Here is a 40,491-nt window from a genome sequence, read left to right on the forward strand (position 1 = left end):
ATTCAAACGCAAATATAGGACGTTTCCATCACTGGATTTGTTTTGTAAGGTGTAAATACCTTGAAGATCATTTTCAATATAGACCCATTGTCCAGTGGGCATATTGATCTTCATTTGTTCTAGTTTTTCGAGGGTGGCTTTACTGACATCAACCACACCTTGCTGATCAACTTCTGGAACTTTGGCTTCGCCTAAGCCCACCATGCTTTTGACTTTTTCAGTGGTTTTAGAAACACCAGAAGAGACTTTTTTTGCAGTTTGGCAGCCAGTACATGCAATGACTGTGCTAAGAAGGAGTAGAGAGATCTTTGTGTTCATTGTTATTGGTTTAGCTTCATCGTATTTTAAACAAAATAAATCTAAACAGAAAAAAAATCAATGATTGGTCAAAATTGCGTACAAATATGCAGTTTTAATGGCGTGATCATGGCTCATTATTTTAGGGCAAAATATGAAATTAGATAAAAACCAGAATTTGATCAGTAAAACTGAGAATAATTTATCATTCTGTAAAATACTTTGAATATCATTATCACGTATCTAAATACCCATTTAGTCAAAAATAGGCTTAAGCTTGTATCAGACCAAAGTCGTAGCTTAGCAAAAGATAGAAGCAGGCAGTCTGCTTCAATGAGAATGGAAATGCCAACGGAAACCCTGAAAAAATATCCTCTATATATTCATTATGCAGGTAATGCCTTATTAGAGCTGCCTTTATTAAATAAAGGTTCAGCCTTCACAGAAGAAGAACGAACTCAATTTAACTTACACGGTTTAATTCCTCATGTGATCGAAAGTATCGAGGAACAAAGTCAACGTTCATACCAACAGTTCTGTTCTTTCAGTGAAGCGATCAATAAGCATATTTATTTACGAAATATTCAAGACACCAATGAAACACTTTTTTACCACCTGATTGAAAACCACTTAAGTGAGATGATGCCGATTATCTATACACCGACAGTGGGTGAAGCATGTCAGCGTTTCTCCGATATTTATCGCCGTCATCGTGGAGTATTTCTTTCCTATCCTGACCGTAAATACATTGATGAAATCATTCACAACGTAAACCGTAAAAATGTCAAAGTGATTGTGATCACAGATGGTGAGCGTATTCTTGGTTTAGGCGACCAAGGTATTGGCGGTATGGGCATTCCAATTGGAAAACTGTCTCTTTACACTGCATGTGGTGGTATTAGTCCAGCCTATACATTGCCGATTACCATAGATGTGGGAACCAATAATCAACAATTATTGAATGACCCGATTTATATGGGATGGTCGCAACCTCGTGTCAGTGGGGATGAATACTATGAATTTGTCGATGAAGTGATTGCAGCGGTTAAACGTCGTTGGCCAAAAGCATTGATTCAATTCGAAGATTTTGCGCAAAAAAATGCCATGCCTTTACTTGAAAAATACCGTGATAAGATTTGTTGTTTTAATGACGATATTCAAGGGACAGCGGCAGTTTGTGTCGGTACTTTAATTGCTGCGAGTAGAGCCGCAGGTAAACAGCTCAAAGATCAGAAAATTACCTTCTTAGGGGCTGGTTCAGCAGGTTGTGGTATTGCAGAACAAATTATTGCACAGATGGTTGCTGAAGGGCTGACGGATGCTGAAGCGCGTGCCAAAGTATTTATGGTAGATCGTTTTGGTTTAATCACTGAAAATCAGCCAAACTTATTAGATTTCCAACGTAAGCTTGCGCAGAAACCTGAAGATGTTGCACATTGGGGTAATGCTGAGGAAATCATTTCACTGCTTGATGTTGTGAAAAATGCCAAACCAACCGTATTGATTGGGGTATCGGGTCAACCGGGTTTATTTACAGAAGAAATCATTAAAACGCTGGCTGAAAACTGTGAATATCCGATTGTATTGCCTTTATCCAACCCAACTTCACGAGTTGAAGCCGTGCCAGCTGATATTATTCAATGGACAGATGGTAAAGCATTGATTGCGACAGGCAGCCCATTTACCCCTGTGAATTATCATGGTGAAACTTATCAGATTTCACAGTGCAATAACTCTTATATCTTCCCTGGTATTGGTTTGGGTGTGGTAGCAGTTCAAGCAACCCGTGTTACAGACAATATGCTGATGGCTTCAAGTTCAGCTTTGGCTGATTGTTCACCGAAGTTGCAAGATATCCACGCAGATTTATTGCCTGATTTAAATGAATTACAGCAAGTATCTAAAATTATCGCATTTAAAGTTGCCAAAGCTGCTATTCAAGATGGTGTAGCGCCGATGATCAGTGATGAGCAATTGCTAGAAAGTATTGAACAGAACTTCTGGAAACCAGAATATCGTGATTATAAACGTGTTCCGTTTTAACTTTTATTGATAGGTAATGAAGATAAAAAGGGAAATTACTAGATAATTTCCCTTTTTTTAAAAGAAATATTGATTAAAAAATATAACAATTTATCGGTGTCTTTTTTTGAATTTTTAATTAAAATAAGGACACTTGTAATTAAATATCAATAACTAAAATGCTGAAAAATATTACGACCTTACTTGAAAGCTTTGGCTTGGGACTACAAACACGAGCGATCCACGTTCAATTCTCAAATCAAGCCTTAAACAGCAGTGTATTCTTGCAATGCATTCAGGGGCAACAACAGATTAATCAGGGCTTAAAGGCAGAATTACTCTGCCTTTCAACCAATGCGCATATTGCTTTAAAACAATTTATCGGGTGTCAGGTTGCAGTTGATCAAGTCACCGATTTTGGTGAATTGTACCGAACCACTGGAATTGTGACAGGGGCAAGCCAAGGGCAGAGTGATGGGGCCTTAAGTGTTTATAAATTAACGCTTGAAGATGCAACCAGTCTTTGGCATAAGCGTCGTAATAGCCGCGTTTTTATGAACAAAAGTGTTCTGGAAATATCGGAAATCTTATTTAAAGAGTGGCAAGCGAAAAGTGCCTTATTTTCTGCCAGTCTAAGTCTGGACAGTACTGGTTTAAAAAAACAATACGATATCCGTCCTTTTGTAATGCAAGCCAATGAAACGGATTATGAGTTTTTAACTCGCTTGTGGCGTAGTGAAGGTATTAACTGGTTAGTTGATGAATCTGTACGGATTGTGCCTATTTCGGCAACGCAGATTCAGGCACAGAAATTACGTCTCATTGATGACAATACCCAATATGAGGCAATGCCTAGACGAAGTATTCGTTTCCATCGCAGTCATGCAACAGAACGCTTTGACACGATCACCAGCCTCATCGCCCAGCGTTCAATTCAATCAACAGCAATACAAGTACAACGTTGGCAAGCGGATAGCCTTTTACAAGATCAGGGCGATAGCCAGTTAAGTAATCACCAACATAGTGATCAACAAGATAATGAAACTTTAAGTTTAGAGCAGGCTTGGACAATTAGCCCAGCTTGGACCAGTGATCTCAATGGCGAAGACCAAACCACAGTTTCCAGTTCAGCCCAAGTTGATAAATTAAATACCCAACTAACACAATACCAAGAATTACAGTCCAAATATTTTACCGCAACCAGTTCAGTGCGCGATGCGCAAGTTGGCTATTGGTTTGAATTAAGAGAACACCCTGAAATTGATCAACATGATGGTTCGGATCGTGAGTTCTTAATCTTAGGTAAGACTTTTTACAATCAAAATAATTTACCCAAAGAGTTACAAGATCAGTTATCCAAGCTGCTCAACTTAAACTATTGGAATCATTTAATAAAAGACCAACGCCAAGCCAATGAGTTGTCCTTGGTACGCCGTAGAATTCCGATCGTTCCTGAGTATAACCCTTTAGTGCATAGACCTTCTGCATTTCCACAACGTGCCAAAGTGGTTGGCCCGCAAGGCGAAACGATTTATGTCGATCAATGGGGGCGAATCAAAGTTCGTTTCCTCTTTACCCGTACCGATGACAATAGTCATGATGGTGGTGCAGGCTCGAATGACAATGATACAGACTCAGCTTGGGTTGATGTATTAACCTCTTGGGCAGGAGAAGGTTATGGCACAAGATTCCACCCACGAATTGGTGAAATCGTAGTGATTGATTTCTTTGATGGCAATGTCGACCGTCCATTTGTGATGGGACGTTTACATGAAGCAGAACGTCATCAAACCATGTTTGATATCAAAGGCCAGTTGCCTGATACCAAAAAACTAAGCGGTATTCGCTCATCGGAAGTGGGTGGATCAGGTTTTAACCAGCTACGATTTGATGACACCACAGGCCAAATCAGCACACAGCTACAAAGTAGTCATGCAGCGACACAACTTAATCTCGGGAACTTAAGTCACCCGAAAGATAAGGAAACCAGCAATGGGCGTGGCGAAGGTTTTGAGTTAAGAACCGATGCTTATGGTGCCATGCGTGCAGGCAAAGGCATGCTTATCACGACGTATGCCCAAGAAAATGCGATTGCAGACCACTTAGAAGCAGCACAAGCGCAGTCCTTGTTAAATCAAGGTGCAGAAAGTATGAAAGTGCTGAGTGAAATAGCAGTCAAACAACAAACGGATGCCTTGAATGTTGTCAATCGTTTGCCGAAACTGATTAATTCTTTAGAACTAAAAGGTGCAAATCAGGCTTTACAGGCAACCGTGGGTTTATTTAAAAATGCTGTGGGTAGTGATCCAATTTCAGCACTGAAAAACAGTGGTGATTTTATTGAGGACATCCAGAAATTTGGTAAAGATACCAAGAATATTGTAGATGAATTTAAAGACTTTTTTAATGATTCCAAAGAGTCGATTGAGAACTTAAAGAGTTTTATTGAAAATATTGAAGAACATGGTTCGGATGTTTTAAAAGGAAAATTAACCAGTTTAAAGGACAAGTTTGATTCAGAACCGTTATCCGCTTTAAAAGACGTGGGTAAGGTAATTGCCAATGTTGAAATTAAGGATTTTGATTTAACCAGTGTTTGTGGAACTTTTAATAAAGGCAGTAAATTGGATGTGAATCCGATGCAGGCTTTAGGCTCCTTACAGGGCTTTATGGAGAGTTATACAAAAGACTTAGAAAATAGTGGTGATAGTGCCAAACAAGAGCAAGGTAAGATTTTTCGTCAGGCATTGATGTTACTGGCTTCACCCAATGGGATTGCATTGACAACCCCCGAAGACATTGTCTTACAAGCTTCACAAGATATTGCTGAAAGTGCCCAAGGCTCAATTAATTTGAGTGCACAGAAGAATATTGTCGGTCATGCACAGGATAAGATCAGTTTGTTTGCAGCACAGAAAGGTTTAAGTGCTTTTGCTGCTAAGGGCCCAATTAAAGTACAGGCGCAAGATGATTTGATTGAAATCATTGCCAAGAAAGTGATTAAACTGATCGCGACTGAAGATAAGATCGAACTGACCAGTTCTAAAGAAATTGACTTAAAAGCAGGTGGGACTCAGCTGGTGGTTAATGGTAGTGGTGTCTTTATTAAAACTGGTGGAAAGTTTGAGGTTAAGTCGGGACAACAGTTGTTTACCAGTGGGGCAACAGTGAATGCTGAATTGCCGAAAATGCCCGAGAGTGGGATGTATAGTATGAGATTTGATCTGAGTCAAATATTTGATACTAATATATTGAAGAATATGAAATATAAATTAATCAACCATTCAAAGAAAATTGAAGCAGAATATGAGTTTGAGCAAGAAAGTAGTGCACGTGTTTACAGTGATTCTGCAGATAATGTAGAACTTGCTTTAGTACCAGGAGCTTATTTGACAGAAATTAAAGAATTAATTTCTGAACAAGAAATAGAGTCTTTGGATGAAGAAGAAATTACTGGATGTGGTTGTGGAGAAGAGCATGAACATGATTGAAATTTTGCAAATGAAGATAATACATTTTTTTCTATTTCATATTAAAAATTTAATCATTCTAGTTCTTACATTTTGTGGAGCTATTATTGGTTCAAATATCTATGCAAAAGATATATTTAATGTTGAATTGAAATGTAAAGGTCATGATCAAGAGTATTGTGATATTGTAAAAAACTCTGATAATAAAACCAATTTTATCTTAAAAAATATGAGATACCCTCAGGTTGATAAAGTAAATGAAAATATTTTTCATGCTTATGGTAGTTGTGGTTCACCATGTCAATATCACTTTTTCATAAGTAAAATGCAAGAAGACCAAACTAAAGAGTTTATTGCTTTAGATAAAAAAAATAACTGTTTAATTGAAAGTGATTCTAAAAATAATGTTATATATGCTAGAAAATTATTTAATAAAAATAAAAAAACAATAGTTAATTTGAAAAATAAAGAATTTAATAATGTTCCAGTAGATGTTGCTGTATATAACTCTTTTCAAGAAAAATCGTATTTTGATGATAAAGGACAATTACATTTGGTAGCAATGTTGGCGGATGTAGATAAAAATGGTGATAGTTTATATTTTAACAAAATAATTAAGAAAACTTGTGAGTAATAAAATGAATTATAGCGAAGACTTTAAAATATTTGTTGCAACTATTAATGGTGAAGCTGAAAATTGCGGTGAAACTTCATGGAAAGTTATTGCACATACAATCAGAAATAGAATTGGTTTTGCAAACTGGAAATCATGGAGTAATATCATACAAATCGTTACGAAAACAGGATACGATGCGTACACTCAAAAAAATCCACCCTATAAAAGAGCAAAAAAAGCTTTGGATTCTGGTGATATTTCACCTAAATTAATGAGTTTGATTAGAGCAGTAGAACCAATATTTAATGGAACAGAGCCTGATTTTACAGGTGGAGTTGTATATTATTATAGCCCTAAGGCTCAAGCAGAATTGCATAAATCTGATCCATCTAATTATCCTTCTTTAGTCCCTCCTTTTGTGGTGAGTAAATCTAATCCTACTCAACAAGTTCAAATACCAGGGACCGAAAAAGATGATATGCGTTGGTATAAGGTAATAACCTCAATATTTGATGTTTCATTTGTTGATAATGCTGGAAATCCACTAGCTGGCGCAACAGTTGATGTAGTATATAATGATAAAAAACCAGTGCCATTATTCAAGGATTTGATTACAGACCAAAAGGGCAGGATAAAAAAGCTTAAGGTTTGTAACTATATGGGTGCTAGATTTAAGGTTAATGGTGTTTTGGTAAAAGATAAGAATAATAAAGAAATATCTTTGTTGGGAGATGGTAGAAATTATGCTTCAGTTATTGTGGTAAATAACGGAAAAGGGGGAGTTAAATCAAAAACAGATATACATAATCAAACACCATCTCCAATAGTTCAACAACCATCAAGTACGACAAATACTCAAAATAATGAAAAAAAAGTAGATCAAGAGCAAATGAATGGTAATACATCAGATGTTAAGTTTGATATTAAAATAGTAGATAGTGAAAATAAAGTACTACCCAATTTTTCATATTTTTTAAAATATAAAGGAAGTGATAAAAAGCATTCAGTTGGAACAGATGGCATTGAAAAAAATATAATTGCTACTTCAGGGGAAAAAATTTCTGTTGAAATAAGTGGGAAGGACACTCGTCAAGTTCTTAAATCTTTTACTGTTTCACAAGGAGTGAAAGAGCAAGTAGTAAAAATAGATTTACATTCGTTTGATATTATTTTTTATCATAATAATAGTTCAAAGAAGCCTATAAGTAGTTTAAATTTGGTACAGACTTATAGAGGGCAAACTAAAACTAAAGTTACCAATAGTAATGGTAAAATTACAGTTAAGGCGATGCCTGGGTTTGAATTAAATTATAAATTAAGAGATGGTACTAATATTGGTGCTGTAAAAGTAGATAAGAATAAAACACAAAGGGAAATTTATATTGAACAAGGTGTTATTGAATCAGCATCTAAAAAGTTAAAAACAGATGTGAGTGAAAATACTCCACAAAAAAGTAATACAACTCAATCTATACCAGTCCCTAAACAACAGTCAGGTATAGATCAAACACCTAAAAGAGATCAAAAACAATCAACGAGTGGTGATGGTCATCCAAAAACTTTAGTTAATGATAATGGTGAAGCTGAATTTACAGTGTATACATATGATCAAAAAACTAATCAATTATTTAGTGGTGGTAATTATTCGATTGAATATAAAGGTAAGAAAAAGGGGCATTCAAGTGGCATGAATGGTCTAGGGAAAAAAATACATAAAGGGGAAATTGGTCAAAAGATAAAAATTACAGCTACTAGTGCTGGAAAGGAGTTTGTTGTTTTTGATGGGGAAATTAGCAGAGGAATGAAAGCTTTTGAGCTGAAATTAGATAGACCTGCTATCCCGAGTGTATCCGATGTAACAATTAGTTTTAACGGTGTTAAGGAGCAAGCAAGACAAGTTATCGTAAGCCAGAAAACGAAAAATGTGTTAGCTTATCTAGCTAAAGAAGCAAATATGAATAGACTTTTTATTACAAGTACAATAAGGAGCCCAAGAGCTCAAGCAGAAGCAATGTATATTAAAGCAACGAGATATGCTGGACCTGGAGAGGCTGTAAAACAAGTTAAAGCAGACTGTATTGCTAAGGGGCTTGGAAAAGAGGCGACTATCCAAAAAATGGTTGAAAAAATTGTTGAGTTCCAAAATAAAGGGCAGAGAGTTTCGAAACATTGTGTTTCGGAAGAGCAATATAGAAAAAATAATATTATTGATTTAGGCATGAACAGTAATGGTTTTGGAACAGGAAATACTTTGAATAGTGTAGGGAAAAGGTTTAAAGCTGCTTGTGAGAAAGCTTTAAGTGATGGAATTATTTCCGGTTTTATTTCAGCAGATGTGCCAGGAGAAGGTGCTATGCATATAGAGATTACTCAATGATGAATAGATTGTTTTTTTTATTTGTAATAATTTTGATGTTTGCATGTACAACTGAAGCTAATCCGCCTAAGCCAAGTAATACTGAACTATACTATTCATATCGAATCTGTGAAAAATCTGGAAAATGTCAGAATTTAACACCGACAAAAAAGATAAATAATTATCTATTTAAAAAACTTGAACCAGCTCATGATGAGTTTTATATAAAAGAGAGTAATGGAGACTTTTATTTATACTATAAAAATATTTATAGTGAAGATGTTCAAGTTGGATGGGCTAAAGCTAAAGTCGATAGAAATGATAACAGTGAGCTAAGTTTAAATTTTGATAAAATTAACCTGACTCTGGGTGGGATTGATTTTATAAAGAATGGCTATGCGAGCAAGCAAGCTGAATCCAGAAATTCTAAACTAGGATTGTATTATTTAAATGATAATTATGAAGGTGCTCCATATTATCAGAAGCAAAAAATAGTTTTTAAGAAGACAGCAGGGAATTTATTTTTGGAATGTGACAGCTATATGGCTAACCCTTCAGTAAAAGAAGGTTTCTATGGGATTTTCTATGGAGTATGTTCTGAAGGTAAAAAGGTATATTTTAAGAAGATAAGTTAATTACTTTTAATTTTTTATTAAAGCTCATTTAAAAGCGAGAATCTTTAAAGTACTTTCTATCTAATTAAAAATACGATAAACGTAAAAAATTTTATTTTCATGAACAAGTAGCTTCATAAAGCTGCTTGTTCATGAGTATTTATCAATCTTCCAAAATCTCTTCCAACACTTCTTCATTCGGCGCAAAGAAATAAGCACCATCGATAGGTGTTACAAAGTGCAGCAAACGGTCATGAATCCCATCGCCTTGAGTACCAAACATATTGACTAGCATACGATCAATACGGGTTAAGTCTTTGGTATAGGCAATAAAAAATAGACCTTGCTCACCTTGACCATCACCATAAGGAAGGGAATGGCGTAGGATTTCTAATTCTTCACCTTCATTATCTTCAATGACAACACGAGCAATATGGGCATTTTCAGGTTTGTGTTCATCGTCCATCTCAATACTTTCTAATTTAGAACGACCAATCACATTTTCCTGTGCATCAACTTTTAAACGTTTCCACTTTTCAAGTTCATGTACATAACGTTGTGCAAAAATAAAAGAACCATCTTCAAAAATACCTGAATCTTCACCTAATAACGCAGTCTCCGCACGATCATCAGGGAATTGAGGATTTTCAGTACCATCAATAAAACCAGTCAGGTCACGACCATCAAGATAACGGAAGCATACCCGTTCATCCAGAACCTCAACTTGATTTTGGATGCCATCAAAAAAGGATTGGCTAAGCGCAAAGCAAATATCTGTACGTGCAGACGCAATATGAATCAGAACATCAGCAGGAACCACTGGCATCTCAAATGCGCCTTGAATCGGTTCTAACTGCTTAAACCCTTCAGGAGTTGTGTGATAAAGTTTTGCCCAAAGTTCAGGACCAAAAGCAATAGATGTTTTAATTTCAGCATCAGGGTGTTGGGTAATTAAACGATCACGTGTACTTAACAACGCATTGAGTTGCTTTTTTAAGCCATCAATAGACAGATTTTTTAAATTTAAAACAATGAAACGAGCATGATTAGAAGGTAAAGGTAGAATTACAGATTGGGCTGTCATATGGTGATGGCTCCTCAATTTTTATTTATCAATCCCCTTATTGTGCATGATCAAGCAACAGCTGAATAGTAAAGTCTTATACTTTTTACCAATTAAATTAATCGAAATGTATCGTTTTAAAACCGCTATAATAGCGTGTTAAAAGTTTTCTATCCTTTTGTTATGTCGTATCAAGTCTGGTTTGCTTATATGTTGGCGTGCTGGGTGATCAGTATTTCACCTGGTGCGGGTGCGATCGCATCTATGTCGAGCGGTCTAAATTATGGTTTTCGCCGTGGTTATTGGAATGCAATCGGTTTACAACTGGCGTTGTTGGTTCAAATTGCGATTGTCGCAGCAGGGGTTGGGGTATTGTTTGCAACCACACCACTGGCGTTTTTCGTAGTGAAATGGTTTGGGGTTTTATATTTATTATATTTAGCCTACATACAATGGACAACGAAAACACAGTCGATAGATATCCCAACTGAGCAACCGACAAAATCTATTCCCAAGCTGATCTTATATGGCTTTATTGTCAATATCAGTAATCCAAAAGCCATCGTCTTTTTACTTGCTGTTTTGCCACAGTTTCTAGACTTGTCTAAACCACAATGGATTCAGTATGTGATTATGGCAGCGACCATGATCACGATTGATTTGATAGTCATGGCTGGTTATACGGGATTGGCAGCCAAAGTGTTAAGACTATTAAAATCACCAAAACAACAAAAATATATGAACCGTACCTTTGCTGTCTTGTTTAGTTGTGCTGCTGGCTTATTAAGCCTGGTTCACCAATAACAACATAGGCGATTAACTGAGTCATATATTAGAGATTTGACCCTATAAATAAGCCATTGTTTCGAGGTTACTTTGAATTATTTAGAATTTTATCTGTATGCCATTAGTGTGATTATCATGATTGCAACGCCTGGTCCAGTCATGATCTTGGTTGCAAGTGCAGGTTTAAAAGGTGGCTACCGACAGTCTTTACTGACCATTATTGGGACAAATTTGGCTTCTTTGGTACTTATCACAGCCTCTATTTTAATTTTAAAAGGCATGTTTAGTGTCAATGAAACCCTTTTCTTGATCATTAAAGTTTTAGGATGTCTTTATATTGCCTATCTAGGTTATGGAATTCTAAAAGAAGTATTATCCCAGCAGGAGCATCAACTCAATACGATGTTGTCGCCTGTGGATGGTGGTCTCAGCAAAGGCTTTTTAGTGGGTATCTCAAATCCTAAAGATATCATTTTCTTTTCATCATTTTTTCCGCAGTTTATTCATATTCATGCTGATATAAATACCAGTCTAGTCATCTTAGTCGTGACATGGATTATTTTAGATTTTCTCACGTTATCTTTGGTCTATCTGTCGTTTAATAAGCTTTCTAAAAGTCAAATTTATCCAAAAATATTAGGGCTTTGCGGATTAATTCTGATTGTCATTGCTGTATATGGTTTATATGTTTCGTTAAAAAGCATAGTTTAAATATTGAGTGCGGCTAAAGATGGAAATGATTGATTCATCAAGCCATCTTTCTTACTTTCATTACACAGAAAATCACAGCAAACAGCAAAGACATGGTTAATACGATGCTCAGACCTGTAGAGATGTTCAGAGCTGCACTTGACCATAACCCCACAGTCACACCAATTTGAGCAATCACAAATGCCCCAATCACCATTTGTTTCGGTGAGTGCGAAATAAGACGTGAAGCCAGTGCTGGAATAACCAATAACGCACCCATCAATAACGAACCAACGGCACGTAAAGCGAGTACGGTGAATAAAGCCAATAACAACATAAAAATTAAGCGCTGCCATTTGGCGTTTACGCCTTCACTTACCGCAATATCTGGATCAATCGCAATTTGAATTTGTGCTTGCCAGTAACGGTAGAGGACAGCTAAAGCAACAATAATCACAGTTGCAAAAATCGGTAGGTCTGACCACTCAATTGTTAATAAATCGCCAAATAAATAACTTAATAACTCAGGACGTAATGCGGGTAAATGTTGAATTAACAATAGACCTGAACAGAGTAAGGTCGCAGCACATAATGCAAGTAAGGCGTCATTGGGTAAACGAGGGTCATGTAAAACCCAAAGTACAGCCACCAAGAGTATCGCAGTAAAGGTAACACCGACCCAAAGCGGTAAAGTTAAAACAGCAGCTAACGCAACACCCAGCAAGGTACCATGCGCCATCGTGTCAGCAAAAAAAGACATTCTGCGCCATAGCATCAAACAACCTAGTGGCGCTGTTAGAAACACTAAAAGTGTTCCCATAATCCATGCAGGTAACAGTAATTCTAACCATTCCATCATGGTTTAAGCTTCCGGTTCTGGGTGAATGTGTGGATGTGGGCCATGTTCACAAGTTTTGGCGGAGTCACCATGTGCACAATGGTCATGATGGTGTTGATAAAAAGCGTGGTATTTTCCAAATGTGTCGCCAAACAAAGCCTGATACTCTGGATGCTGCTGAATACTGTCAGGTAAACCACTACAGCAAATGTGCTTATTTAAACAGACAACTCGCTGAGTGCCTTGCATTACCCATTGTAAATCATGAGACACAATTAAAATGGCGCAACCATAACGTTGTGGCAGGCTACGCACATATTCATACAGTTCAGCTTCAGATTGGATATCTAAACCTTGCATAGGTTCATCTAAAACCAAAATATCGGGTTGGCGTAATAAAGCACGCGCCAATAAAACCCGCTGACGTTCACCACCTGAAAGTTGTTGTACTTTGGCGTACTCTAATTTGGCAATACCTGTATCTCGAATGATTTCAGCTTTAATGGCCTTATCACATTTCTCAAGATTCAGTAGATCTTTAACTCTTAAAGGCAGACTATGAGAGGGATTAAATTTTTGTGGTACATATGCCAGTTTAATTTTTTTTGAGCTGATAATTTTGCCCGCATTGGGTTTTAAAATACCCAATAATACTTTGATCAGGGTTGATTTGCCTGCGCCATTGGGACCAATAAGCGTGACAATTTCTTTTTCTTGTAATGAAAAATCTATATTTTTTAGAATGTCACGATCATCAATTCGGACATTAATTTGTTGCAGTTGAACGAGAGGGGAGTTTACGCTTTGTTCGAGCACTGCTGACATATTCCTGAAATCTCAATAATACTGTGATGTGCATTGAAGTGATCTGACGCTGCTAAGTGGTTTAATTCTTGAATTAAACCTTTTGCTGAAGCTTCTTTCACTGTATGACATTCAGTGCAAATTAAAAATGCGGCTTGATGTCCTTCACGTGGGTGACAACAAGGGATATAAGCATTAATAGAGGTTAAACGATGAATAAAACCTTTTTCTAAGAGAAAATCTAAGGTTCTATACACAGTAGGTGGTGCAGCTGGACGTTCTGCAGCACCTTTCATCTTGGCTAAAAGATCATAAGCACCTACAGGACCTGAGGCATTCAAAATTAATTCAAGTACTTCTTTACGCAAAGGGGTAAGGCGGGCACCTGAGGTTGCACAAAGGCTTTCTGCTTCTGATAAACGAGCTTCTACATTGAGATGATCGTGTACACCATGCAAAGTATCATGCTGCTCGTGTGAACATAAGCTCATATCAGACCTCAAAACTTGTTATTTGAATGGAAGAGAATCGCAAATATTAACATGAAGCTCTATCAACTTACGAATGGCGTAGGTATTTTTTAACTTCTGTTATACTATAACATAAATTTTTTTTGGTAATACACTCCCATGAATCGCATTATCGCCTTTTGCTTATGTGCATTATTTATTAGTGTCACTTGGGCTCAAGCGCCTTTAGTGGTATCAACTCATCCTATTTATTTGATTGCAAAAGAAATAACTGAAGGCATAGAAGAGCCTGTTTTGCTTTTGGGAAATCAAACGGGGCATGATGTGCAACTTACACCAGATAATCGCAAAACGATTATAGACGCTTCATTGGTGATTTGGCTGGGAAAAGAACATGAAGCACCTTTGGAAAAGGTTCTAGGTGAGAATACAAAGGCGATTTCAATACTCAATTCAGGTATTATTCAAGCACTTCCTTTAAGAAGTCCAAAAGGTGTTGCACTGAAAGATACGATTGATACACATGTTTGGTTAGATCCAAACAATGCTGTGCGTATTGGTTTCTTTATTGCCGCCTTACGTTCACAACAGCATCCAGAAAATAAAGCAGCCTATTGGAATAATGCGAAGAAGTTTGCCAGTGAAATGCTGCGCGTTTCACAGAAAAGTATCAGCGCTGGTAGCGCACGTCCATACTGGGCTTATCATGATGCTTACCAATACTTAGAGCGCTCATTAAACTTAAAATTTGCAGGTGCGATGACAGATGATCCGCATGTTGCGCCGACCGTGACTCAAATCAAGTTTTTAAATGACACGCGACCTTACAAAAAAATGTGCTTGCTGGCAGAAGGCAGCGCAAGCCCAAGTCAGTACCGAAAATTGGGTGAAATTTCATTTCAAGCGGTAGACGAAACTTTGGCTAAACAACAAGATTTTGTGGTTGCATGGCAGACTTTGGCTCAACAAACACAAGCTTGCGTACTTAATGCACGGAAATGATGCAAAAATTAATCAACAATTGTTCATATGCAAAGCAACCTGTATATCGAAAAAAACACGACTAAGGTCGGGAAAAGATTGCATGTTCAGGGGTGTAACTCTATAATGCCTGCGATTAAAAACGATCATCAGCTAAACTTGTCAAGCATTTATGCTGTGAGTGGATAAAAAATGAGCCAAACTAGTCGCTTGATTGACCGACGATTAGCAAAAGCTTTGGTCTATTTGCAAGCGTTTATGATTCCTGTTTCAGCCTTGGTAGCGTGGGTCTTGAAAGACTCGACTGCGGCTCTGAGTGCAGCGTTAGGTGCACTGATATGTTGGCTTGCCAGTTGTTATTTTTCTTGGCAGTCGTTTCGAGCAGCAGGGGCGCGTGCTTCAAAACAGGTTCTTTCGAACATGTATAGAGGCTTAATGGGCAAATTTGCAATTGTGATCGTTGGTTTCATTTTAATTTTATGCAATGTCAAACCGTTATCTCCGGTGGCATTGTTTTGTGGTTTTATTCTCGTTCAAGCGATGTCGTGGATTGCACCTTTTTGGGTAGCACGGCAACAAAAACGAGTATAAGCGCAGCAGAAATTGAAAATTTTTTTGGGGATTAACGAGATATCATGCAGCACGCGATATTCGTTAACTCTATTTATTATTTGACATTGACCAGGTGTGATTTATGGCTGCTGAAGAACATGCCCTGACTTCGACCGAGTATATCAAGCATCACTTGACCAATATGACCTATGGCAAAATGCCAGATGGTACTTGGAAATTGGCTGAAAGTGGTGCAGAAGCTCAACAGATGGGGTTCACTGCTATCCACTTGGATTCAATGGGTTGGTCAATTGGCCTTGGTGTGATTTTCTGTTTGATATTCTGGTGCGTAGCGAAAGCTGCAAACTCTGGTGTTCCTACCAAGTTCCAGTCTGCAATCGAAATGATTATCGAGTTTGTTGACTCAAGTGTTCGTGATACGTTTCATGGTAAATCACGTTTAATTGCGCCTTTAGCCTTGACCATTTTCGTGTGGATTTTCCTCATGAATGCGATGGACTTAATTCCTGTTGACTGGATTCCGTATACAGCTCAATTGATTGGTGCAAACGTATTTGGTATGGACCCTCACCACGTTTACTTCAAGGTTGTTCCATCTACAGACCCTAACATTACCCTTGGTATGTCTTTGTCTGTATTTGCGTTGATCTTGTTCTATAGTATTCGTGAAAAAGGCATCGGCGGTTTCGTTGGTGAATTGGCACTTAACCCATTTAATCCAAGTAACCCAGTTGCAAAAGCGTTATTGATTCCAGTGAACTTAATTCTAGAATTAGTAACATTCCTTGCACGTCCAATTTCATTGGCACTCCGATTATTCGGTAACATGTATGCGGGTGAGTTAATCTTCATTCTTATCGCGTTGTTACCTTTCTGGATCCAGTGGGCGTTGTCTGTGCCTTGGGCTATCTTCCACATTCTTGTTATTACATTGCAAGCCTTCATTTTCATGATGCTAACAATCGTATACTTGAGCATGGCAAGCGAAAAACATTAATGGTATTGCCTAACTGTCATCCGGTGGTTAGGTATAATTTTTTTACTTTAATTTGGTATAAACCTAACCTCTGAGGAATTATTATGGAACTCACTTTAGGTCTAGTTGCAATTGCATCTGCTATCTTGATCGCTTTTGGTGCTTTAGGTACTGCGATTGGTTTTGGTCTTTTAGGCGGCCGTTTCCTTGAAGCTGTTGCTCGTCAACCAGAATTGGCTCCACAACTTCAAACTCGTATGTTCTTAATCGCAGGTCTTCTTGATGCTGTGCCTATGATCGGTGTTGGTATTGGCTTGTTCTTCATCTTCGCTAATCCATTTGTAGGTTAATCAGCTTAATTCCGAAATTCACTATTTGAGGAATTTGCAATGAATATCAACCTCACATTGTTTGGCCAAGCGATTGCATTTGCGATATTTGTCGCATTCTGCATGAAGTTTGTATGGCCACCACTAATCAATGCGATTAGTGAGCGTCAGCGTAAAATCGCTGATGGCTTAAATGCTGCAGAGAAAGCGAAAGCTGATCTTGCTGATGCACAAGCACAAGTTAAGCAAGAAATTGATGCGGCGAAAGCACAAGCGGCTCAATTGATCGAACAAGCGAACCGTCGTGCGGCACAATTGGTCGAAGAAGCGCGTACTCAAGCATCTGCTGAAGGTGAGCGTATTCGTCAACAAGCGAAAGATGCTGTTGACCAAGACATCAATTCTGCTCGTGAAGAATTACGTCAACAAGTTGCTGCTCTTGCAGTTGCTGGTGCAGAGAAAATTCTGAACCAACAAGTTGACGCAGAAGCTCATAATGCCATGCTGAATCAGCTGGCTGCTAAACTTTAAGAGAGGCGAATATGGCTGAATTCTTGACGTTGGCACGCCCATACGCTAAAGCAGCATTTGCTTATGCATCTGAGCAAAATGCAACTGACGCTTGGTCAAATGCATTACAACTGCTCAGTGCTGCGGTGCAAGATGAAGCATTCTCCGCTTATTTAAATCGCCCTGAGTTGACACCTGCAGAGCAGGTTGATCTTTTTGCGAAAGTTTTAGGTAATGAACAAACTGCGGCTGTGTCAAACTTTTTGACACTTCTTGCAGACAATGGCCGTTTAGCATTGTTACCTGAAATTGACACAGAATTTGAGCAACTCAAATCGCAAAATAACAACACTGTAGACGTTGTGATTGAATCCGCTTTTCCATTGGATTCAGTACAAGAACAGAAGTTGGCTCATGCGTTAGAAAAACGCTTGAACAGCGCTGTGAAAGTTACAGTTGAAGTAAATCCAGCATTGATTGCTGGTGTTGTTATTCGTGCAGGCGACCAAGTGATAGATGATTCTGCGCTTAGCAAGCTTGAAAAAATGCGGACTCGTCTTCTAGCGTAATTGTTAAAAATAACTACGTCTAAAGAAGACTGAACTTTAAAAAGATTGAGGTATAGCGCAATGCAACAACTGAATCCATCCGAGATCAGTGCGCTCATTAAACAGCGTATCGGCGATCTGGACACCAGCGCGACCGCTAAGAACGAAGGGACCATTGTTATGGTTTCCGACGGTATTGTGCGTATTCACGGCCTTGCTGATGCAATGTACGGTGAAATGATCGAATTCGACGGCGGCTTATTTGGTATGGCACTGAACCTAGAACAGGATTCAGTGGGTGCCGTTGTCTTAGGTAACTACTTAAGCCTTCAAGAAGGTCAAAAAGCTCGTTGCACAGGTCGTGTATTAGAAGTTCCGGTTGGTCCAGAACTTTTAGGCCGTGTAGTAGATGCTTTGGGTAACCCGATTGATGGTAAAGGCCCTATTGATGCAAAACTTACTGATGCTGTTGAAAAAGTAGCACCAGGTGTAATTTGGCGTCAATCAGTGGATCAACCTGTACAAACTGGTTATAAATCAGTAGATACAATGATCCCTGTTGGTCGTGGTCAGCGTGAGTTGATCATCGGTGACCGTCAAACTGGTAAAACAGCAATGGCGATCGATGCGATCATTGCTCAAAAACAATCAGGCATTAAGTGTGTATACGTTGCGATTGGTCAAAAACAATCAACAATTGCAAACGTAGTACGTAAGCTTGAAGAAACTGGCGCTATGGCGTACACAACTGTTGTAGCAGCTGCTGCAGCTGATCCTGCAGCAATGCAGTATCTTGCTCCATATGCTGGTTGTACAATGGGCGAGTACTTCCGTGACCGCGGTGAAGACGCACTTATCATTTATGATGACTTGTCTAAACAAGCTGTTGCTTACCGTCAAATTTCATTGCTTCTTCGTCGTCCACCAGGTCGTGAAGCTTACCCAGGTGACGTGTTCTATCTTCATTCACGTCTACTTGAACGTGCTTCTCGTGTATCTGCTGACTATGTTGAGAAATTCACTAATGGTGAAGTTAAAGGCCAAACTGGTTCATTAACTGCATTGCCAATTATTGAAACTCAAGCGGGTGACGTATCTGCATTCGTACCGACAAACGTAATTTCGATTACTGATGGTCAGATCTTCTTAGAAACATCATTATTCAACGCAGGTATTCGTCCTGCTGTGAACGCGGGTATCTCTGTATCGCGTGTTGGTGGTTCTGCTCAAACGAAGATCATCAAAAAATTGTCTGGTGGTATCCGTACTGCTTTGGCGCAATACCGTGAATTGGCAGCATTTGCTCAGTTCGCTTCTGACCTTGATGAAGCAACTCGAAAGCAACTTGAACATGGTCAACGTGTAACTGAATTAATGAAGCAAAAACAATATGCTCCATATTCAATTGCTGACCAAGCTGTTTCAATTTATGCATCTAACGAAGGCTATATGGCTGACGTTGAAGTGAAGAAAATCGTAGACTTTGATACTGCGTTAATCTCTTACTTCCGTTCAGAACATGCTGCGTTAATGCAAAACATCGATGAAACTGGTAACTACGACAAAGACATCGAAGCTGCAATCAAAGCAGGTATTGAAAGCTTTAAAGCGACTCAAACTTACTAATTTCAATGTATGTTGTTGTTAGTTATGGTTTGGTTCACGGATCAACCTTCGGAAGCTCGAAAGGGCTTTCGAATACTAGGTTAAGCGTATGGCAAATTTAAAAGAAATTCGCGCCAAAGTAGCTAGTATCAAGAGCACGCAAAAGATTACTCGCGCGATGCAAATGGTAGCAGCTTCTAAGATGCGTCGTGCGCAAGAGCGCATGGCTCAGGGCCGTCCGTATGCCGAAAATATGCACCGTGTAATTGCTCATTTGGTCCAAGCGAATCCTGAATACAAACATCGCTATATGGTTGAACGCCCTGTAAAACGCGTTGGCTATATCATTGTTTCTTCAGATCGTGGTCTTGCTGGTGGTTTGAACATTAACTTGTTCAAAAAAGTGGTAAAACACGTACAACAGCAACAAGAGCAGTCAATTGAAGTTCAATTTGCTTTGATTGGTCAAAAAGCGGTTTCGTTTTTTAAAAACTACGGCGGTAAAGTACTTGGCGCAACTACGCAAGTAGGTGATGCTCCAAGTCTTGAACAGTTAACTGGTTCTGTACAGGTGATGTTAGATGCATTTGATAAAGGCGAGTTAGATCGTATTTATCTTGTGTCAAACGGCTTTGTCAATGCCATGACTCAAAACCAAAAAATCGAACAACTTGTTCCATTGGCTGCGGCTGATACGGACGAGGATCTTAACCGTCAATATGGTTGGGATTATCTATATGAACCAGAAGCTGAAGAGCTTTTAAATGGTTTATTGGTTCGTTACATTGAGTCTATGGTTTATCAAGGTGTGATTGAAAACATCGCATGTGAGCAGTCTGCTCGTATGGTTGCAATGAAAGCTGCAACTGACAACGCAGGTGATCTTATCAAGAGCCTACAACTCATTTATAACAAGCTGCGTCAAGCCGCGATTACTCAGGAAATTTCTGAGATCGTTGGTGGTGCCGCTGCCGTTTAACATTATTTTGAATTGAGGAGACAGCAATGAGTAGCGGTCGTATCATTCAGATCATCGGCGCGGTTATCGACGTCGAGTTTGAACGCAATAGCGTTCCTAAGATCTATGACGCTCTCCAAGTTGACGGTACTGAAACTACTTTAGAAGTTCAGCAACAACTTGGTGATGGTGTAGTTCGTACCATCGCAATGGGATCTACAGAAGGTCTTAAACGTGGTCTAAACGTATCTAATACTGGTGCACCTATTTCTGTGCCTGTAGGTACTGCATGTTTAGGTCGTATCATGGACGTTCTTGGTCGCCCAATCGACGAAGCTGGTCCAGTTGCGACTGAAGCGCGTTTGCCGATTCACCGTCAAGCACCTTCTTATGCTGAACAAGCTGCTTCTACTGACCTTTTAGAAACTGGTATTAAAGTCATTGACTTACTTTGCCCGTTTGCTAAAGGTGGTAAAGTTGGTTTATTCGGTGGTGCCGGTGTTGGTAAAACTGTAAACATGATGGAATTGATCAACAACATCGCGAAAGCTCACTCAGGTTTATCTGTGTTTGCTGGTGTTGGTGAGCGTACTCGTGAAGGTAATGACTTCTACCACGAGATGAAAGATTCTAACGTTCTTGACAAAGTAGCAATGGTCTACGGTCAGATGAATGAGCCACCGGGTAACCGTTTACGCGTAGCGTTAACTGGTTTGACCATGGCTGAATACTTCCGTGATGAGAAAGATGAAAACGGTAAAGGCCGTGACGTATTGTTGTTCGTTGACAACATTTACCGTTACACATTGGCTGGTACTGAAGTATCTGCTCTTTTAGGTCGTATGCCATCTGCAGTAGGTTACCAACCGACGCTTGCAGAAGAGATGGGTGTTCTTCAAGAACGTATTACATCGACTAAGTCTGGTTCGATTACATCTATCCAAGCGGTATATGTACCTGCCGATGACTTAACAGATCCATCGCCTGCAACTACATTTGCTCACTTAGATGCAACTGTAGTATTGAGCCGTGACATCGCATCTTCTGGTATTTACCCAGCGATCGATCCACTTGACTCTACTTCACGTCAGTTAGATCCACTTGTTGTTGGTGCTGAGCATTATGAAATTGCACGTTCTGTACAGAACGTATTGCAACGTTATAAAGAGCTTAAAGACATCATCGCAATCTTGGGTATGGACGAGTTAGCAGAAGAAGATAAGTTGATTGTTTACCGTGCGCGTAAAATCCAACGTTTCTTCTCTCAACCGTTCCACGTAGCTGAAGTGTTTACTGGTGCTCCTGGTAAACTTGTACCACTTAAAGAAACAATTCGTGGCTTTAAAGGTCTTCTAGCTGGTGAATACGATCACATCCCAGAACAAGCGTTCTATATGGTTGGTGGTATTGACGAAGTGATCGCTAAAGCCGAGAAGCTTTAATTAGCAACTCTAATTTAGGAGATTCACATGTCGACTATGCAATGTGATGTTGTAAGTGTTAAAGAGTCTTTGTACTCAGGCACTGTGACAATGCTTATCGCAAAAGGTGCTGGCGGTGAATTGGGTATCATGCCTGGTCACGCTCCGTTAGTCACTTTGCTCAAGCCGGGCGCAATTCGCGTTCTGCTTGAAAACGGTACAGAAGAGTTAATCTATGTATCTGGTGGTGTTCTAGAAGTTCAACCGCATGTTGTTACTGTGCTTGCAGATACTGCAGTTCGTGCTGACAACTTAGATGAAGCTGCAATTCTTGAAGCACGTAAAAATGCTGAACAATTGCTTGCAAATCAAAAAAGCGATTTGGACTCTGCTGCTGCTTTGGCTGCTCTTGCAGAAACTGCTGCTCAGTTGGAAACCATCCGCAAAATCAAAAACCGCGCGCTATAAGACGCAGTTTGAGATTGAAAAACCACCCGCGAGGGTGGTTTTTTTATGCGATTAATTTATGGAGGGTTCAAATTTATATCGGTTCAACATGGTAGGAGCTTATTCTTGGGGGGTGTCCAATAAAAATTGTGTTTGTATAAATTGACTATAATCATCCCCCAAAGGTAATTCATAGTCTTTAAAAATGTGTCGACGAGTTGATACTGTCGACTGTTTAGTTTTTGGATTAAAACCAATTTTTTCAATATCTTTCCAATATAAACCTGTACCACGCTTCTGCCATGCAGGTAATTCATTAAAGTTAATGTCACGGCTAAAGAGTAAATCATGCTTCTCTTGGCGAGATAATCCTTTTACTTGGCCGGTTGCATTTTTTACATTTTCTCCTTCCTTGCGCAACATCCAATAGCAATGTGCATTGAGTGCGTTGCGATGAGCATCTTCATGACGCCAACGAAAATAATCTTCAACAGTTTTTGCATTGGGCAGTATACAAATTCGAGCATCAAAAGTTGCCATCTCACCATGTAAGACACTGAATTTTGCACTGGCTTCTGCGGCTAAAATAGAAATAATTTTTCGTGTTTTACGATTAAAGCTGTCATCTTTTAAATGAAACAGTAAGGAGATTTCATCGCTTTGTGTATAGCCATAAATAATATTAAAGCCACATTGCATTAAGTGAGCAGTTGTTTCGACCATCAAGTCCCTAAAACGAAGATCAAAGGGCGCTTCAAATTTCCAAATATCTTTGGTGAGTTTGGTAAAGCCACGTCCATCCAAACGCACAACGATATATTGTTCTGGTGGTACACAGAAATCATAAGCTGTTTCATAAACACGTAATCGTGTATCTAGATCATCAAATCTCATGGTTAAACTTCTTCGTTATTCTCATGCTAAAGTTATATTTCATCACTGACTAGTTTTAGCATAATCTAAACAATAAAAAAGGAGATATATAAGACAATGCACCTCATCGAACAGCAAGCGCACTTTTGGGAACTTTATCAAACGCAAGATGACTACTATCTTAGCATTGCCGTAGATATGAGTTCTGTTGTTTCATGTTGGGATATTTATTTAACCGGAGTAGAAATTCAGGCGTATCACAACAAAGGTCGAATTGCGATCGAAGATTTGGCAAGTTCAATTGTGGCTGAAACCTATCGTGGAGATTTTTCCAATATAGCAGCTCGTAAGGTATCTAAAGAAATACAACAACAGATGCAAATCGCATTTAAAACATGGCGATTGGCCCAACATTAAATTTTTATTCAGTTATGAGTAATTGAAAAGCCATTATTTTCTATCATATTTATTTTAAACAGCGCATCAAAACCTTCTGAACGATTCGGGACTTCTAATTTATAAAAGGTGGCTTTAACGCCTTTTTCAGCAATATTGGCTTTACCCTCACGTTGTGCATTACGCTGTAAAGTGCTGTCTAGATCCGTTTCAAAATAATATGAAATGATCTCGAAGCCAGCAGTTTTGGCAAGTTGAATATAACGGGCTCGATCGGCTTTGCTCATGTTGGTGTTATCTATCACGATTTTGGTTTTAGAGGCTATAGCTGCTTCAAACAGTATCTTTTCACGATGGCGTGTTTTTAGCATATCGAGATTGATACGTAGATGTGTATGGTAAAAATACTGTTGATAAAAAGTAGATTTACCCGAAGCTTGTACGCCTGTGAATAAAATCAGTTGCATGAAACACTACAAAAATACGGTTAATCTGCTATTAAATCATGTTCATGAACTTTGCTACAATCTATTCATTGTTGTAGAAAACCAATAAACTTAAAATGAAAAAATTAGTTCAATGTCGGTATTTATTTTCAATACTTCTACTGAGTGCTGTTTCAGCATGTCAAAGTCAATTTGTCACTACACCAAATGCACCCACTGAAGCAAGTTTGGTGGCAAATTCAGTGGGAAATGGTTTAGAAACAGAATTAGATATCGATTATGTTGTCGCATTTAAAAATTTGAAAATGGCCTATGGGCAATGTGTTGCCTTTACTGGCGAAAAAGATTTTGTCTTTACCGACAATCGACTAGAACGAGATTTAGAAATGGGAACCTTGTTTACCCGTACAGAGGGTGGGGCGTATTTATCAAAAACCTTGGTGGAATCCATTGGAAAGAATAAAACCCGTTTAACGCTATTTTTACCCGCAAGTTATAAGTCTGCTCAAGCTCGTTTTAAGTTAGATGCTAAACGCGCGCTAGGACAAGATCCATCATGTAATGTCGCAAAGCCAAGCTAAGGCTGATCTGTTCAAATCTAATTAACTCTGTTCAGTGGCTTGCTCTGTATTTGATCCAGGAATCATCATGCCTGCCAGTTTAAGCATATCTAGTTGGATGGTATTCATTTGTTGTTCGATTTTCTTAAAATCAACTTTTGAAATGTCTAAATCACCGTTTAACAGTGCTGAGTTAAGCACTTGCTTATTGGCTTGTAGCACTTGTTGGCGGATACCATCAATCTCTTGGCTTTTTAAATCTAATGAAATCAATGCTGTGTTAAAGCCTTGTAGTTCACGAGTCAATGTTTTGACAGATTGTTGCAGCTCAGCTTGATTTTGTGATTGTATCGCTTGTTGTAAATTAGATTGGCTTTGCTGTAATTTTTCAACATAGTCACCAGTTTTCAGCTGTACGTTGGCAACATCACGTGCGATATAAAACATATTGCCTTGTTTTAAATCTTCAGTACTTTTTGCTGTTGATTGATTATTATTATTTGAGTCGGATGTATTCTCACTCATTTGCGCAGTTTCAATCGCTTGAGCGTCATCTTGTTGACGTGATTGTTCAGCTGCTTGATTACAGCCTAGCAGTAACATGCCAGAAATAAAAATAACAAAAGGCAAAACCGCACCTTGTAAAAGCTTTTTCATCGTTGTCCAAAAGTAATTTAATCGGTTATGAATTCACTATAATTTGCAAAAGTGTAGAGATTGAGGATTGTTGCAAAGGACATACAGTCTGTAACTTTAGAGATTCATTTCTACTCAAACAAAAGCAAAAAGAATGCATTTTTAGCACGCTATTGAAGGTTGTCGAAATTTTAAATTGTGAATAAAGCTAGAGGGAGTTTTGATCGAAAATATAAAATTTTCGATCAAAACTGCAAAATATAAAAATTTATTTAAAGCATAGTGCTTTTAATGCTCAATCTATTTTGCTAATTCAGCTTCAATCGCAGATGTAATTCGTGGATCATCAGCAGTGATATCTGGTGCAAAACGTGCCACGATTTCGCCATTTTTACCGATTAAGAATTTTTCAAAGTTCCAAAGGACTTCAGGTTTTGGGTTTGGTGTTAGGCCATAATCGACTAAGTCTTTCCACCAAGGACCTTCACCAATACGTTCAGGGATTGCATGAATTAAGCTGTCATAAAGTGGATGTTTATCATCACCAGCAACTGAAATTTTAGCAAAAAGCGGGAAGTCGACATTGTAAGTTAAAGAGCAAAATTGCTCGATTTCATCATTTGTTCCAGGCTCTTGCGCAAGAAAGTTATTTGCAGGAAAGCCGAGGATTTCTAAACCTTGATCTTTCTTTTCAGTATATAGTTTTTCTAAACCTTCATATTGTGGAGTAAGGCCACATTTAGATGCAACGTTAACGATTAAAAGAACTTTACCTTGATATTGATTCAAGGTCGTCGCTTCACCTTTGATGGTATTGACTGGGATGTCATAAACGGAATTGCTCATAGGGGTATCCTTAAAAATCAAAAGACAGTGATTAGAAATATGTCTAATGTTTTAGCGATATTCCAAGATTTCAGCAAGTTACATTTGTATATAAGTGTAATAAAAAAAGCAGATCATAGGATCTGCTTTTAAAAACTGCATCAAATTTAATCGATTATGGTGCAGCGTTTGCTTTGGCTTGAAGTGCTTGCATTTCAGTTAACAGGCTTTGTTGTAACTCAGTACCTTTCTTTTGAAGTTCCATGATTTTTTGTGGATCTGGTGAAGTCGCTAAACCAGCTTCAGACATTTCAACGCCTAGGTTATTTGACTCTTTCATTTTGTCACGTACAGACGCAACTTCAGTACTTTTAAGTGCTAAACCATCAAGATCTTTGTTGAAACCATCCACATAAGTTTTCATTTTATCGACAACACCTTTCAGTGCATCTTTATCACCCTTTTGTGCAGCTTGCATCACTTCTGTTTGGAAGTTCAATGCTTCTTTAGCTTTCGCTGTAGACATTGTTTGAAGTGCAGTTAAATCGCTTTTGATATCAGCAGTATTGTTGGTACTTAAAGAAACCGCAGCTGCAGCAGGTTTGTTCTCAGTTCCTGAAGCTGAATCAGCTGGTTTTTTATCACATGCAGTTAAAGCAAACGCTGAAGCACATAGTGTAGCTAGTAGTAATTTTTTCATTTATTCGAACCCTTCATTATTTAAAATTCTTATGAATTTGACGGTAATATATACAAATTCAAAAAGTTATATGCTTAATCTAGAGCATAAGATGCAAAATGCACAATTTTAAGGCAATTTTCTATAGTATTTTTGTATATAAACTTATCAATAAAGCGGAATTAGGCTGCTTGAAAAATACCCCAATCTTAAAGATTTCGCATTTGTGCTGGGGTTTGATGAGTGTAACGCTTAAAAAACTCAATGAAGCTGGACGTATGTTGATAGCCGAGGTCTAAGCTAATTTTTTTAATTGAGACGCCTTGTTGGATCAATGAAATTGCATAAATAATCTTGGCGCGATTACGCCATTCAGACAGCGAAAGTTTAAGGTGCTCTTGGCTAAGTCTAAGTGCATGCCGTTCAGTAATCTGAAAAGTATCGAGAATTTCCTGAAGGCTTTGGGGGAAGCGTGTTGTATCCGACAAATGCTCAAGAATAGGCTTGAGTGTGGGATGGTTGGTTTGCGGTAAATAATGCTCATAACACACACTATTTTGGATTTGATCGACCAACAGTTCTAATAAGTGTTGATAATAGGGAGATGATGGAATCCCTTGTTTCTGCTGCTCTAAAACTTCTTCAATGGTATGACGTAAAAAAGGGCGAATACTTAAAGTCTTTGTGCTTTGGGATAAGCTTTGACAAAGCTGAGGATGAATACGGATACAGATGTAATGCGTCAGTTGATCATCCACAGCTGTACAACAATGTTCGGTTTGCGGCGGAATCCACAAACCATAACTTGGTGGAGACAGATAGGTTTGTTCTGCGACATTGAGTTCTAAAGTCCCATTTAAACTCAAATTAAAATCACCCCATAAATTTGAATGGGGTGTCACTACATCATGCTTTTGGTAGAAAAATTCTTCTACAGAAATCAGCGCTGAATACATAGTTGAAAAGACTTAACTCTCACATTGAACGGCAGTGTTTTCAGCTTTGGGGTTATTTAATCCACGACTCAGCGTGAAGATTGAAATAAAGGCCAAAAGGATAAAACTCAGTACACTATACAATAAAATGTTGGCATTAAAATGGTCAACAACATAGCCACCGATTAATGCACCTGTTGCAATCATCACTTGGAAGAAACCAACAAATAACGGCATGCCTTTTTCTACAGCTTGAGGGGCGTGTAAAAACATCCAAATATTGGCAGTGGTTGGAAATGCACCAAATGCAAAGCCCCAAAGCGCTGTAAGAATAAAGGCGCCTGATGGATGAATGGCAAATAGAGGAAAGCCAAAGAATACAACCGCAAAACAGATGGCAACGAATGCAAAGGTATAACGCACATTCAAATTACCGCTATAACCAGCAAAAGCATTCCCAAAGATACCTGCGATACCAAATAATAACAGTAGAGAACTGATGGTAGCGCTGTCAAAGCCTGCTGAATTTTTAAAGAACGGGGTCAGATAGCTATATGATGAAAAATGAGCTAAACCAATCAACAAAATAATAATCAAACCTTGTCTGGCTTTACTGATTCTTAGCAATGCAGGTAAGTCTTTAAAATGAATGGCAGATTCTGGTTTTAAACTTGGGATAAATTTAATTCCCAACAGTAAAACAACGAAGCCGATGGCGGAGGTAATTCCAAATGATGTTCGCCAGCCATATGCATCACTTAGCCATGTCCCAATCGGTACACCAAGAACAGTGGCTAAAGTTACCCCAGCCATGACAGTTGCTGTTGCTTTCGCAATAGGTAAATGGCTTGGTGCTAAACGACCACTTAAGGCAATCGCAGTCGCCCAAAATCCACCAATTGCAAATCCAAGAATGAAACGGCTCAGCAATAAAATTTCAAAAGTTGATGCAATTGCAGTGATGGCATTGGCAAACACCATCGTTGCAGACAGGGCTAGGAGTAAGTAACGTCGATCTAAATTTTTGACTAGAACGGGAAGGAGTGGTGCTGCTATGGCGGCCATGATCCCTGGGAGAGTGATCATCAAACCCGCTGTACCAACAGATACATGCAAATCACTGGAAATGTCGTTGAGGACACCAATTGGGAGAAACTCACTGGTGACCAAAGCAAAAGCAGTAATTGCAACGGTTAATAGCGCCAACCAGCTCCCTTGGCTACTGGGGGGAATCTCAGAGGACTGTGGTTCTGAAACTTCTGATTGCATCATATTCATGAAGATATATTCCTGCTGTAAAGCGAAAGCATATGGAGGTATTTTTTAATTCATTAACGATCGTTATAAAAATAAAATATTTGATTAATTTTGTGTTGTCAATTAATTTAATAATGTTCGTTATAAAAATATATGTGAAAGTTATGGCTGATTCTGAAAAACATGCTTTAGTCGCTGAAAAACAAGCACCTAAGCGTGGGCGTGGTCGTCCTAAATGTTTTGATGAACAACAAGCGCTACAAAAAGCCATGTTGTTGTTCTGGGAATATGGCTATGAATCCACATCGATGAGCGATTTAACCAAAGCCTTAAATCTTACTGCACCCAGTATATATAGTAGTTTTGGAGATAAATCACAGTTGTTTCATGCCTGTTTGGAATACTACTTAAAGCATGAGGCATGTCCTTTGGAGGTTATTTTTCAACAAGCCAAAACAGCAAAAATCGCCATTGAAATTTATTTGTATGAAAACCTTAAAAAATTGGTTCAACAAAATAAACCGACGGGTTGTATGTTGGTTACCGCAACCATGAATTGTTCACAAGAACATGCACCGATTCAGCATGATCTTTTGCTGAAAAGACAACAAGTCAAAGAAAATATCTACCAACGTTTGCAACAGGGTGTCAAAGAAGGTGACTTAAACCCACACGCCAATATTCAAGCGATGACAGATTATTATTCAACGGTGATTCAAGGTTTAACCATGCAAGCCCGTGATGGGGTTAGTGCTGAACAGTTACAAAGTGTGGTGACTTTAGCAATCAAAACTTGGGAATTATTCTAGGTTTAAAAACGCATAAAATAGCATTTGTCTGAAAAGCCCTATAGATGTCTGAAATGCCATATTTAAATTTATTCCGACTTCATCGATAATCATTTCCAGATCCTATTCGACAGTCAAAATTATGTATAGCAATTCAAAACCCATGTGGTGGGCAATCAGTTTACCGATCATTGCAGTATTGATTTGGTCAATGAATATTGCAGTTACACGTTATGTTTCGGATTATATTTCACCTGTCAGTATTAGCTTTTATCGCTGGTTAGTGGCATTTATTATTTTGACCCCATTTATGTTGCCCCAAGTGTGGAAGCAACGACATTTGGTTAAACAACATTTTATGCAATTTGTGGTGCTGAGTGCTTTTGGTATGTTCTTGTATCAAGGCTTGGCATATAGCGCAGCGCATTACACCACAGCAACCAATATGGGCATTATCAACGCCTTTATTCCAGTATTTACCATTTTTGTTTCGATTCTTATTTTACGTGAAATTCCCAATCGCTTCGCTGTTGTCGGCAGTATCTTGTCTTTTCTTGGTTTACTGTATGTGATTGGCCGAGGGGATTTTAGCAACTTGACTCAATTGGCAGGGCACTCTGGTGATTTGATCATGGTCTTGGCTGTGTTCTTTTATGCTTTTTATGGGGTCTTTCTAAAAAAATGGCAATTGAAAGTTCCATTATTGCTGAGCCTCTATGTGCAAATTGCGTTGACCTTGGTCTACCATTTACCATTTGTGCTTTATTATGGCATTGATGCGATTAACCAAGGCAATGTCGCTAGCGTTTTATATGCGGGTATATTACCTTCTCTTGTTGCACCTTTATTGTGGATGATGGCTGTGCAATATCTAGGTCCAAATCGAACCAGCATTTTTATGAATTTAATGCCAGTATTTACTGCAATCATTGCCTACTTCTGGTTGCATGAGGCCTGGACGATGTCGCATACGATTGGTGGTATTGTCATTTTAGTGGGAATTGCATTGGCACAAAAAAAGTCACTTAGTGTCAAAAAAAGTACATTATTGAGTTAAAATTTAAAGTGTTTTGAGTGAAAAGTGTTCATTTAAAACTTTATTTTTTACGCTTTTTAAGTATTAAATCTGAGCAAAATTTGTTTTTGAATTAGTGATTTAACTATTGAAAATTCAAATAGTAAAACAAATTTAAACACTTAGTTTTATTATTGAAATTCAAGTCATTTGCAATTCACTCAAATGAACAGATATTGTTCAGAAGAATATATTTGTATTCAAAAAAAATTTATAGGATAATATTTTCATCGTAGCGAATTAAGAATTTCTTAATTAAATTGTTCTACACTGAATTTTTCATACCCTCTGGATGTGTTTAACGCATCCTTTTTTATACTCAGCCAACCCTATATGTGGCTGAGTTTTTTTTTGTCTTTTTATTGGCAATATTGAGGGTCTGTTGAAAATTCGTCTACGCCTTGCGCTGCAAACAAAGCAATGCTTTGTTCTTGCTCAGGGTTGTGGCTAAAATTATCTCAGCCTTCGTTATGAAACTCGAAAATAGTCTCGCTATTCTCTTCGTTTCCTGCTTTACGACGTATACGTCTCATGCTCAATTTTAACCTACAACGCAAGCCATTTATGAAATTCCAACAGGCCCTGAACCCATGTTTGAATGAATATTTTAACGTGTTTAAGCCCGAATCACTTGTGCTGTAGATGCGTCAATGATTTTGCTTGGTTCGCGACTTAAACCAAGATCGCCGTTTAAATAATTCAATTCCGAACCAAAATATTGACTGGCTTGTTGTAAAGATCTTGCTGGTTCTAAACCTGCCGAATTTGCACTGGTCGACACAATAAAGCCATTAAAGGCATTACATAAGGCAATGCACAAAGGGTGATTGGTTACACGAACCGCAACCTGAGCATGCTGGCCTTTAATCCATTGTGGAATTTTATCATCAGCTGGAAGTAGCCAAGTTGTTGCACGTTCTGTTCTAGAGCGTTGCGTCCATGATTGAATGATTTGTTCACGAATAATAGGGTCAATTTCTGTTAATAGATGCTCAACTTGTGAGAGCTGTCCTGCCAATAAAATTACGCCTTTCTCTATAGGGCGTTGTTTAAGCCTTAAAATTTCTAAAAAAGCCTGTTCATTGAACGGATCACAGCCTAAACCCCATACTGCCTCTGTTGGATAAGCCAAGACTTTACCTTGTTGAAGAATTTGTGCAGCTTCAGCAACTGAGGTTGTAATCATCTATGTTTACCTTGCCATTTCGTGGAATAAGCCACTATTGTGAACCTTAATAACTGACTCGGCAACGTAAGTACAGCCCAGATTGTTGAATACAGTGACCCAAAAGTTCTAATTCCATAAGATCGCTTGTGAGTTGTGCAATGTCTAAATTTGCGTTTTGAGCAAGCGTATCTAAGTCTTGCCCAATCCAATCCAGCAATTGATACAGCTTAAATAAATGCTCGGGAATTTCTGGCATTGGGGAGAGTGATTCAGACTGTTGTGCACAATGCCATTGGGTGGGAAGTGCTAAATCTTCAACAATCTGTTCTGGATGATCAACCAGAATGGCCCCTTCACGAATGAGCTGATGACATCCTTGATGATGCTCTCCATAAATATGCCCTGGAATTGCAAAAATCACTTTACCTTGTTCTGCGGCAGCTTGCGCCGTAATCAGTGAACCACTACCCAGTTGTGCTTCTGCGACAACAACACCTAAGCTCAAACCACTCACGATCCGATTTCGATAGGGAAAATTGCGCTGAATAGGCTGAGTTTCTGGCAGGTATTCAGTCAAAATCGTTCCTGAATGCTGCAAAATTTGTTCTTGTAACTGTCTATTTTGACTAGGATAAACCAGATCTAAGCCTGTACCGATCACCGCAATGGTTCGATGGTGTTTTAGTCCACCCATATGTGCAGCGGCATCAATTCCCAGTGCTAGGCCACTGGTAATAAAAAAGCCCTTTTCACTCAAATAGTAAGCAAAATCATAAGCCACTTGTTTGCCATGCGGACTTGGCTTTCGGCTACCCACGATGGCGATTTGCGGTTGACTTAGATTCTGAAATGCACCTTTACCAAATAGAATTGGTGGATGATCAGGATAAGGTAGCAGTTGTTGAGGATAATGAGGGTCGGTATCTAAAAGAATAAAATCTGTATGTTGTTGAATTTTATCGAAGCAAACTTGAAATTTGGATTGCCCAAGCGCAGTGAAAAATTCACTGGCTCTTTCAAGATGGTTTTTATGAATTTTGGCTTCAGACCAGCGGTTTAAATTTTCAGCTTGCAGCGCTTTTGCGATAGAACCAAAATGTGTTTCTAATTTATGAAAAGCGCTGAGCGAATGTTGAACCAAATACCAAAGTCTGATGGCATCATATTGGTCATTGGATATTTGCTTCAACATATTTAAATCACATCATGAAAAACTTAGTTATCTGCAATTGCAGGTGGTTTAATTTCAGCACCCATTTTAATTGGTAAATTACTTTCCAAAATATAGGCATAGCTGAGGTGATCAAAACTCTTAAAGATCATCAGTGTACCAATTTTTTGACTTGGTAATTTCACAGACTCTTTAGTTTTTGGGTCACGGACTGTTTCACCTTGTTGGTAAATACTAAAGACTTGCCCAGGTTTAGCACCTTGTAAGCTACCACGGTCAATGGTGACTACACTATATTGCGCTGCTGTACCAATTGAACCTTGTACACGAACCACTTTACCGCCATTGCTGACTTCATTGGTGGTGGTTGGATAGAACAAACTCGGCAATTCAGCATCATAGCTTGGTAGGACATAGTCGCCCTTACGCACTTCAGCATTATAACTTTTGGTTAACTCTAGGGTGGTGACATCATTTTCACCAGCCGCCGCAGTTGCAGAAGCAACCTCAGTTAACTCCATGCCCGCATTAAACTTTTTGCCTTCAGCATTGAGGAATGTATAGGGTTTGCCTTCACGATAGATCCCATAACGTTGACCCACGACTAAGCCATTTCCACGCGCATAAACGGTTTGTCCTGCACCCGTAATCACACGATTATCAGCAGCACCGATGGTATAAGGGATGTTCTGTAAAGATTCAGGATTGACCACAATACTGTGTTCTAACCACGGTTGAATATCTGATAATGGAATCACTGAAATCGCATTATTTAAGGATTCAACGCGTATTTGAGGGCGTAAAGATGTTCCACCTTGATGACGACGGATAATTCCATCACAACCATCACCTTCATCTACACCAATCAATGGGCGACCATCTAAAGTACACAACAATAATTTATCGCCTGGATAAATCCAATGTGGATTTTTAACATGCTTATTGCTTGCCCAGATTTCAGGCCAGCGCCAAGGCTTGCTTAAAAATTTCCCCGCAATATCCCATAAAGTATCACCACGTTTCACCACATAGACATTGGGGGCACTGGATTTCAGTGCAGGTGGATTGGTATTTGGACTTGCGTGTGTGATTTCCATGTAAGTGAATCCTGCACTTAAACATAGTGTTACAGCAAGTAATTGTTTCTTGAACCCCTTGGCATGAAAGTTCGTTATGCCAGTTAAAACCTTTTTCATTATCATAATTCCTAAAATTATGTCTCTATATGCGTTATAATACGCATATTACACACATTTTTTTAATGAAGCATATTCTTCATTTAGTTTTAAGATCAATGGCATAGCAACAGAGGGTACAGTATGGCCTTATTACCTATTTTAAGTTTTCCTGATCCCCGTTTACGCACCATTGCAAAACCTGTCGATGTGGTAACTGATGAAATTCGCCAGTTAGCAGCAGACATGTTTGAAACCATGTATGAAGCGCCAGGTATTGGTCTGGCTGCTACACAGGTCGATCAGCATATTCAGCTTATCGTAATGGATCTGTCTGAAGACAAAGACCAACCTATGGTGTTCATTAACCCCAAAATAACACCGCTTACAGAAGAAACCTTATCTTATGAGGAAGGCTGTCTATCTGTTCCTCAAATATACGATAAAGTTGAGCGTCCGTCACGAGTTAAAATTGAAGCAATTAACCTTGAAGGTCAAGCTTTTGAAGTCGAAGCGGATGATCTATTGGCGGTATGTATTCAACATGAAATGGATCACTTAAACGGTAAATTATTTGTGGATTACTTATCCCCTTTAAAGCGTCAACGTGCGCGTGAAAAAGTGGAAAAAGTGGTTCGTCAGCGTGAAAAGCAAAAAGTTCCAGCAAAACGTTGATCTGAGTCAGTTGAATTTTAAAAACTTTTAAAATTTTCCTGTATAACAAAGCCCAATTTTGTTTGGGCTTTGTTATACTCTGGCTCGAAAAATGTTGAGACGAACGTTTTGTTGAGAATAGGTTTACTGCTCGGTTTTACCGCAGTTTTTTTACAGATTGCTGTATTTTTACAGCCTTTGCTACCGAAGCAATATCAAATTGCGCCGGTCTGTGAAACTATTACTCAAGCTTTAGTACAAAGTCATTTCTACGAAAAGCATCAACATAGCACCCATCATCAACATCAATCTGCACATGAAGCTGCCAGTCATGACCATCTATTGGCCCATGCTGAACATGCAGCGCCAGAGCAACCAAGTTCACATCACCATGATGCGGGTCACCAGTGCCAATACTGTACAGTCTATGGCAATTTGGTTTTACCTCCTGAACTTGAAATCAAAGAAATATTAGATCGTATCCAAGTGCGACTGGTTGCATTTCAAAAAGCATTTCGACATGTCTATTTTGTATTGCAACGTTTGTTTCTACTTCCCCAAGGGCGAGCCCCGCCACTTTTTGCATAAATCAAAAACTTAATTTTTAGGGTCTTCATTGACTCCAGCCTTGTTTAATTTATGATTTAAGAGAAAGAAAATGGCTCAACCTCAATTCTTTTTACAGCCTTTAGCGGCTGCGGTTTGTGTTGCTTGTTATTCTACAGCGGCATTTGCACACGATCAGGAACATGCATCTCAACTTGCTCCAATCGTGGTTACAGCACAGTTAAATAATGATGCCAATGGTTTGATTATTCATGCTGATCCAAAACAGCCGATTCAACCTGTACCTGCTACAGATGGTGCTGATTATTTGCAAAGTATTGCAGGCTTTAATTCAATTAAAAGCGGTGGAACCAATGGAGATGTCACATTCCGCGGCATGTTTGGTTCACGGATTAAAATTTTAACAGATGGTACCGAAAATTTAGGTGCATGCCCTGCACGCATGGATGCACCTACATCGTATATTCAACCCGAAAGTTTTGACCGTATTTCGGTGGTAAAGGGACCTCAGACGGTTCAATATGCCAATACAGGTTCAGCAGCCACGGTGATTTTTGAACGTCAAAAACCAACCTTAACAGATGATAAAAATTATCAAGGTCAAGCCAGTGTTTTAGTCGGTTCTTTTGGACGTTTGGATCACAATATTGAAGCTGCTGTAGGTGACAGTAAAAAATACATGCGTATCAATGCCAATCGTTCTGAGTCAAACAGCTATGAGGATGGTGATGGCAATAAAGTGCCTTCTTCTTGGGAGCGCTGGAATACTGATTTAGCCTTAGGCTGGACACCCGATGAAGATACATGGGTTGAACTGACGGGTGGTAAAGCCGATGGTGAGGCTGAATACGCAGGCCGAACCATGGATGGTTCTCAATTTGCACGTGAAAGCTTAGGCTTACGAGTTGAAAAGAAGAATTTAAGCCCTGTGATTAAAAAGCTCGAAGGGCAAGTGAACTATAGTTATAACGACCATATTATGGATAACTTTAGTTTACGTACTCCACCATTGGCAGAAATGACACATGGTGGCATGAAGATGTTGATGCCAAACCCAATGGCAATGCAGGTGACACGTCGTACTTTAAATAGCCGTTTAGCCATGACCAGTGAATGGGATAAGCTCAGTTTAATTACTGGGGTGGATTCTCAGCTGAACAAACATGGCGGCAGTATGTCATCACCGACCATGCCATCCATGAATGTTGCATTTAGAGAGGATATGCGCTTCCAATCTTATGGTGCTTTCGGAGAAATGACCTATCAATTCAATGATGCTTATAAATTGGTGACAGGTGCACGAATTGATCAAGTTAAAATTGATGCATTAAAACTGAATGATCAACGTAAAGAAACTTTGCCAAGTGCATTTATTCGTTTAGAAAATCAATCTCCTGAACATAATGCCAAATCTTATATTGGTTTAGGTTATGTGGAACGTGTTCCAGATTATTGGGAGCTATTCAGTACTGCACATGGTAATACTGGTATGTCTAAACCGACGTTTAATGATCTAAACACTGAAAAAACTTTACAGTTGGATCTCGGTTATCAATACCAACATGATGCATTGAGTGTATGGACATCTGCTTATGCTGGACTTATTAATGACTTTATTTTATTGAGTTATCATAATCATCCAACGGGCGGGATGGATGGACATAGTCATGGTTCATCATTTAGTGCGGGTGCAAAAAATGTCGATGCAACTATTGCGGGTGCTGAAGCGGGGATCGGTTATCAATTTACTGATGCGATTCAAGCGGATTTAAGTGCAATGTATGCATGGGGCGAAAATACCGATACACATAAACCATTGCCACAAATTGCGCCTTTAGAAGGTCGTTTGAATTTACGTTATGTTCAAGATAAATATTCTTTAGGTTTATTATGGCGTGCAGTGGCGAAACAAGATCGTATTAGCTTAAATCAAGGTAATATTGTCGGTTACGACACTGGTGAAAGTAAAAGCTTTACCACCTTGGCATTGAATGCGTCATATAACATTCAAAAAGATCTAAATCTTGCTGTTGGTGTCGACAATGTCTTAGATAAAACCTATACCGAGCATTTAAACAAATTGGGTGTAGGTGCGGATGGTCAAGTCGGCACTCAACAATTTAATAATACAGGGCGTAATTATTGGGCTCGTATTAGCATGAAATTTTAATTGATTTAAAACTGATTTTTTACAGAAATATGAGGATGTTCTATGAGTAATGACAGTAATAAGTTGTCACCTGAAAAATCGTTTTGGGGATGGAAGTTGCTGATTATCGCAATTATTTTAAGCTGTATTTTTATGGGAATCTTCTATTTGGCGATTACCAACGAGCCTGACTATATGCCAAGCCAAAAACAGAATGCAGCTCAGCAACATGATATGTCTAAGATGAGTCATGAAAGTATGCCAAACATGGATCAGCCAGCTTCTGAGGCAACGCATTCTCATTGATCAATGGGTAATGTGACGCGAAGTCATGTAATGTGAAACAAGGGGGAGGCCAATTGGCTTCCCTTTGTTTTTTCGAGTGTTCCTATTTAATTTAATCATGAAGTACGTATGGAGAGTAGATCTTACTGATGCATACTCGCTAATTGTTTCCCCGCATTTTGATAAAGTTCGAGTGCATATTCTTGTTCTGCACGACCATTCTGTTGCAAATATTGATCCAGTTTGTCGATATGCTTAGCGCTCCGGTAGAGCAGGGTATTTTTTGCAATTAAATAAAGCGGATACCAAGCCAAAGTACGTGGCTTGAGTCCTAGGTTTTTCATTTTACGTTGCCCAATAAAAAACTGGGTAATATCCAAGTGATTTTGATAGGCTTTTTTCTGCAAAAAAGAATTAAAGTGTTTGTAATGTCGTTCAAAAGGCTCTTTGGATAAGCTAATGGCTAAAGCTTTGCTACTTTCATCGGCTTTAGGATGGGCATCATTCATCCATTGCAGTAGTTTCCATGCGTCAGACTCTTTATTGACTAGCCATTTTTCATCTACTCCCATTAACCAGCCCGTATATTTCCAAAAATGCATGATGGCTTCTGATTCGGTTTTGCTTGGAAAAATACCAATGGCTCTGACACCGAGAAGTAACACCGCACTAAATGCGATATTGGTCATGGCTTGATCATATTGATTGATCGGCGCTCCCCAAATATCGTTATCCCAGTCTTTGGATTTATTGAGTTGATGTCGTACCAACGAATGAATAAAACGCACATAAATGGTGGAAGTAAAACCATTGTTAAAACGAGAGAAACTATCTTGTTGATTGACATCAAGCCACCATTTGTGGGTTTCAGCTAAGCGTTTTCCAGCGTATTTATGTAAAGCACCTGTCATAATTAACGGTTGATTAAAACCAGGGTATTGATAACCCGTCATTAAAGCCACATCGCGTAAAATAAAAGTACCATTTGTCCCTAAACGATGGGTAAATTTGATCGCAGTTTCAATTTTAGCTGGATCAAGCCAAGTAGGCGCTTGTTCAACCATTTTAAAAAAATCAGTTAATTCAGGGATTTCATCGGGAAGTTTATCCAAACCTTGATACAAGGCTGTTTCAAAAAGCTTTCTATTTTGTCTAGGATTGGTCATCACCCAATCCATAACTTTATCCATCGCGATATCACCAGTCTGTAAGGCTCGATTGAGTGAAAGATATTCGTCATAACTCGGTTGTAACTGCTGGTCTGTAAAATAATAAAAAAGCTTAGACTTCATATTTGTTCGTGCCATGGTCTCAAATGAGGCAAGGCGTTGAGGCTTAATTAATGTTTGCATTTTGAGCGCGACCTGATTATTGTTTAGTCAAACTCTAATATGAATAATTATTCGCATTCAATTCGCATTTTGGAGTGAACCGCAAGATGAGAAAACAACCACAACAACAACGTGCTCGGAATGTCGTAGATAGTATCTTGGAAGCAACTCAATTATGTGTTGCTGAATATGGCTTAATCAACGTCACTACACCCAAAATTTCAGAAAAATCAGGTGTCAGTGTTGGTTCTATCTATCAGTATTTTGGCAATAAAGAAGAAATTATTCAGGAGCTTTTAAGTCGTAAAAGTGAGCAGCTGGGGCTTGCGTTGAAACAGATTGCGATTAGCCAAGAAGAATTGAGCTTAGAAGAAATCATTCCACTTAGTCTTCAATTCGGTTTTGACATGATGAAAGCCGATGGTGGCTTTTTTATTGAAGTGCTTAAACATTGGCATGGCTATAACAATTCAGAAGCGGCAAAAGTGTTAGAAAAGCATTTCTATGAAGTGGGATTGTATGTATTTAGCCGTTTTTTTAATCATTGGAGTTTTGAAGTACTTAAAAATAAATCCTTTGTCATTATCAATAGTACGCTTTTTACCATGATGCGTTATGTCAGCCATAATAATTTTCTAATTTCAGAACAGCAGCTAAAAAAAGAATTAACTTTGATGATTTTGGCTTATCTAGAGCAAGGTGCCAACCCTAATTCACTTTAGGAAAATTATTTAATGGGGAGAGGGGGATTCATAGATTGTACTCGACTTATATAGACATACATCCAAATATAACTAAGGCTTGGTTTTATCGAACCCGATTTTATAGAGTTGGTTTTATAGAGTTGGTTTTATAGCGTTGGTTTTAGCGAGTCTAAGTATTGTTTGAGTTGGGACAAGATATTGATCTCTTTATCGGGAAGAGTTCGATGCTTCTATTCAATGATAAAAGTGATCTATCTCCTTATATAGATTTTAATCGCCGTATCTCTATTAAATTGCATTTATAACAATGCTAAGGGGTATACAAGAGGCCGTTTTAGTTGTTTTAGTGAATATATGATGGGGTATTGGTTTTTTATTGCTGTGTTTTTATGCAAAAAAGCAGATTTTTAAAGAAAAAGTGCTGTTTTAGAAGAATAAATAAA

At 38.6% G+C, this 40,491-nt stretch carries 42 protein-coding genes (1 of these 42 cut by a window edge); 26 read left to right on the forward strand and 16 right to left on the reverse strand.

The genetic code is table 11. The features are described 5' to 3' along the window. Positions 1-318: the 5' portion of a hypothetical protein gene (locus GJV03_RS07530; RefSeq protein WP_154129786.1), read on the reverse strand. It extends 279 nt beyond the left edge of the window; 318 of the gene's 597 nt are visible here — the first part of the coding sequence; it begins with the start codon at positions 316-318; its stop codon lies beyond the left edge, outside the window. A gap of 324 nt (positions 319-642) precedes the next feature. On the opposite strand from GJV03_RS07530, the gene GJV03_RS07535 reads away from it, so the two are divergent. From GJV03_RS07535 to GJV03_RS07555, 5 genes are all read left to right on the forward strand, one after another. Then, positions 643-2,340, forward strand: coding sequence for an NAD-dependent malic enzyme (locus tag GJV03_RS07535; RefSeq protein WP_004723444.1), 1,698 nt, complete (start codon positions 643-645; stop codon positions 2,338-2,340). Positions 2,341-2,498: 158 nt separating this feature from the next. Further along, the gene (locus tag GJV03_RS07540; RefSeq protein ID WP_154129787.1) at positions 2,499-5,810 is read left to right on the forward strand and encodes a type VI secretion system Vgr family protein; all 3,312 of its coding nucleotides are present in this window, start codon (positions 2,499-2,501) and stop codon (positions 5,808-5,810) included. Then, entirely contained in the window at positions 5,797-6,423 is a 627-nt protein-coding gene (locus GJV03_RS07545) for a hypothetical protein (RefSeq protein WP_151956324.1), read from the forward strand. Before GJV03_RS07540 ends, GJV03_RS07545 begins: the two co-directional genes overlap by 14 nt. A 4-nt stretch (positions 6,424-6,427) precedes the next feature. After that, positions 6,428-8,782, forward strand: coding sequence for a hypothetical protein (locus tag GJV03_RS07550; protein ID WP_154129788.1), 2,355 nt, complete (start codon positions 6,428-6,430; stop codon positions 8,780-8,782). Beyond that, entirely contained in the window at positions 8,779-9,396 is a 618-nt protein-coding gene (locus GJV03_RS07555; protein WP_171501842.1) for a hypothetical protein, read from the forward strand. Before GJV03_RS07550 ends, GJV03_RS07555 begins: the two co-directional genes overlap by 4 nt. 142 nt (positions 9,397-9,538) lie before the next feature. Here the strand turns inward: GJV03_RS07555 and GJV03_RS07560 are convergent, their stop codons facing one another. Next, on the reverse strand, positions 9,539-10,459 hold the full coding sequence (locus tag GJV03_RS07560; RefSeq protein WP_154129789.1) for a Dyp-type peroxidase: 921 nt from the start codon (positions 10,457-10,459) through the stop codon (positions 9,539-9,541). Between the two features lie 162 nt (positions 10,460-10,621). On the opposite strand from GJV03_RS07560, the gene GJV03_RS07565 reads away from it, so the two are divergent. Together GJV03_RS07565 and GJV03_RS07570 are read left to right on the forward strand one after the other, a co-directional pair. Further along, entirely contained in the window at positions 10,622-11,242 is a 621-nt protein-coding gene (locus GJV03_RS07565; protein ID WP_056518349.1) for a LysE family transporter, read from the forward strand. Positions 11,243-11,314: 72 nt separating this feature from the next. After that, positions 11,315-11,935 carry a LysE family translocator gene (locus tag GJV03_RS07570; protein WP_105714225.1) on the forward strand — a complete coding sequence of 207 codons (621 nt, stop codon included), beginning with the start codon at positions 11,315-11,317 and terminating at the stop codon, positions 11,933-11,935. Between the two features lie 37 nt (positions 11,936-11,972). Here GJV03_RS07570 and znuB read toward each other — a convergent pair whose 3' ends face one another. Genes znuB through GJV03_RS07585 form a run of 3 tightly spaced genes read right to left on the reverse strand, consistent with a single transcriptional unit; the run spans position 11,973 to position 14,047 of the window. Beyond that, positions 11,973-12,773, reverse strand: coding sequence for a zinc ABC transporter permease subunit ZnuB (gene znuB, locus GJV03_RS07575; RefSeq protein ID WP_056518353.1), 801 nt, complete (start codon positions 12,771-12,773; stop codon positions 11,973-11,975). A 3-nt stretch (positions 12,774-12,776) separates the two neighbouring features. Then, on the reverse strand, positions 12,777-13,577 hold the full coding sequence (gene znuC, locus GJV03_RS07580) for a zinc ABC transporter ATP-binding protein ZnuC (RefSeq protein WP_096735359.1): 801 nt from the start codon (positions 13,575-13,577) through the stop codon (positions 12,777-12,779). After that, complete coding sequence (locus GJV03_RS07585; RefSeq protein WP_004723431.1) at positions 13,550-14,047, reverse strand: transcriptional repressor; 498 nt, start codon at positions 14,045-14,047, stop codon at positions 13,550-13,552. Before GJV03_RS07585 ends, znuC begins: the two co-directional genes overlap by 28 nt. Positions 14,048-14,185: 138 nt before the next feature. Between GJV03_RS07585 and GJV03_RS07590 the strand changes: the two genes are divergently transcribed. The 10 genes from GJV03_RS07590 (at position 14,186) to GJV03_RS07635 (ending at position 22,395) form a co-directional block, all read left to right on the forward strand. After that, entirely contained in the window at positions 14,186-15,028 is an 843-nt protein-coding gene (locus GJV03_RS07590; RefSeq protein WP_154129790.1) for a zinc ABC transporter substrate-binding protein, read from the forward strand. 171 nt (positions 15,029-15,199) lie between these two features. After that, the gene (locus GJV03_RS07595; protein WP_004723429.1) at positions 15,200-15,598 is read left to right on the forward strand and encodes an ATP synthase subunit I; all 399 of its coding nucleotides are present in this window, start codon (positions 15,200-15,202) and stop codon (positions 15,596-15,598) included. A 103-nt stretch (positions 15,599-15,701) separates the two neighbouring features. Further along, complete coding sequence (gene atpB, locus GJV03_RS07600; protein ID WP_004723427.1) at positions 15,702-16,577, forward strand: F0F1 ATP synthase subunit A; 876 nt, start codon at positions 15,702-15,704, stop codon at positions 16,575-16,577. Between the two features lie 83 nt (positions 16,578-16,660). Then, entirely contained in the window at positions 16,661-16,906 is a 246-nt protein-coding gene (gene atpE / locus GJV03_RS07605) for a F0F1 ATP synthase subunit C (RefSeq protein WP_000424060.1), read from the forward strand. A gap of 39 nt (positions 16,907-16,945) precedes the next feature. Continuing rightward, positions 16,946-17,416, forward strand: coding sequence for a F0F1 ATP synthase subunit B (locus GJV03_RS07610; protein ID WP_004723424.1), 471 nt, complete (start codon positions 16,946-16,948; stop codon positions 17,414-17,416). A gap of 11 nt (positions 17,417-17,427) precedes the next feature. Further along, positions 17,428-17,964 carry a F0F1 ATP synthase subunit delta gene (locus GJV03_RS07615; protein WP_004823704.1) on the forward strand — a complete coding sequence of 179 codons (537 nt, stop codon included), beginning with the start codon at positions 17,428-17,430 and terminating at the stop codon, positions 17,962-17,964. Positions 17,965-18,024: 60 nt separating this feature from the next. Continuing rightward, positions 18,025-19,569 carry a F0F1 ATP synthase subunit alpha gene (gene atpA, locus GJV03_RS07620; protein WP_004723422.1) on the forward strand — a complete coding sequence of 515 codons (1,545 nt, stop codon included), beginning with the start codon at positions 18,025-18,027 and terminating at the stop codon, positions 19,567-19,569. A gap of 88 nt (positions 19,570-19,657) precedes the next feature. Next, the gene (gene atpG, locus GJV03_RS07625) at positions 19,658-20,527 is read left to right on the forward strand and encodes a F0F1 ATP synthase subunit gamma (protein ID WP_004723421.1); all 870 of its coding nucleotides are present in this window, start codon (positions 19,658-19,660) and stop codon (positions 20,525-20,527) included. A 26-nt stretch (positions 20,528-20,553) separates the two neighbouring features. Continuing rightward, a complete protein-coding gene (atpD, locus tag GJV03_RS07630) occupies positions 20,554-21,948 on the forward strand; it encodes a F0F1 ATP synthase subunit beta (protein ID WP_004723420.1) in 1,395 nt (464 codons plus the stop codon). A gap of 27 nt (positions 21,949-21,975) precedes the next feature. Then, positions 21,976-22,395: a F0F1 ATP synthase subunit epsilon gene (locus tag GJV03_RS07635; protein WP_004823705.1), complete on the forward strand. Its 420-nt coding sequence runs from the start codon at positions 21,976-21,978 to the stop codon at positions 22,393-22,395. A gap of 99 nt (positions 22,396-22,494) precedes the next feature. On the opposite strand, the gene GJV03_RS07640 is transcribed toward GJV03_RS07635, so the two are convergent. Beyond that, positions 22,495-23,268 carry a tRNA(His) guanylyltransferase Thg1 family protein gene (locus tag GJV03_RS07640; protein WP_154129791.1) on the reverse strand — a complete coding sequence of 258 codons (774 nt, stop codon included), beginning with the start codon at positions 23,266-23,268 and terminating at the stop codon, positions 22,495-22,497. A 96-nt stretch (positions 23,269-23,364) separates the two neighbouring features. Between GJV03_RS07640 and GJV03_RS07645 the strand changes: the two genes are divergently transcribed. After that, a complete protein-coding gene (locus GJV03_RS07645) occupies positions 23,365-23,664 on the forward strand; it encodes a hypothetical protein (protein ID WP_154129792.1) in 300 nt (99 codons plus the stop codon). Between the two features lie 8 nt (positions 23,665-23,672). Here the strand turns inward: GJV03_RS07645 and GJV03_RS07650 are convergent, their stop codons facing one another. After that, on the reverse strand, positions 23,673-24,110 hold the full coding sequence (locus tag GJV03_RS07650; protein WP_154129793.1) for an ATP-binding protein: 438 nt from the start codon (positions 24,108-24,110) through the stop codon (positions 23,673-23,675). 95 nt (positions 24,111-24,205) lie between these two features. On the opposite strand from GJV03_RS07650, the gene GJV03_RS07655 reads away from it, so the two are divergent. Further along, entirely contained in the window at positions 24,206-24,670 is a 465-nt protein-coding gene (locus GJV03_RS07655) for a hypothetical protein (protein ID WP_154129794.1), read from the forward strand. Between the two features lie 21 nt (positions 24,671-24,691). Here the strand turns inward: GJV03_RS07655 and GJV03_RS07660 are convergent, their stop codons facing one another. The 5 genes from GJV03_RS07660 to GJV03_RS07680 all read right to left on the reverse strand — a co-directional run bounded on the left by GJV03_RS07660 (position 24,692) and on the right by GJV03_RS07680 (position 28,996). Further along, complete coding sequence (locus GJV03_RS07660) at positions 24,692-25,306, reverse strand: hypothetical protein (protein ID WP_151956318.1); 615 nt, start codon at positions 25,304-25,306, stop codon at positions 24,692-24,694. A 279-nt stretch (positions 25,307-25,585) separates the two neighbouring features. Further along, positions 25,586-26,131 (reverse strand): glutathione peroxidase, encoded by a 546-nt coding sequence (locus GJV03_RS07665; protein ID WP_004723411.1) that lies wholly within the window; start codon positions 26,129-26,131, stop codon positions 25,586-25,588. Between the two features lie 154 nt (positions 26,132-26,285). Beyond that, positions 26,286-26,810 carry a hypothetical protein gene (locus GJV03_RS07670; protein WP_004723410.1) on the reverse strand — a complete coding sequence of 175 codons (525 nt, stop codon included), beginning with the start codon at positions 26,808-26,810 and terminating at the stop codon, positions 26,286-26,288. Positions 26,811-26,998: 188 nt separating this feature from the next. Continuing rightward, positions 26,999-27,745: a helix-turn-helix domain-containing protein gene (locus tag GJV03_RS07675; RefSeq protein ID WP_105714233.1), complete on the reverse strand. Its 747-nt coding sequence runs from the start codon at positions 27,743-27,745 to the stop codon at positions 26,999-27,001. Positions 27,746-27,757: 12 nt separating this feature from the next. Further along, a complete protein-coding gene (locus GJV03_RS07680; RefSeq protein ID WP_252720685.1) occupies positions 27,758-28,996 on the reverse strand; it encodes an MFS transporter in 1,239 nt (412 codons plus the stop codon). A 149-nt stretch (positions 28,997-29,145) separates the two neighbouring features. Between GJV03_RS07680 and GJV03_RS07685 the strand changes: the two genes are divergently transcribed. Together GJV03_RS07685 and GJV03_RS07690 are read left to right on the forward strand one after the other, a co-directional pair. Next, positions 29,146-29,790: a TetR/AcrR family transcriptional regulator gene (locus GJV03_RS07685; protein ID WP_004823720.1), complete on the forward strand. Its 645-nt coding sequence runs from the start codon at positions 29,146-29,148 to the stop codon at positions 29,788-29,790. Between the two features lie 142 nt (positions 29,791-29,932). Beyond that, entirely contained in the window at positions 29,933-30,826 is an 894-nt protein-coding gene (locus GJV03_RS07690; RefSeq protein WP_004823721.1) for a DMT family transporter, read from the forward strand. A gap of 634 nt (positions 30,827-31,460) precedes the next feature. Here the strand turns inward: GJV03_RS07690 and GJV03_RS07695 are convergent. The 3 genes from GJV03_RS07695 to GJV03_RS07705 are packed head-to-tail and all read right to left on the reverse strand — an operon-like array spanning position 31,461 to position 34,379. Further along, positions 31,461-32,030 (reverse strand): Sua5/YciO/YrdC/YwlC family protein, encoded by a 570-nt coding sequence (locus GJV03_RS07695; RefSeq protein ID WP_096735350.1) that lies wholly within the window; start codon positions 32,028-32,030, stop codon positions 31,461-31,463. A gap of 46 nt (positions 32,031-32,076) precedes the next feature. Next, positions 32,077-33,204: a DNA-processing protein DprA gene (gene dprA / locus GJV03_RS07700; protein WP_105714234.1), complete on the reverse strand. Its 1,128-nt coding sequence runs from the start codon at positions 33,202-33,204 to the stop codon at positions 32,077-32,079. A 23-nt stretch (positions 33,205-33,227) separates the two neighbouring features. Further along, a complete protein-coding gene (locus GJV03_RS07705; protein ID WP_034618195.1) occupies positions 33,228-34,379 on the reverse strand; it encodes a LysM peptidoglycan-binding domain-containing protein in 1,152 nt (383 codons plus the stop codon). Between the two features lie 123 nt (positions 34,380-34,502). Here GJV03_RS07705 and def point away from each other — a divergent pair, with 123 nt between their 5' ends. The 4 genes from def to GJV03_RS07725 all read left to right on the forward strand — a co-directional run bounded on the left by def (position 34,503) and on the right by GJV03_RS07725 (position 38,034). Continuing rightward, entirely contained in the window at positions 34,503-35,033 is a 531-nt protein-coding gene (gene def, locus GJV03_RS07710) for a peptide deformylase (protein WP_004723400.1), read from the forward strand. A gap of 108 nt (positions 35,034-35,141) precedes the next feature. Beyond that, positions 35,142-35,600, forward strand: coding sequence for a DUF2946 family protein (locus tag GJV03_RS07715; RefSeq protein WP_105714235.1), 459 nt, complete (start codon positions 35,142-35,144; stop codon positions 35,598-35,600). A gap of 70 nt (positions 35,601-35,670) precedes the next feature. Continuing rightward, positions 35,671-37,749 carry a TonB-dependent copper receptor gene (locus GJV03_RS07720; RefSeq protein ID WP_105714236.1) on the forward strand — a complete coding sequence of 693 codons (2,079 nt, stop codon included), beginning with the start codon at positions 35,671-35,673 and terminating at the stop codon, positions 37,747-37,749. A 42-nt stretch (positions 37,750-37,791) separates the two neighbouring features. Beyond that, positions 37,792-38,034 (forward strand): hypothetical protein, encoded by a 243-nt coding sequence (locus GJV03_RS07725; RefSeq protein ID WP_004823727.1) that lies wholly within the window; start codon positions 37,792-37,794, stop codon positions 38,032-38,034. 122 nt (positions 38,035-38,156) lie between these two features. Here GJV03_RS07725 and GJV03_RS07730 read toward each other — a convergent pair whose 3' ends face one another. After that, positions 38,157-39,365: an oxygenase MpaB family protein gene (locus GJV03_RS07730; RefSeq protein ID WP_105714237.1), complete on the reverse strand. Its 1,209-nt coding sequence runs from the start codon at positions 39,363-39,365 to the stop codon at positions 38,157-38,159. A gap of 86 nt (positions 39,366-39,451) precedes the next feature. Here GJV03_RS07730 and GJV03_RS07735 point away from each other — a divergent pair, with 86 nt between their 5' ends. Then, complete coding sequence (locus tag GJV03_RS07735) at positions 39,452-40,066, forward strand: TetR/AcrR family transcriptional regulator (RefSeq protein ID WP_004723394.1); 615 nt, start codon at positions 39,452-39,454, stop codon at positions 40,064-40,066. Positions 40,067-40,491 lie beyond the last annotated feature (425 nt).

It is taken from the genome of Acinetobacter sp. RIT698, assembly GCF_009668065.1.
Lineage (GTDB): Bacteria > Pseudomonadota > Gammaproteobacteria > Pseudomonadales > Moraxellaceae > Acinetobacter > Acinetobacter guillouiae.

What these genes read in the sequence shown, in the direction of transcription:
- GJV03_RS07535 (WP_004723444.1), top strand. Translation starts at nt 643, where the DNA reads ATGCCAACGGAAACCCTGAAAAAATATCCTCTATATATTCATTATGCA.
- GJV03_RS07540 (WP_154129787.1), top strand. Translation starts at nt 2,499, where the DNA reads ATGCTGAAAAATATTACGACCTTACTTGAAAGCTTTGGCTTGGGACTA.
- GJV03_RS07545 (WP_151956324.1), top strand. Translation starts at nt 5,797, where the DNA reads ATGAACATGATTGAAATTTTGCAAATGAAGATAATACATTTTTTTCTA.
- GJV03_RS07550 (WP_154129788.1), top strand. Translation starts at nt 6,428, where the DNA reads ATGAATTATAGCGAAGACTTTAAAATATTTGTTGCAACTATTAATGGT.
- GJV03_RS07555 (WP_171501842.1), top strand. Translation starts at nt 8,779, where the DNA reads ATGATGAATAGATTGTTTTTTTTATTTGTAATAATTTTGATGTTTGCA.
- GJV03_RS07560 (WP_154129789.1), bottom strand. Translation starts at nt 10,459, where the DNA reads ATGACAGCCCAATCTGTAATTCTACCTTTACCTTCTAATCATGCTCGT.
- GJV03_RS07565 (WP_056518349.1), top strand. Translation starts at nt 10,622, where the DNA reads ATGTCGTATCAAGTCTGGTTTGCTTATATGTTGGCGTGCTGGGTGATC.
- znuB (WP_056518353.1), bottom strand. Translation starts at nt 12,773, where the DNA reads ATGATGGAATGGTTAGAATTACTGTTACCTGCATGGATTATGGGAACA.
- znuC (WP_096735359.1), bottom strand. Translation starts at nt 13,577, where the DNA reads ATGTCAGCAGTGCTCGAACAAAGCGTAAACTCCCCTCTCGTTCAACTG.
- GJV03_RS07585 (WP_004723431.1), bottom strand. Translation starts at nt 14,047, where the DNA reads ATGAGCTTATGTTCACACGAGCAGCATGATACTTTGCATGGTGTACAC.
- GJV03_RS07590 (WP_154129790.1), top strand. Translation starts at nt 14,186, where the DNA reads ATGAATCGCATTATCGCCTTTTGCTTATGTGCATTATTTATTAGTGTC.
- GJV03_RS07595 (WP_004723429.1), top strand. Translation starts at nt 15,200, where the DNA reads ATGAGCCAAACTAGTCGCTTGATTGACCGACGATTAGCAAAAGCTTTG.
- atpB (WP_004723427.1), top strand. Translation starts at nt 15,702, where the DNA reads ATGGCTGCTGAAGAACATGCCCTGACTTCGACCGAGTATATCAAGCAT.
- atpE (WP_000424060.1), top strand. Translation starts at nt 16,661, where the DNA reads ATGGAACTCACTTTAGGTCTAGTTGCAATTGCATCTGCTATCTTGATC.
- GJV03_RS07610 (WP_004723424.1), top strand. Translation starts at nt 16,946, where the DNA reads ATGAATATCAACCTCACATTGTTTGGCCAAGCGATTGCATTTGCGATA.
- GJV03_RS07615 (WP_004823704.1), top strand. Translation starts at nt 17,428, where the DNA reads ATGGCTGAATTCTTGACGTTGGCACGCCCATACGCTAAAGCAGCATTT.
- atpA (WP_004723422.1), top strand. Translation starts at nt 18,025, where the DNA reads ATGCAACAACTGAATCCATCCGAGATCAGTGCGCTCATTAAACAGCGT.
- atpG (WP_004723421.1), top strand. Translation starts at nt 19,658, where the DNA reads ATGGCAAATTTAAAAGAAATTCGCGCCAAAGTAGCTAGTATCAAGAGC.
- atpD (WP_004723420.1), top strand. Translation starts at nt 20,554, where the DNA reads ATGAGTAGCGGTCGTATCATTCAGATCATCGGCGCGGTTATCGACGTC.
- GJV03_RS07635 (WP_004823705.1), top strand. Translation starts at nt 21,976, where the DNA reads ATGTCGACTATGCAATGTGATGTTGTAAGTGTTAAAGAGTCTTTGTAC.
- GJV03_RS07640 (WP_154129791.1), bottom strand. Translation starts at nt 23,268, where the DNA reads ATGAGATTTGATGATCTAGATACACGATTACGTGTTTATGAAACAGCT.
- GJV03_RS07645 (WP_154129792.1), top strand. Translation starts at nt 23,365, where the DNA reads ATGCACCTCATCGAACAGCAAGCGCACTTTTGGGAACTTTATCAAACG.
- GJV03_RS07650 (WP_154129793.1), bottom strand. Translation starts at nt 24,110, where the DNA reads ATGCAACTGATTTTATTCACAGGCGTACAAGCTTCGGGTAAATCTACT.
- GJV03_RS07655 (WP_154129794.1), top strand. Translation starts at nt 24,206, where the DNA reads ATGAAAAAATTAGTTCAATGTCGGTATTTATTTTCAATACTTCTACTG.
- GJV03_RS07660 (WP_151956318.1), bottom strand. Translation starts at nt 25,306, where the DNA reads ATGAAAAAGCTTTTACAAGGTGCGGTTTTGCCTTTTGTTATTTTTATT.
- GJV03_RS07665 (WP_004723411.1), bottom strand. Translation starts at nt 26,131, where the DNA reads ATGAGCAATTCCGTTTATGACATCCCAGTCAATACCATCAAAGGTGAA.
- GJV03_RS07670 (WP_004723410.1), bottom strand. Translation starts at nt 26,810, where the DNA reads ATGAAAAAATTACTACTAGCTACACTATGTGCTTCAGCGTTTGCTTTA.
- GJV03_RS07675 (WP_105714233.1), bottom strand. Translation starts at nt 27,745, where the DNA reads ATGTATTCAGCGCTGATTTCTGTAGAAGAATTTTTCTACCAAAAGCAT.
- GJV03_RS07680 (WP_252720685.1), bottom strand. Translation starts at nt 28,996, where the DNA reads ATGATGCAATCAGAAGTTTCAGAACCACAGTCCTCTGAGATTCCCCCC.
- GJV03_RS07685 (WP_004823720.1), top strand. Translation starts at nt 29,146, where the DNA reads ATGGCTGATTCTGAAAAACATGCTTTAGTCGCTGAAAAACAAGCACCT.
- GJV03_RS07690 (WP_004823721.1), top strand. Translation starts at nt 29,933, where the DNA reads ATGTGGTGGGCAATCAGTTTACCGATCATTGCAGTATTGATTTGGTCA.
- GJV03_RS07695 (WP_096735350.1), bottom strand. Translation starts at nt 32,030, where the DNA reads ATGATTACAACCTCAGTTGCTGAAGCTGCACAAATTCTTCAACAAGGT.
- dprA (WP_105714234.1), bottom strand. Translation starts at nt 33,204, where the DNA reads ATGTTGAAGCAAATATCCAATGACCAATATGATGCCATCAGACTTTGG.
- GJV03_RS07705 (WP_034618195.1), bottom strand. Translation starts at nt 34,379, where the DNA reads ATGAAAAAGGTTTTAACTGGCATAACGAACTTTCATGCCAAGGGGTTC.
- def (WP_004723400.1), top strand. Translation starts at nt 34,503, where the DNA reads ATGGCCTTATTACCTATTTTAAGTTTTCCTGATCCCCGTTTACGCACC.
- GJV03_RS07720 (WP_105714236.1), top strand. Translation starts at nt 35,671, where the DNA reads ATGGCTCAACCTCAATTCTTTTTACAGCCTTTAGCGGCTGCGGTTTGT.
- GJV03_RS07725 (WP_004823727.1), top strand. Translation starts at nt 37,792, where the DNA reads ATGAGTAATGACAGTAATAAGTTGTCACCTGAAAAATCGTTTTGGGGA.
- GJV03_RS07730 (WP_105714237.1), bottom strand. Translation starts at nt 39,365, where the DNA reads ATGCAAACATTAATTAAGCCTCAACGCCTTGCCTCATTTGAGACCATG.
- GJV03_RS07735 (WP_004723394.1), top strand. Translation starts at nt 39,452, where the DNA reads ATGAGAAAACAACCACAACAACAACGTGCTCGGAATGTCGTAGATAGT.